The sequence below is a fragment of the Ruegeria sp. CE12 genome, from assembly GCF_056537525.1.
The window spans coordinates 55,187-111,635 of record NZ_JBQFRS010000012.1 but is presented as its reverse complement, the minus strand read 5'-3'; the positions used below and the strand labels follow the sequence as shown (position 1 = coordinate 111,635).

Below are 56,449 nucleotides of genomic sequence, written 5' to 3'. Positions count from 1 at the left end.
GAAAAGCTGAGCGTTACGCCCATCTCGTCGGCCTTATCCAGGATCACCTTCAAGTAATCTGGTGTGCCCGCATAAGCGGTGCAGCCAATATCACGGGCAGCTGTGACCTGCAGTTCAGTCTGTCCGGTTCCAGCGGGCAGAACGGCGGCTCCCACCGCTCGCGCGCCGTTTTCAAAGATCATGCCAGCTGGTGTCAGGTGATATCCAAAGCAGTTCTGCACGATATCGCCCGGCCCCACGCCTGCCGCATGAACAAACCGTCCCATCCGCCACCAGTCGTGATCCGTACTGCCCGGCTCATAGATCGGACCCGGGGATTGAAACACATGGTGGAAATGCCGCGCTGGCTTCACGGTAAAGCCACCAAACGGTGGGCGCGTTGCCTGCGCTTTGGTCAGGTCGGACTTCCGCAATACAGGCAATTTCGGCAGATCGGCCACCGAGGTGACTGCATCGGTATCCACCCCCGCAAAATGGGTTGCAAAGCCAGGTGCGGATTTCGCCCTTTCGATCTGAATGCGCAATGCCTGAGCCTGATCGGCAGCACGCTGATCTGCGGTTCGGGTTTCGAGTGCGTCGAAATAGGTCATCGCCAGATCCTCCATCCGCTCACAGCCACCTCTTGCGGCGGCGATATGAACGCACGTCGCGGAAACTCTTACGCCCCTCTTCGGACATGCCGAGGTAAAACTCTTTCACGTCGGGGTTCTCGCGCAGCTCGGCAGCCGGGCCATCCATCACCACCCGACCGGATTCCAGAATATAGCCGTAATGCGCGAACCTCAGAGCCACGTTGGTGTTCTGTTCAGCCAGCAGGAAAGACACGCCTTCCTGTTCGTTCAGATCTTTCACAATGCCAAAGATCTCTTCGACCAACTGTGGCGCCAGACCCATCGAAGGCTCGTCCAGCAGGATCGTTTCGGGGCGCGACATCAATGCGCGACCCATCGCAACCATCTGCTGTTCACCACCCGAGGTATAACCCGCCTGCGAGCGGCGGCGTTCCTTAAGGCGCGGAAAATAATTGTAGACCAGTTCAAGGTCCTGCTGGATCGCTGCTTTGCCATCCTTGCGGGTATAGGCGCCGGTCAGCAGGTTTTCCTCGACCGTCAGGTGTTCGAAGCAGTGTCGACCCTCCATCACCTGAATGACACCCTTTTCCACCAGATCGGCCGGATCGCTTTCGTGCACACTCTGACCGCGATACTTGATAGTGCCTTTGGTGACCTCGCCGCGCTCTGAATGCAGCAGGTTCGAGACCGCCTTGAGCGTAGTTGTCTTGCCAGCACCGTTGCCACCCAGAAGGGCCGTGATGCCGCCCTTGGGAACTGTCAGGCTGACGCCCTTGAGCACGAGGATGACGTGGTTGTAGATCACCTCGATATTGTTGACCTCAAGCAGGGTTTCCGCCTGCACGTCAGTGGTTTGTGCTGCATCCAGCATCAGCGCATGTCCTCGTGCCTGTCCCGGTATCCGGGCTGGTTAGGGGGTGGAACGGCGGGCGGGCCGCCGCTCCGAAATATGGCAGTCCCGGATTGGCTCCGGGACGGACCTGTCTTATTCGCAGCGTGGTGAGATGTTGTTCTCAGCCGCATACGCGCCCGAGTCTTCATCGATCAGCGTTGCGATCACTTCTGTGTCGGTCGGTTTAAAGTCCTGAACATTGTTCCAGGTCTTCGCCGATGCATCCCACTGCACGACGCCAACCAGGCCCGGGCCACCGTGGTTTTCACAGGTCACGGTAAACTCGGGACCAAAGCCTGACATGCCCAACGCTTCCATCTTGGCATTGGTCATTTCCAGCGCTTCCATGCCATCACGCATCATCGCCGCGTCGATATCGGCAGTGCCATGCATTTCCTGCGCGGTTTTCGCGGCTTCGGCAGCCAGCATCGCAGCATAAAGACCGCGGTTGTACTGAACTGTGCCCAGCTGATCACCCGCACCTGCGGCCTTGCCGGAATCGACAACATATTTCTTCAGATCATCATAGACCGGATAGTCGGCTCCCAGACCGGTAAAGGTCAGTGCTTTGTAGCCATTGGCCTTTTCGCCAGCAGGTTCCACGTCAAACTCAGCACCGGACCACCAGACGCCAATGAAGTTCTCCATTGGGAATCGGATGTTGGCAGCCTCTTGCACGGCGACCTGGTTCATTACGCCCCAGCCCCACATGACAACATAATCCGGCTTTTCACGGCGGATCTGCAGCCATTGCGACTTCTGCTCCTGGCCCGGGTGGTCAACCGGCAGCAGGGTCAGCTCGTAACCATGCTTTTCCGCCAGCGTTTCCAGCGTGCGGATCGGTTCCTTGCCGTAAGCAGAATTGTGATAGACCAGCGCGATTTTTTTGCCGCTCAGATCACCATTGTTGACGTCCAGCAGGTGGTTGATCGCACCCGAGGCACCGTTCCAGTAGTTGGCAGGATAGTTGAATACGTTGCTGAACACTTTGCCGTTCGCAGCCGAGGTACGACCATAACCCATCGTGTGCAGTGGGATTCCGTCTGCGGTCACTTTGGGGATCAGCTGATAGGTAATACCAGTCGAAAGCGGCTGATAAACCAGAGCGCCTTCACCCTTGGTGGATTCATAGCACTCCACACCTTTTTCGGTGTTATAGCCGGTTTCACATTCAATCACCTTGGCAGCGACGCCGCCGATGCCGCCATCACGCTCGTTCAGCAGGGTGAAATAGTCAGCGTAGCCATCGGCGAACGGGATGCCACCCGCTGCGTAAGGCCCGGTCCGGTAGCTGAGCGATGGGAACACGAGGTCGGCCATTGCCGGCCCTGCTGCCATCAGGGCGCCCAGCGCCACGGTTGCCAGTTTCTTGTTCATCGGGTGTCTCCTCCCTTGATTGATCCGATGTTGGTTACGGGCTTTGCACCCTTTCTTTAGTTGGGCCCGCCCCGTTTAGTGGGGGAAAGGCCAGAGTCTGAGTTTCTCTTTGGCCACACGCCATAGCTGCGCCAGACCGTGTGGTTCGAGGATCAGGAACATGATGATCAGGGCCCCGACGATCACCAACTGCAGATGTGCGACGATATCTGTGGGCCAGCCCAGTACATCAACGCCCACGACCTTAAGAACCACTGGTAGCAGCACAAGGAAGGCCGCACCGGCAAAGGATCCGAAGATCGAGCCAAGACCGCCGATGATCACCATGAACAGCACCAGGAACGATTTCTGGATACCGAACACTTCGCCAACCTCGACCGCGCCCAGATAGACGGCAAAGAACAAAGCACCCGCGATACCGACAAAGAACGAACTGACGGCAAAGGCCGACAGCTTGGCCCTCAGCGGGTTCACCCCGATAATCTCGGCCGCAATGTCCATGTCGCGGATCGCCATCCAGGTACGTCCGGTGGTGCCACGCGTCATGTTGCGCGCGATGATGGCGCACAGGGTCAGGAAAATCAGGCAGAACAGATAGGTTGCCCAGGCCGGAGCGTTCGGACCGGTAATGATGATGCCGAACACGTCACGCTCGGGTGCGTTGATCTGGCCCGAGGCCGAGTAGTTGTAGAACCACGGCACGCGATTGAAGAGCCAAACCAGAAAGAACTGCGCCGCAAGTGTCGCAACCGCCAGATAGAAGCCCTTGATGCGCAACGATGGCAGGCCAAACAGAACGCCGACAATCGCCGTGATGCCGCCCGCAAGCAGCACATGGATAAACATGCTGACATCCGGAAACGCTGTCATCAGCTTGTAGCAGGCATAGGCCCCCACAGCCATGAATCCGCCGGTACCCAGGCTGACCTGACCGCAATAACCAACCAGAATGTTCAGCCCGATTGCAGCGATGGCATAGATCAGGAAGGGCAGCAGCAGAGCATTGGCCCAATAGTCGTTGATGATGAACGGAATGATCCCGAACGCCACTGCCAGCACAGCATAATAGCGATACCGGTCAAACTTGATCGGGAAAGTCTGGCTGTCGTCCCTGTAAGAGACTTTGAAATCTCCGGCCTCACGATAGAACATGTCTTACTTTCCCCATTCTTCCTGCGCCCGATTGCGGGCTTCGGCGTCCAGTTGGTTGGATCCCTTGGCGTATCCGCTCGCCTCTGAGGCGCGCACCAGTTTCAGATAGGCCAGAACCCCCATGATCAGCCCGGCAAAAGCCAGGATCGCGGCGATCGTCAATTGACTGTCGGTCAGATCATCCGAGGTCAGGGCAATGTAGCCAAAGGCCCAGAACCCTGCCCATGCGATCACGTTGATGATGGCGATCAGCTTGGTCATGCCGGAGCACCTCTGCTTCTCACGTTCATCCAATGCACGACCGCAGCGATTGCGGCGTAAAAGAACAGTGAGTCAAAAGCCCGCAGATATGCCGTGTAAATCAGCATTCTCAGCTGCCACTCAGTTTCTCCATAAAGCTGAGGACCTGCCCCGGCTAATCGCACTTCGAAACACTCGCCCAATGTTCGAGCGACCCCGTAGGCCAGCAAGACAATCGGCAGTGTTTTGAAGAGGTGTTCCAGCTTATCCATCTAAACTCTCTCGATAATTTTTTCACCGAAGAGACCTTGGGGCCGGAACACCAGGAAGATCAGCGCCAGAACATAAGCGAACCAGTTCTCAGTCGCGCCACCCACCAGCGGGCCGATTGCAAACTCGAACAGTTTCTCGCCCACACCGATGATCAGTCCACCGACGATGGCGCCGGGGATCGAAGTAAACCCGCCCAGCATCAGCACTGGCAGCGCCTTGAGCGCAATCAGCGACAGCGAGAACTGAACGCCCGACTTGGTGCCCCACATGATGCCTGCGACCAGAGCCACAAACCCGGCGACCGACCAGACCATGATCCAGATGAAGTTCAGCGAAATGCCAACCGACAGCGCCGCTTGGTGGTCATCCGCCACCGCACGCATCGCCCGGCCCTGCTTGGTGTATTGGCTGAACGCGACCAGAGCGGCCACCAGCAGTGCTGCGATGATCGTCGCGACGATATCCAGATTGTCGATGAAGAAGCCGTAGCCAAAGATATTGAACGTGGTCTCGTCGATCCACAGGTTGATGCCCTGCGGCAGACCCACATCCAGCGTCTTGATCTCGGACCCCCACATCAGGTCGGCGACACCTTCAAGGAAATAGGCCAGACCGATGGTCGCCATGAACAGAATAATCGGCTCCTGACCAACCAGATGACGCATCACAAAGCGCTGCACGGCCCAGGCCAGCAGCACCATGACCGCCATCGTCAGAATGATCGCCAGCAACGCCGGTACGTTCCAACCAAAATAGTGGACATGAGTGCCAAGGATCGCGTTGATCAGATGCGCAAACGGTACCTGCCCGTTCATGATGCCAACCAGTGTCATGGCGGCGAACAGGGCCATAACACCCTGTGCATAATTAAAAATCCCCGACGCCTTGTAGATCAGTACAAAGCCCAGCGCGACCAGCGCATAAAGCACCCCGGCCATCAGACCGTTGAGGATGACTTCCATCGCAAATACGAGTTGTTCAGGCATGTCAGCCCCTCCCCAATTCTGTCCGGCCTTTAGTCATGGCTGACCCCCAGATAGGCGTCGATGACCTCCTGATTGCTGCGCACCTCATCCGGCGTGCCGTCACCAATCTTCTTGCCGTAATCCATCACGACAACACGGTCGCTCAGGTCCATCACCACGCCCATGTCGTGCTCGATCAGAGCAATGGTGGTTCCAAACTCGTCATTCACGTCGAGGATAAAGCGGCTCATGTCCTCTTTCTCTTCGACGTTCATGCCAGCCATTGGTTCATCCAGCAGCAGCAGCTTGGGTTCCGCCGCCAGCGCGCGTGCCAGTTCGACCCGCTTCTTGAGACCGTAAGGCAGCCGCGAGACCGGCGTTTTTCGGATGTGCTGGATTTCGAGGAAATCGATGATCTTCTCGACGGCTTCACGGTTCGCAACCTCTTCCGCCTCGGCTTTGCCCTTCCACATGGCCTGCTGAAAGATGTTGGTCTTCATGAAGTTCAGCCGACCGGTCATCACGTTGTCCAAAACGCTCATGCCTTCAAACAAAGCGATATTCTGGAACGTCCGTGCAATGCCCTGCCGGGCCACTTCATAGGGGCGCATCGGCGGGCGCTTTGATCCGTGGAACCAGACCTCGCCCTCCTGCGGGACATAAAATCCCGAGATCACGTTCAGCATTGAGGACTTGCCAGCCCCGTTCGGCCCAATGATGGCGCGAATCTCACCCTCGCGAATGTCGAACGAGATATCCTTGATCGCCACCACACCGCCAAAGCGCAGAGTGATGTTTTTCATCTCCATCACCACGCCGCCGATCTTGCGGCCGTCTTCGGTGACATATCCTTCGGAGTTATCCAGCATCAGTCACTCCCTGACTTACGCAAAAACGGGACGGTGGGCGGGGTGATGACCGCAGGTCGAGCGGCGCATGACCGGCCCTCATTCCGCGGCCACCTTGTGCTGAACAACCGGAACAACCGGTGCATCTACAATCTCAAGCTTAGCGCTGATTGAGCCCTTGCGCCCATCTTCATAGGTGACTTCGGTTGTTGTCGAGATCGTCTCGGACCCATCATAAAGCGCGTCGATGATGTCCTGGAACTTCTCCTCGACAAACCGACGACGCACCTTGCGGGTCCGGGTCATCTCACCATCGTCAGCATCCAACTCTTTGTGCAGCACAACGAAGCGGTGGACCTGACAACCCGACAGCATCTCATCTGCGGCAACGGATTTGTTCACCGCTTCAACATGGCTGCGAATCGTCTCTAACACACGGGGATGTCCCGCCAATTCCTGATAAGACGCATAGGCCACATTGTTACGCTCGGCCCAGTTACCAACCGCGGTCAGGTCGATATTGATGAAGGCCACACAGCGGTCCTTGCCGTTGCCAAACAGCACGACCTCAAGAATGTCGGGATAGAACTTCAGCTTGTTCTCGACGTATTTCGGCGCGAACATTGAGCCATCGGCCATTTTGCCAACATCCTTGGCGCGGTCGATGATCCGCAAATGGCCCGAGCTTTCCTCGATGAATCCGGCATCGCCAGTCGCCACCCAACCTTCGGCATCTTTGGTCGAGGCCGTTGAATCCGGGTTATTGTAGTACTCGACGAAAACGCCGGGCGAACGGTAGTGAATCTCGCCACTGTCATCGATTTTCAACTCTACATCGGGTGCGGGAACGCCAACCGTGTCGGCCCGCACTTCTCCATCCGGTTGCACTGTGATGAAAACGGTGGCTTCGGTCTGGCCGTAAAGCTGCTTCAGGTTGATGCCCAGTGAGCGGTAGAAATCAAAAATCTCGGGCCCAATCGCCTCGCCCGCGGTATAGCCTACACGGAACCGACCATAACCCAGCGTATCCTTAAGCGGCCCATAGACCAGCAGATTGCCCAGCGCGTATTTCAGCTTGTCGCCAAAGCCTACTGGTTTGCCGTCCAGCAGCAGGCCACCAACTTTCTTGGCATGGGCCATGAAGTGGTGGAACATGCGCTGCTTCAGCTTGCCCGCGTCCTCCATCCGGATCATCACATTGGTCAGCTGGGTCTCGAACACACGCGGCGGAGCGAAGAAATAGGTGGGGCCGATCTCGCGCAGGTCAGTCATCATCGTGTCAGCGCTTTCGGGGCAGTTCACGCAGAAGCCGCACCAATAAGCCTGCCCGATGGAGAAGATGAAATCACCTACCCATGCCATCGGCAGATAGGACAGGATGTCTTCGTTCCGGGTCAGATGATCAAAATCGGCCGAGTTCTTGGCGCTTTCGATCACATTGCGGTTCGACAGAACCACGCCCTTGGGCTTGCCCGTGGTGCCCGAGGTGTAAAGCATCACGCAGGTGTCGTCATAGGTGATCTCAGCGATGCGCTTGTCCAGTTCGGCGTCAAACCGGGCATGACCGGCGCTGCCTTCGGCCATGATATCCTCAAGCGCGTTCATCTGGGAATGATCGTATTTCCGCATCCCGCGCTTGTCAGTGTAGAGGATGTGTTTGACCTGATGCAGGTTTTCCTGAATCTCGATGACCTTGTCGACTTGCTCCTGATCACCGCAGACCACGTATTTTGCACCACAGTGTTCCAGCACATAGGCCATCTCTTCGGCAACCGAGTCCTGATAGAGCGGCACCGGAACCGCGCCTACCATCTGCGCCGCGACCATCGACCAGTAATGCGCGGGGCGGTTGCGCCCAATCACTGCGATATGGTCGCCCTTCTCAACACCGAGTTCCAGATAACCAAGGGCAATCGCACGGATTTCCCGAGCCGCTTCGGCCCAGGTCCAGCATTGCCAGATACCGAATTCCTTTTCCCGATAGGCCGGGGCGTCCCCGAACTGGGTGACATTGCGGTGTAGAAGCGCCGGAAGGGAGGTCATCCCCTCGGCGCCCGACTGCGTCTGAGCCAATCTCTTTTCTCCTCCCCATCCGACCCCTCCTCCGGGCCGGAAACGGCGGACCCGAGGATCAACCCCGGACGCCAATGCCCCGATTAGGGACATGGACACGATCAGCGTCAACTTTTTCCTGATGTTTTCTCAATTCTTACGAATTGTAACAGAGATACAGAGGCCGTCTTATGAATTGTACAAGATGTACAACCCATATGATTAGAGTGCTTGGCCGCCTGATAAATCGTGAGGACTGATTGCATCTTGTTCACTGAGATATGAAGAGAAAAGTCGGGCATCGATACGAAGTGTCGAGAATTGGAGTTTGGGCCTGTTTTGCAAACTCGTTGTCCTGCCACCCCTCTTGCGACAAGAGTTCTCTTTGGAAGGCCGTCAAATAAATGGCGCGAAGCAGTCCAAAAAACGGCCTGTTCGAGCCTCAATAGCAAGAAGCTAGTTCAAAAAAAATGTTAGAGAGCCACATGTCATCCAAAACAAAGCCCACAATTATTTGGGCGCTATATGCCGCAAGCCTCGTCGCGCTTTTGACCTCATTCATTGCAGTTAGTTTAGCTTATTCTTGGCGCAAGACTGATCCAGGTTACAAAGTTGTTTACGACCAGCAAATTCGCAGGTTCTGGATCGCTGGCGTTGGCTGGGCTTTGGGGCTCCTGGTGTTCGTATTCGCGGCATTTACTGACAGTAGTCCTGCTGGGTCGGGCATACCCCTATTGGGCAACATAGGGTTACTGATTATTGTTGCAACGCAGCTTTGGTTCGCCTTATCGGCAATGATTTCGATATTCTTAATACCTCAATCATCGTACTCTGGAAAAGCGCCACAAACATTCGCGTGATCAAACACTGAATGAATTTTCCATCCAATCAAGGCGGGCAAACCAATTCAAGGAAACATGCAGGATCGGGTTTGTAGCCCACCGCATGTTGTTACTCAGACAGATTCCCGAAAGGCCCGCCCCAACCCAAGCCTACAACCAATCCCGCAAAATCGGGATCAGTGGCACGTCAGCAGCAGGCATGGGATAATTCCGCAACTCATTCGCACGCGCCCATTTGAGTGCCTGCCCTTCCTTGGATTGCGGAATACCCTCCCACTTGCGGCAGGCAAACAGCGGCATCAGCAAGTGAAAATCGTCATAGCTGTGGCTGGCGAAGGTCAGCGGGGCGAGGCATGAGGCCCAGGTATCGATGCCCAGTTCCTCATGCAATTCGCGGACCAGCGCGGCCTCGGGCGTTTCGCCGGGTTCGATCTTGCCACCGGGGAACTCCCACAGGCCAGCCATGGATTTACCTTCCGGGCGCTGCGCCAGCAGCACCCGGCCCTCGATATCGATCAGCGCGACCGCAGAAACAAGAACTGTCTTCACGACCGGTAATCCGCGTTGATTTCGATGTAACCGTGGGTCAGGTCGCAGGTCCAGACAGTGGATTCTCCGTCCCCCAAACCTAGATCAACGGTGATCATCAGGTTCTGGCCCTTCATGTATTCTGCGGCATCTTCCTCACGATAATCAGGGCTGACCCACCCCTTTTCGGCCACCAGAATGTCACCGAACGAAATGCTCAGCAGATCGCGGTCGGCTGCAGCCCCCGATTTACCGATTGCCATGACCACCCGACCCCAGTTCGGATCTTCACCTGCGATTGCGGTCTTGACCAGTGGAGAGTTCGCGATCGCCAGCCCATGCACTTTTGCATCAGCGCTCGAGACTGCTCCTGTTACCCGGATTTCCACGAACTTTGTTGCACCTTCACCGTCGCGCACCACCTGCTGGGCCAAATCCAGCATGACGCCTTCCAATGCATCGGCGAAATCGGCGTTGTCTGTTGCATCAACACCCGACGCACCGGTCGCACACAGCAACAGGCTGTCCGAGGTCGATGTATCGCTGTCTACAGTGATGCAGTTGAACGTCCGATCCGTCTGGGCGCCCAGCATGGCCTGAAGTGCCGATTGATCAACTTTGGCATCCGTGAAGATGTAAACCAGCATCGTTGCCATATCCGGCGCGATCATGCCGGAACCCTTGGCAATCCCCGAAATAGAGACTGTTTTGCCCTCTATCTCGACTTGTGCGCTGGCGCCTTTCGGGAAGGTATCCGTTGTCATGATTGCACGAGCAGCGTCTTCGAGCTTGTCATCTTGCAGGGCGCCGTTCAGCACATCCAGCTGCGCCACAATGCGTTCATGTGGCAGCGGCTCGCCGATCACCCCGGTGGATGAGGTGAATACGCGATCCACAGCCACGCCAGTAACCGAAGACACGGCCTGAGTCACTTCAGCGACAGAGCTCTGACCGTAATGCCCTGTGAACGCATTGGCGTTGCCCGAATTCACAAGGATCGCCGCTGGCCCCTCGCTGGGGCCGCCGATCTTTTCCTGACAATCCAGCACCGGAGCAGCCCGGGTCGCTGATCGGGTAAACACACCGGCCACCGATGTGCCCGGGTCCATGACCGCCAGCATGACATCCGTGCGGCCCTGATAGCGCACACCTGCCTCGACAGTGGCAAAGCGCACGCCGTCAATAACCGGCAATTCGGGGAAAGCCGCTGGTGCAAGCGGTGAAACCTTGGTGATCGTGGCCACGAGAGTTACTCCTGAATCAGGTCCAGCTGGCGAATGACCTCGGGGCCAGTGCCTTCAAGAGCGGGGCGTTCAATCTGTGCCTGCTGGGTCAATTCGTCGATCCGGGCCTGAATTGCATCCTGACGAATGGTCTGGGCAAGCTCTTCGCGAACCACCGCCAGTTCAGGAGCTTCGGACTTTCGCTTGTCATTCAGTTTGACGACATGCCAGCCGAATTGAGTCTGAACGGGGTCGGATACATTGTCTTTCTCCAACGCAACCACGGCCTGTTCGAATTCCGGAACCATCTGTCCCTTACCGAACCAACCCAGAGAACCGCCGTTGGGGCCGGAAGGACCTGTGGATTTTTCCTTTGCCAGTTCAGCAAAATCGGCACCGTCGTCCAATTGCGACTTGAGCTCTTTCGCCTCTTCTTCGGTTTCTACCAAAATATGGCTTGCGTTGAACTCATCCTCACCCTCGAAATCAGCGAACTGTGCGTCATAGGCCGCCTGGATCGCCTCATCGGTCACGGTAGCCTCGGTAACCTCGTTGACGGTCTGAACGGCCCGAAGCGAACGTGTTTCGTTTTCCAGCGCCAGTTCGTTCAGGGCCGACAGGCCATCCTGCTGCTGGCCCAGCAACTGCTGTTGCACCAGCTGTTCCAGGATGAACTCGTAGAGCACATCGTCTTCCAGTTGCTGATACTGCGGCGGCAGAGCGGCAGCGGTGGCGATGACGTGACCCAGTGTGATTTCATCACCGTTGACCCGTGCCACGACGGTGTCCACATCAGGCTTGGTTTCGGCGGCAACAGGCAGTGCCATCACAGCAGCGAGAGCGAGCGATGGCAAAAAAGTGAGGCCTTTTGGCATTGAATCATCCTATTTTCTTGCCGCGACAGGGCGTGGCGTTGACACTCTGGAACCTGCCGCTTACATCGCCTTGAAGCCTTGGACAGGGCCGCCTTTCACCCCCCGTATCTATGGGTTGCGCGCAAGGTGGGCAAGCCTGTCGCAACCAAGACAAGAACAGATCCGCTGGAGTGAACATGCTGGGACTCGGAACGCTCGCCAAAAAGGTGTTCGGAACACCGAACGACCGCAAGATCAAGGCGACCCGCCCCCTGATCGAAAAGATCAACGCGCTGGAGCCCGAGTTCGAGAAACTGTCCGACGAGGGCCTGATCGAAAAGACCGAAGAGCTGCGCAAGCGTGCGCTGGACGGCGAGAGCCTGGACGCTCTGCTGCCCGAAGCCTTTGCCAACGTCCGCGAGGGTGCAAAGCGAGCGCTGGGCCTGCGCGCCTTTGATGTGCAGCTGATGGGCGGTACCTTCCTGCATCAGGGCAACATCTCGGAAATGAAAACGGGTGAGGGCAAGACGCTTGTCGCCACCTTCCCCGCCTATCTGAATGCGCTGACGGGCAAGGGTGTGCACGTGGTGACGGTCAATGAATACCTGGCCAAGCGTGACTCGGAATGGATGGGCAAGGTGTTTGCCGCCGTAGGTATGACCACCGGTGTGATCTGGTCGGGCCAGCCTGACGCCGAAAAGAAGGCTGCATACGCGTGTGACGTCACCTATGCGACCAACAACGAGCTGGGTTTTGACTATCTGCGCGATAACATGAAGGCGGATCTGGCCGAGATCTACCAAAAGTACCACAACTTCGCGATCGTGGACGAGGTGGACTCGATCCTGATCGATGAAGCGCGGACACCGCTGATCATCTCGGGCCCGTCGCAGGACCGTTCGGACCTTTACACGGCCATCGACGCCCTGATCCCCTTGCTTCAGGATGATCATTTCACGCTGGACGAAAAATCCCGCAACGTGACCTTCACCGACGAAGGCAACGAATTCCTCGAACAGCAATTGCTGGATGCGGGACTGCTGCCCGAAGGCCATTCGCTGTATGATCCCGAAAGCACAACTGTTGTGCACCACGTCAACCAGGGCCTGCGCGCGCACAAGATGTTCCAGCGCGACAAGGATTACATCGTGCGCGATGGGAACGTCATTCTGATTGACGAATTCACTGGTCGCATGATGCCGGGCCGCCGCCTGTCCGAGGGCTTGCATCAGGCGATCGAGGCCAAGGAAGGCGTGCAGATTCAGCCCGAAAACGTGACACTGGCCAGCGTGACGTTTCAGAACTACTTCCGCCTCTACGATAAACTGGGCGGCATGACAGGCACCGCGCTGACCGAGGCAGAAGAGTTTGCCGAAATCTACGGTCTGGGCGTAGTCGAGGTTCCGACCAACAAACCAATCGCGCGTGAAGACCGAAACGATCAGGTGTATCGTACCGCTGCCGAAAAATACGATGCGATGATCAAGCAAACCAAGAAAGCCTCTGAAAAAGGGCAGCCGGTATTGCTGGGTACAACATCAATCGAAAAATCCGAGCTGCTGAGTCAATTGCTGGTCAAGGAAGGCATCGAGCACAACGTTCTGAACGCCCGCCAGCACGAGCAGGAAGCGCAGATTGTGGCAGATGCCGGTCGACTAGGTGCGGTTACTATCGCGACCAACATGGCCGGTCGCGGAACCGACATTCAGCTGGGCGGCAATGTGGAAATGAAAGTCCTGCAGGCGTTGGCCGAAAATCCGGATGCAGATCCGGCGGAACTGCGCGCCCAGGAAGAAGCCCGCCACGCAGAAGAAAAGCAAAAAGTACTGGAGGCCGGTGGCCTCTACGTCATGGCCTCGGAACGTCACGAAAGCCGCCGGATCGACAACCAGCTGCGTGGCCGCTCGGGCCGTCAGGGCGACCCCGGCCGCACCATCTTTTATCTGAGCCTCGAAGATGACCTGATGCGTATCTTCGGCTCAGAACGTCTGGACAAGGTCCTGACCACCTTGGGCATGAAAGAGGGCGAAGCGATCATTCACCCATGGGTGAACAAGTCGCTTGAGCGCGCTCAGGCCAAGGTCGAAGGTCGCAACTTTGACATGCGTAAGAACGTTCTGAAATTCGACGATGTCATGAACGACCAGCGGAAGGTGATCTTTAACCAGCGCCGCGAGATCATGTCAGCAGACGATCTGTCGGATATCGCATCGGATATGCGCGAACAGGTGATCGACGACCTGATCGATCAATACATGCCGCCAAAGACCTATGCGGATCAGTGGGATACTGACGGTCTGCATGAGGCGATCAAAGACAAGCTGAACATGGATGTCCCGGTTCAGGACTGGGCCGCCGAAGAAGGTGTTGATGACGAAGAAATTCGCGAACGCCTCATCAAGACCACTGACGATATGATGGCGCAAAAAGCCGTCGCTTTCGGCCCGGAAAACATGCGCAACATCGAAAAACAAGTGTTGCTGCAGACCATTGACGGCAAATGGCGCGAGCATCTGCTGACGCTCGAGCATCTGCGCTCGGTTGTTGGATTCCGCGGTTACGCTCAGCGTGATCCACTGAATGAGTACAAGACCGAAAGCTTCCAGCTGTTTGAATCGATGCTGGAGGGCCTACGGGAAACCGTGACCCAGCAACTGGCCCGTGTTCGCCCGCTGTCCGAAGAAGAACAGCGCGAAATGATGGCTCAGATGGCGGCACAGCAGGCGCAGATCAAAGAGGCTACCGATCAGGCCGAAGCCGTGGCCGAGGCCGAAGCCTCGGGTGATCCGCGTCCCGGTTTTGTCGAAGATGACCCTGAAACCTGGGGTAACCCGTCACGCAATGACAAATGTCCCTGCGGTTCGGGTAAGAAGTTCAAACACTGCCACGGCCGTTTGACCTGACGTCACCCAACCTCGGACACAATGACTCCGCGTCGCGGCCACATATTGGCCGCGATTGTTAATGAAATTGCGACTCGCTCCTTCAACTGGGGAGGGTGTCTTGTTTGTCATTAAGAACTACGTGACCACCTGTGGCACAGTGGCCTGTGCTCTTGCGATTGGTTACCTGATGCAGAACGGTCCGAACGCGCAACACAAAGGCGCGACCATTCAACATGCCTCCGTGACAAACGAAAGTTCTGTAATCCCCGGACTCGAAAGTGTTGTTCTGACCTCTTCTTCACCGGCAGACACTGAGAGTTCAGTGACATCCCCGGCAAACCGAACATTTCGCGCCAAGCCTACAGACCCTCAACAGCAGGTAGACTGTAATCTGAGCGCACGCGCAGTCGCCGCACCACAGGCCGCTGCTCGATTGACCTTAAAGGCCCCCTGTAAGCCCAGCCAGAATGTCGAGCTTCACCACAGCGGAATGACGTTCACAGCCAGGACAGATGAGGACGGCCGTATTGACCTGACCATCCCGGTGCTTTCCGAATATGCGATTTTCCTGATTTCCTTCGAGGACAATGCCGGAACAGTCGCGACAACCCACGTCCCGGATTTCGCGGCATACAACCGCGTTGCCCTGCAATGGCGGGGAAACACCGAGCTTCAGTTACATGCACTTGAGTTTGGCGCAAGCTATGGCGAGGCCGGGCATGTATGGGCGAACCCGCAAGCTCAGGGTGTGGGCAACGTGGTTCACTTGGGCGTCGCAGGCTCAGAAAGTGCACACAATGTCGAACTATACACCTTTCCTGCCGGTCAAACGGATCAGAACGGTGAGATCGCACTGACCGTCGAAGCAGAAGTGACAGAGGCAAATTGCGGGCGTGAACTGAGCGTTCAATCGCTGGAAATCCGCGCGGATCGCCGTCTGCGGTCGCGTGACCTGACACTGCCGATGCCGGATTGTTCCGCAGACCAGAATTTTCTGGTGTTGAATAATCTGTTCGAAGACCTGACAATCGCGGCAAAGTAACCGCAGGCAGTTTAACGGTCCCCTATGTATTTTCTTCGCGCGGCAACTACGATGTTGTCGTTTTTTGCAGGTGCTGCAGGTGTCGCGGCGCAGGACATTACCCTGACCTCACACGACGGTAAGGTCGAGGTCACAGGCAATCTGTTAAGCTATGATGGCGAGTTTTATCGCGTTGATACGCAATTTGGCGAGCTGACCGTGGATGGATCCGGGGTCACCTGTGATGGTCTCGCCTGTCCCAATCTCATCGATTTCGTTGCTGAAGTCAGTTTTTCGGGTTCCTCGGTCATAGCTGACGCTCTGATGCCTGCCTTGATCGAAGGCTTTGCCCGACAAGAAGGTCTGGAGACGAACCGCACGGATTTAGAGGAAGGTCTATTTGTCTACGCACTGCAACAGCCGGGGCGTCAGGCACCGCTGGGTCGCCTGACATTTCACGCTGGAAACACCGCGCGAGGTTTCGCTGACCTGATCGGGGATGAGGCTGACATCGTCATGGCCTTGCGCGAAATCCGCCCTGAGGAAAATGAAGCAGCTCAAGAGGTTGGGATTGGTGATCTGACCCGGCCTCGCCGTTCGCGGGTTCTGGCGCTGGATGCCATGGTCCCTGTTGTATCAAGGGAAAATCCGATCCGTCAGATTCTGCCAAGCGATCTGGCACGGGTCTTTGCAGGTGAGATCACAAACTGGGCAGAACTGGGCGGGCCGGATGCGCCGATTGCGTTGCATCTGCCGGATGCGGGTGGTGGACTTGCGCAGGCCGCAGAAGATTTGCTGTTAGTCTCTGCCGATGCGCCGCCTGAGGTGGTTATCGAACGGCACGCCCGCAGTAGCGATCTGGTGAAAGCCGTAGCAGATGACCCCTTTGCCATTGGTGTAGCCAGTCACGCCGGGGTTGGTCCGGCGCAAGCTTTACCTTTATCTGGTGGCTGCGGATACGCTCTGACGGCAACACGGCAATCGATCAAAACCGAGGATTATCCTCTGACGTCACCGATGTTCATGTATTTGCCGCAGCGCCGGCTGCCAAAGATTGTCCGGCAGTTTCTGGCCTACACTCAAAGCGCCGAGGCGCAGATGGTGATCCGGCAAGCCGGGTTTGTTGATCAGTCACCCGAAACGATCCGCATCGGATTGCAAGGGGATCGGTTAGCAAACGCCATCACCGCTGGCGGGGCCGAAGTGGGCATGGAAGAGCTGCAGCGGATGATCGAAACGCTAAGGCCCTTGTCGCGCCTTTCGCTATCCTTTCGGTTCGAAACGGGTTCATCCCGACCCGATGCACAATCACGCTCGAACATTCAGCACCTCGCGCAGGCGCTTGAAAGCGGGACGTTTGATGCGCGCAAGCTGATCTTTGTGGGTTTCAGTGACGGGGACGGTGCGGCCTCGGCCAATGCACGCATCGCGCTTCGCCGCGCTCAGACCGTGCGGAATGCGGTACTGAATGCCGTTGAAACTGCAGTTCCGGAAAGTGTCGAAATCGATGTCGAAGGGTTCGGCGAAGCCATGCCGATGGCCTGCGATGACACGGATTGGGGCCGGAAGGTCAATCGCAGGGTCGAGATCTGGGTCGAGTGACCGCTATAGATAGCCTTGCGACCTGAAACTCAATTCAGTTGATTTTCCGATAATCAGGTGATCATGCAGGGTCAGTCCCAGCGCCGTACAGGCGTCCCGAATACGGTTTGTCATATCGATATCCGATTGTGACGGCGTCGGATCGCCTGAGGGATGATTGTGCACCAGGATCAGGGCTGAGGCGTTCAGTTCCAATGCTCGTTTCGCCACCTCTCGCGGATAAACGGGCACATGGTCCACCGTACCCTTGGCCTGTTCTTCATCCTCGATCAGAACGTTCTTGCGATCCAGATAGAACACCCGGAATTGTTCGGTTTCGCGATGCGCCATTGTGGTGTGGCAATAGTCTATAAGCGCATCCCAACCCGAGATCACATGGCGTTGCATCACCCGCGCGCGGGCCATGCGGTGGGCGCAGGCCTCGAGTATCTTCAGGTCGGTGATCACCGTTTCACCCACCCCCTTGATCTGGCGCAGCCGCTCTTCGGGTGCGGTCAGCACGCGGTTGAAATCTCCAAACGCGTCAAGCAACGCCCGGGCCAGTGGCTTCACGTCCTGCCGGGGGATCGAGCGAAACAACACAAGTTCTAGCAGCTCATAATCCGGCATCGCCGCAGATCCACCCGACATGAAGCGTTCACGCAGGCGTTTACGATGGTCCTTGATATAAGACGGTAATCGACCCGAGGGCAGCGGCGCCACCGGGGCTTCGTCACTTTCAAACAGCATCGGGGCTTCAGCAAAGGCGTCCTGAGTCATGCGCTCAGACTGGCTCAGAATAGGTTTCCGATTGGTTAATGGGCCTCACCTGCCATACGAGCTGTTGCGTGGCGCACAAGCATGTGCAGGACAATGGAAAACACACCCAGGGTCAGCATCGCGGCAAACATCAGATCGGTCTTGGCGCGGCCATTGGCCAGCAGCATCAGATAACCTAGCCCTTGCGATGATCCGACCCATTCACCAATCACGGCACCGATTGGCGCGTAGACCGCCGCCAGCCGCATACCAGAGGCGAGTGAGGGCAACGCAGCAGGTATCCGAATATGCCACAATACCGAGCGTGAATTGGCCTGCATTGTCCGTGCAAGATCCAGATATCCGGCGGGCGTCCGCATCAATCCGTCAAAGAATGATGAGGTGATCGGAAAATAGATGATTAACACCGCCATCGCGATCTTGGACCAGAGGCCATAGCCCAGCCACAGTGTTAGTAACGGTGCCAACGCAAAGACTGGCAATGCTTGCGTAAACACCAGCATGGGCTGGACCAGAACGCGCGCAGCCCGTGAATTTGCAAGCTGCAACGCAGTGATCACACCCAGAAATGTTCCGCAGGCCAGTCCGATCAGAACCTCGACCGCCGTGATCCAGGTGTGTTCCGCGATCAACCAGCGATTCTGCCACCATGTCTCGGCCACAAGCGCGGGGCCGGGCAGAATAAATTTGGGCAAACCCGTCAGGCTGACAATCGCCTGCCACACGCCAAGGGCAAACAAGGTTGCTGCAAGGGCGGAAAGGTATTTCACGCGGCTTCCTCTCGCAACAATCTGAGCAGTGTGCCTTGTGTTTCCAGCGTCTCCAAATCGTCGACTTTTCGCGGGGCGGGCGCGTGCGGGGGTTGGCAATGGGTCAATCCGTGCCGGGTCATGACCAAAATTGTTTGTCCCAACCGTGCTGCCTCGGCCGGATCATGGGTAACCAGCAGAACGGTTCGGCCCTGCAAGGCTTCGGCCGCTAGATCCTGCATATCGGCCCGGGTTCTTGCATCGAGGGCGGAAAAAGGTTCATCCAACAGGACAATCGGCCGATCCTCCATCAACGTGCGGGCCAGAGCCACACGCTGACGTTGACCACCCGAAAGTTCGGCAGGTTTCTTGTTCATGTGGTCCGTCAATCGCATGCGCGCGATCAAACGATCCCGCCGATTCCGATCGATTTTCTCGCCCCGCAGCCGCGCGCCAAGCGAGACGTTCTGCGCAACGGTCGCCCATGGCAGCAAAAGATCGTTCTGCGCCATGTAGGCGACACGCTCAGCGACTGGTTTCCCGTCGCTGGCGGCGATCTGGCCAGAAAAATCAGCGCCTGTGTCCAGCCCCGCGATCAACCGCAGGACTGTGGTTTTTCCAACGCCCGATCCACCCAAAAGGCAGGTCCACTGCCCGGACGCCAGCGACAGCGACAATGGCGCGAACAGGCTCGCGCTGCCGATTGACGCCTGGCCCTCGAAAATCAGATCGGGCGCTGGTGTCATGGGGTAAAGCCCATCTGCCAGAAGTTGACCTCAAGCTCAGTCGCGGTGCGGAACGTCTGGCAGAGGCGATCCCAGCGTGGAGATGCCTCAAAATCTGCATCAATGCGCCGAGTTAGAGCCGAATCCAACAGCTCTCCAACCGCATAGCAGGCCTGTTGATACTCATCGCTCGAATAAGCGTCGATCCAGTCGCGATAGGTCTCAGAGGTCGCCTCGGCAGCAAGGCGGGTGCCGATTTCACCATATCCCATCACACAAGGTACAAGGGCCGCGAGCAGATCAAGCAGATCACCGCTGTAACCCGCCTCGAGCACATAGCGTGTATAAGCGAGGTTTTCGGCCCGCTCCGGCGTGGCGAACAGCTGATCCTGCGGGATGCCTTCGGCCTCGCAAATGCCGATATGCAGCTTCATCTCTTCGCTAATCAAACCATTCACGGTGCGGGAGGCAGCCAGCATCTCATCATGTGTTTCCGATTTCACCACCGCCAGCGCCCAGGCGCGGGAAAAGTGGATCAGAAACACATAATCCTGTCGCAGATAATGCAGGAACGCCTCACGTGGGAGTGTTCCGTCCTTCATCCCTTCGACAAAGGCGTGGCGGGTGTAGTCCCGCCACGGCCCCTGTGCAGTATCACGCATCAACGTGAAGGCTTTGCCATAATCGCTCATTGTGAAGTCACATCGATAGTGATGTCGCTGACAGGGTTGATGCTGTCGATCATGCCGCTGTCTTTCAGGAAAGCCTCGAACCGGGCATAGCGGCCTGCGTCAAAACCCGCAGGGCGCAGCGCGAAGCGGGGCAATGTATCTACCCAGGCGCGGGCATTCAGCTCATCCTGCAATTCAACTGAGGTTGCGGCGAAGATTTCCCAGCTTTCTTCCGGGTTGTTGACGATGAACTGCGTTGCCTTCTCGGTCGCGGCCAGAAAGCGGGCGACTTTGTCGGCGTCCATCGTATCGGGATTGGCGACATAGATCAGTTCATCATAGGGCGGCACACCTTCTTCTTCGATATAGAAGCAACGGCCGGCGACACCCTCGATATCCATCTGGTTCAGTTCAAAGTTGCGGAATGCCCCGATAACTGCATCGACCTGCCTGGTCATCAGCGACGGAGACAGAGAGAAATTGACGTTGATCATTTCGATGTCATCCAAGGCGACGTCATGCACGCCCAGCATCGCGGACAAAACAGCCTCTTCGACACCCGCTACTGAAAAACCAACCTTCTTACCCTTGAGATCGGCAAGCGTTTCGATCGGACCATCCTTGAGCACCAGCAGACAGTTCAGCGGTGTTGCAACCAGCGTACCGACACGCTTGAGCGGCAGGCCTTCGTGGATCTGCAAGTGCAGCTGCGGTTGATAGGATACCGCCAGATCGGCCTGTCCGGCTGCAACCAGACGCGGCGGGGCTGACGGGTCTGCAGGCGGAATGACTTCAACCTCAAGCCCCTGATCGGCAAAGTAACCCTTTTCCTGCGCAATGATGATTGGTCCGTGATCCGGGTTCACGAACCAATCCAGCAACAAAGTCATCTTGTCTTCGGCCCACGCAGGTGTAGCGGCCAACAGGGCAACAGCTGTAATCAGCTTTTTCATGTCTCGCGTTTCCTTCTGTTCACGAGGTTGAGGCCGCGACGAGGACGATCTCGCCCGGCCAATCTGGTTGAATACGTTCGGCAGCGCGCCATGCCCGCAGGCCGGTCGCGCAACACAGGGCCAGTCTTTTTTCCTTGTTAGGCTCTGATATGAGATCTTCAGGAGTCGTCCGTTTGGCACTCGGATGAATAAACTCCGGCGCCTCCGCAACATCCCTTAACTCAACAATCACGTCGGCTTCGCTCAGCTGACTGGCGGAAACAAAGCGGAATGCCTGTGACGGCTCGGGCGCCTGATCAAAGCGAAATCCGGTACTGCGGAATGTACGGGCATCGAACTGCACGAGATGCCCGAGGGGGCTCGGCTCAAGACCAAGGATGACGCTCAGCGCCATCTGCGCTTGAAGCGAACCCAACATCGCAACCACGGGACCCAGCACCCCTGCTGTGGCGCAGCTTGCACCACTATCAGGAGCTTCGGGGAAAACCGCGCGCAATGAGGGGGCTCTGCCACAGAACCCACCGACATATCCCGACAGCCCCAGAACAGACGCGCTGATCAGGGGTTTTCTCAGCTCCAGGCAACTGTCTGACAAGGTGTAGCTGGCCGCGTAGCTGTCCGCGCAGTCCAACACCAAATCATGTTTGGATACCAGGTTTGCCACATTTTCGCTTGTTAGAGGCTGATTCAATTCCGAGATTTCGATTTCTCTGTTTAGTTCTCGGCAACGCTGAGCCGCCGCCTCTGCCTTTGAGCGGCCGCAGTCTTTCTCTGTAAACAAGGTCTGGCGATGGAGGTTCGATTGCTCAACGACATCCCCATCCATCACCGTCAGATGTCCAACCCCCGCCCCGGCCAACAATGGCAAAACAGGTGCTGCCAAACCACCAGCTCCGATCACAAGAACCCGCGATCTGGAAAGGCTTTTTTGCCCATCATCGCCGACCTCGGGCAGGATCATCTGTCGGGAATAGCGCGTCATTTGCAGACCTCGATCCATTCACGCACACGCCCTTCGGGGTCGTCGTTGAGAGTGATGTCGGTGACAACTGAAACGATATCCGCGCCAGCCTCGAATACGCCACGCGCGCGTTCGACACTCATGCCGCCAATACCGACCAAGGGGATGTCACCTACCCGTGCTTTCCATTCGGTCACTCGCGGCAAGCCCTGCTGATGCCATTTCATCTTTTTCAGGATGGTCGGATATACAGGGCCCAGCGCGACATAATCCGGACCCATTGCCAGGACGCGCTCGAGCTCGTCATCATCATGGGTTGAAACACCCAGTTTCAGACCGGCCTTACGGATCGCCTTGAGATCGGCGTCATCCAAATCTTCCTGACCCAGGTGAATCCAGTCACAGCCCGCTTCGATAGCTGCCTGCCAGTAGTCATTCACCACTAGCACAGCACCATGTTCGCGACACAGAGCTTGTGACACTTCGATTTCGCGACACACGACGTCGTCTGGCTGATCCTTGATGCGCAGCTGTACCAGCTTAACACCCAAAGGCAGCACTCGGCGCAACCAGTCTGAGTGATCAAAGATCGGGTAAAATCGATCAAGGGTCATGACAGGAACGCCTTTCCAACAACGGGAGTAGAGGCCTCGGCCATGTCGCGCGCTTCAATCGGATCGGCCTGATGGGCCAATTGTCCGGCCTGAACCGCCAGCGCCATCGCCTTGGCCATCGCAGCCGGATCACCCGCACGGGCAACGGCTGTGTTCAGAAGGACGGCATCAAAGCCCAGTTCCATTGCATGCGCCGCATGGCTTGGCAGACCGATGCCTGCATCAACAACCAATGGCACATCCGGGAATTCAGCACGCATGGCACGCAATGCGTATTCGTTGTTCAGCCCGCGACCTGACCCGATTGGTGCGCCCCAGGGCATCAGGACCTCGCAGCCGGCGGCCAGCAACCGTTCTCCGACTATCAGATCGTCCGTTGTGTACGGGAACACCTGAAACCCATCCTCGGTCAGAATGCGAGCGGCCTCGACCAGCTGAAACACATCCGGCTGCAGGCTGTCCGTGTGACCGATCAGTTCCAGCTTGATCCAGGGCGTATCAAACACCTCACGTGCCATATGAGCAGTGGTAACTGCCTCTTTGACCGTGTGGCAGCCAGCCGTGTTCGGCAAAACCAGTACACCAAGCTCACGGATCATGGTCCAGAACGTCTGTCCCGCGCCGCCCGCCCCTTCACGGCGGAGCGAAACCGTGGCCACGCCTGCAGCGCTTTGGCGAAAAGCCTGTTCCAGAATGGCAGGGCTGGGATATTGCGCTGTTCCCAGCATCAGGGGGTTTGGTAAATCGGTGCCGTAAAAACGTTTCATGCTCAGCCCCCCTGCATTGGCGCAACAACTTCAATCCGGTCGCCTTCGGCCAGTTTGTGGGCAATGCGCAGACTGGATGGGACAAAATCTTCGTTCACTGCTGTGGCAACGCGACCAGAGAACCCGCATTCCTTCAGCAGTTCAGACAAGGTTTCCGCGCGCACGTTGCGCGATTCACCGTTAAGGACGATCTTCATCAACCATCTCCGAGTGTTTGTTTTCCAACGCCAGATCGGCAACGCCCTGCGCCAATGCAGGCGCCAGCAAATAGCCGTGGCGATAGAGGCCATTGGCATAGATTGTCCGGCCCAGCCGCCGGATGCGTGGCAAGTTGTCAGGAAAGGCTGGGCGAAGATCGACACCGATTTCCAACACCTCAGCCTCTCCAAAGGCTGGGTTCAGGGCATAGGCCGCGCTCAGCAGCTCCAGCATCGAACGCGCAGTAATACGGCTGCTGTCTTCGGATTCGATCATCGTCGCGCCCAGCATGTAAATGCCATCGCCACGCGGCACGATGTAAAGCGGCATGCGTGGATGCAGCAGGCGTACGGGGCGGTTCAACGCCACATCCGGGCAGCGGATCACCAGCATCTCGCCCTTCACGCCGCGCAGATCGTGCAAGTACTCACGCGCATGCAGCCCGCGGCAGTCAACTGCATTCTCCATCTTCGCAGGCGCGAGTTTCTGGTGAAACTCCACCCCTTGTTCGCGCAGCTGACAATAGAGATCGTTTAGCGCCTGCCGGGGATCGACATGCGCCTCTGCGCTAAAATGCAAACCCTTTCCGAATTCATGTAAGTCAGGCTCTAATGCGGCAATTTTCGCCTGTTCAACCTGTTCAAAACCTTCGGTACGACGCGCGAAACGACGCAGATCCGGCAAATCCCGGGCATTCGCAACAACGAGGGTACCTTGTCTGTGTACCTGCGTCCGGTCCGCCCACCAATCGATGGCCTGTTGACCCAGTCGCAGCACAGGTTCCTCGGCGTTCTCGTATTCACACCAAGGCGCCAGCATGCCACCAGCCCACCAGGAACACCCATGTGGGCCAGGCGGGCCGCCAGGATCAAAGACCTGAACGCGTGCGCCACGGGAAACCATTTCACTCGCGACCGCCAGACCGGCAACACCGGCACCTATGACAGACCAGACCGTCACGCCGACCAGACCTGATGGAAATGGTGCACCGGACCATGTCCCTGCCCTATGCAAAGGTCATCTGCGCGGGCAATTGCGCCCTGCAGATATCGATGCGCCTGAGTCACTGCTTCTGTCAGGTTCAATCCCTGTGCAAGTCCGGCGGCAATCGAGGATGACAATGTGCACCCGGTGCCGTGAGTGTTTCTTGTGGATTTGCGAGGTGCTTTGAAATCAGCCACTTTACCCGACGCATCAATCAGTAAGTCGTGGCAGATTTCGCCCTCTCCATGACCGCCTTTCATCAGAACGGCACGTGCACCCATCTCACAAAGCTCAAGACCTTGGGCGATCATATCCGCGGGCGCCCTGGCGGCGGTTTGATCCAGCAGACAGGCTGCTTCGGGCAGGTTGGGCGTTATCACCGTTGCACAGGGCAACAGCACGTCACGCAAGGTCTGAACCGCCTCAGCGGCCAACAGGGCGTCACCGGATTTAGCGACCATCACCGGGTCAAGCACCACCGGACCTTCGAAACCAGAAATCCCCTGAGCCACTGTCTGGATGATTTCGGGCGTTGCCAACATCCCGATTTTGATCGCACCGACGTCGAGGTCGCTCAGAACCGCTTCGAGCTGCGCGGAGATCACCTCCAATGGAATGCCGTGTACCGCGGTTACCGCCTGAGTGTTCTGTGCTGTCACTGCAGTCAGAACGCTGGCGCCATAGACACCCAGCGCGGACATCGCCTTGAGGTCGGCCTGAATTCCGGCACCACCTCCGCTGTCCGATCCTGCAATTGTCAGGGCAATATGCGCCATGTCGTTGCTCCATATTCAAAGGGCAACGGGCATGGAAAACGTCTGTGCACTAAGACCGTTCCCTACGCCGGTATTGCCCGGATCAGGTTCGATGGGTTAGCGCATTCACGCCTCTCAGCCCCAAGACAGGGCACCCCAACGGTTCGCGCGGACAATCTCAGGGCTTGAGCCGGGTTTCAAGGGCCAATCTGAACCGGTTTCAGATCAAACTGGACCTAAGGAACAAAAAAGGCCGGCTCTGACGAACCGGCCTGACATTCTTGATTGCTGGGCTCTTAGCCCTTCATCCCATCCCAAAAGGATTTGACGGATGAGAAAAAGCTCTTTGATTCCGGATGGTTGTCTTCACCCAGATCTTCGAACTCACGCAACAGTTCTTTCTGACGGCTGGTCAGGTTTACCGGAGTCTCTACGGCCAGTTCGATGAACATGTCGCCAACTCCGCCACCACGCAGCGCGGGCATACCCTTGCTACGAAGCCGCATCTGGCGGCCAGACTGGCTGCCGGCCGGGATCTGCACGCGACCACGACCACCATCAATGGTCGGTACTTCGATCGAACCGCCCAGCGCGGCCTTGGCCATGCTTACCGGAACGCGGCAGTAAAGGTTTATGCTGTCACGCTCGAACAGCTGATGCTGCGCGACTTCGACAAATATGTAGAGATCACCCGGAGGGCCACCGCGCATTCCAGCCTCACCCTCGCCAGCAAGGCGAATACGAGTACCGGTTTCAACACCAGCAGGGATATTGACCGAAAGAGCACGCTCTTTTTCAACACGGCCCGCGCCGTTGCAGGATTTACAGGGGTTCTTGATGATCTGACCGAGGCCCGAACAGGTCGGACAGGTTCGTTCGACCGTGAAGAAGCCCTGTTGCGCCCGCACCTTGCCCATACCCGAACAGGTCGGACAGGTTGTTGGCTCAACACCACTTTCCGCACCGGTGCCATCACAGGATGAACAGGCCACGGCAGTGGGTACATTGATAGTTTTCTGCAGGCCGGAATAGGCTTCTTCCAGCGTTACGCGCAGGTTGTAGCGCAGGTCCGATCCACGTGCCGCGCGACGTCCACCGCCACCACCACGCTGGCCACCCATGAAATCGCCGAACAGATCGTCGAAGACATCCGAAAACGCGCTGGAGAAATCACCAGAGCCAAATCCGCCACCGGGACGACCACCGCCACCCATGCCGTTCTCAAACGCAGCATGACCAAAACGGTCATAAGCAGCTTTTTTGTCGGCATCACGCAGCACATCATAGGCCTCGTTAGCCTCTTTGAACTGCGCTTCGGCATCCGGGTTGTCCTTGTTGCGGTCTGGATGAAGCTCTTTGGCTTTTTTGCGAAAGCCCTTTTTGATTTCATCCGACGAAGCGCTCTTGGACACGCCGAGCACTTCGTAATAGTCGCGTTTTGACATCAGTATTTCCTTATGCCTCAACGTAATCGGGCCGGCCCGGCAACCGGACCGGCCCAAATTGGCCCGGTTACCCGTTAGTTACGCTTGTCGTCGTCCAGATCTTCGAACTCGGCATCGACAATATCGTCATCACCAGGCGCGGCATCTGCGGCTGCAGGCTCATCTTCGCCCTCTTCCGCTTGCGCCTTATAGATGGCTTCACCCAGTTTCATGGCCGCTTCGGTCACGTTCTGGATGCCCGACTTGATCTTGTCCGCATTGTCCGTTTCCAGCTCATCCTTGAGCGCGGCAACGGCCAGCTCGATCGCTTCGACGGTCGACGGGTCGACCTTGTCGCCATGTTCCTCGATCGATTTCTCGGTCGCGTGAACAAGGCTTTCGGCCTGGTTTTTGGCTTCGACCAGCTCTTTGCGGGCCTTGTCTGCCTCGGCGTTTTCCTCGGCATCCTTGACCATCTTGTCGATATCTTCGTCCGACAGACCGCCCGACGCCTGGATCGTGATCTTCTGCTCTTTGCCCGTGCCTTTATCCTTGGCCGAAACCGAGACAATGCCGTTGGCATCGATGTCAAAAGTCACCTCGATCTGAGGCATGCCGCGCGGTGCGGGCGGGATCTCTTCCAGATTGAACTGACCCAGGATCTTGTTGTCCGCGGCCATTTCGCGCTCACCCTGGAAACAGCGGATGGTCACGGCGTTCTGATTGTCCTCAGCGGTCGAGAAGACCTGAGACTTTTTGGTCGGGATCGTGGTGTTGCGGTCGATCAGACGGGTGAACACGCCACCCAGCGTCTCGATGCCCAGCGACAGCGGGGTCACGTCCAGCAGAACCACGTCTTTGACGTCGCCCTGCAGAACACCGGCCTGAATGGCGGCGCCCATGGCAACAACTTCGTCCGGGTTCACACCCTTGTGCGGCTCTTTACCGAAGAACTTGGTGACCTCTTCGATCACTTTCGGCATCCGGGTCATACCACCGACCAGAACAACCTCGTCCACGTCGCCAGCCGACAGACCTGCGTCTTTCAGGGCGGCCTGACAAGGCTTCATCGACTTCTTGATCAGGTCGCCAACCAGCGATTCCAACTTGGCACGGGTCAGTTTCATGACCATGTGCAGCGGCTGACCGTTTGCACCCATCGAGATGAACGGCTGGTTGATTTCGGTCTGCGAGGTCGAGGACAGCTCGATCTTGGCTTTTTCAGCGGCTTCTTTCAGACGTTGCAGGGCCATCTTGTCTTGCGACAGGTCGACACCGTGTTCTTTTTTGAACTCGTCCGCCAGGTAATTGACGATGCGCATGTCAAAGTCTTCACCACCCAGGAAGGTGTCGCCGTTGGTCGACTTAACCTCGAACAGGCCGTCGTCGATTTCCAAAATGGTCACGTCGAAGGTACCACCACCAAGGTCATAAACCGCGATGGTTTGGGTTTCTTCCTTGTCCAGACCATAGGCCAGCGCAGCAGCTGTCGGCTCGTTGATGATCCGCAGCACTTCCAGACCGGCGATTTTACCAGCGTCTTTGGTAGCCTGGCGCTGTGCGTCGTTGAAGTATGCCGGAACGGTGATAACCGCTTGCGTGACTTCCTCACCCAGATAGCTCTCGGCGGTTTCCTTCATCTTACCCAGAGTGAAGGCCGAGATCTGGCTTGGGGAGTATTTCTCACCGCGGGCTTCAACCCACGCGTCGCCATTGCCGCCATCGACGATGGCGTACGGCACCATTTTCTTATCTTTTTCGACTTCTGCATCATCCACACGACGACCGATCAGACGCTTGACGCCAAAGATGGTGTTGTCGGGGTTGGTGACCGCCTGACGTTTTGCAGGCTGACCGACCAGTCGCTCATCTTCGGTGAAGGCGACGATCGAGGGCGTGGTCCGCGCCCCTTCTGCGTTTTCGATGACCTTCGGCTGCGAGCCATCCATGATGGCAACGCACGAGTTTGTGGTACCGAGGTCAATGCCGATTACTTTTCCCATATTTTCAATCCCTTTCTCTTCAAGGCGATGTCCCGAGGTCCGGACCCGTTATGGCATCCGGCCCCGATCAGTGCTGCGCGACAGCACTACACCATCGCGCGTCCCGGCGTATATAAGGGCGGGACAAGAGGCCTGCAAGCGTTCTGAAATGCAGGTTTTCGGGATTCTGTAGCCTTTTTTGGCAAGGTTTTGGCAAGGATTGGGGATTCTTGAATGGCACGGCTGCTTTTGCGGGGGTTCGATATCAGAAAAGGCTATCTGGACGGGGCCGCGCAGACGCAGCTGATCGATGTCTTGCGTCCGATTCTGAAATCCGCGCCCCTGTTCCATCCCACCACCCCATCAGGCAAGCAGATGTCCGTACGCATGACCTCGGCCGGGGGTCTGGGCTGGGTGTCAGACAAAGCCGGGTATCGGTATCAGGACACCCATCCGAAAGGCGCGGCATGGCCTGCTATTCCGGATGTTATCCTGCAGATGTGGAAAGATCTCTGCAGTCCCGATCGCGATCCCGATTGCTGCCTGATCAACTATTATGGCGAGGCTGCCCGGATGGGCCTGCACCAGGACAAGGACGAAGCGGATTTCTCTTGGCCCGTACTGTCCGTCTCGCTGGGCGATGATGCCCTCTTTCGAATTGGAAACACGACCCGGGGCGGCAAGACCGAGTCCATTTGGCTGAACTCGGGTGACGTTGTGATCATGGGAGGTCCGGCGCGTCTTGCCTATCACGGGGTCGACCGGATCCGGTTTGGTTCATCCCGGTTGTTGCCCAAAGGCGGCCGCATCAACCTGACCCTGCGCGTTGCAACCTAGCGTCGCGCACTCCAGCTCTGCGATACGTGTTTGCGGGTAAAGAACACGCCCAGCAACCCGATCATCATCAACGCGAGCCCGACCCAAAGAGCGTATTCCCAACTCGTGTTTCTTGGAAAATAGTTCCGGAATACGAACCCCCGGCATTGGTCGATTACGTGAAACAATGGGTTCCACGCGAATGCCGCCAGCCAGGCACCCCCGAGCGCGTTCGCCACGACCATCTTTCCGGAAAAGATCATGTTCATCCGGCGATAGACATTGTTGAGTATCTCCGAAGTCTGCGGAATCCATGGTTTCAGTGCCATGAAGATCAGACCAACCGTACACCCAGTGAACCAGGCCAAAACAAGCATCGCGAATGCACCACCCGGATCCTGAATCTCGATTGGGGAGATCGTCACGCTGTAGAGGAACAGGATCACGATCAACGAAACAATTTGCGTGTAAAACGAACCGAATGCAGCGGCCAGCAACATCACCATGATGTTCATTGGCGAATGCAGCATCATCGGGTTGTTGCCGATACCGACACCGGCGACCGAACCGACAGCCTTGATATGCGTCAGGAACAAAAAGACACCCGACAACAGATACAGGACATATTCACCCCGGATCTTTGCCACCCGCGTCCCGACAAGCGACATGATCAGATAGAAGACAACCACGAGCGCCAGAACCTGTATGATGTTCATCACGATGGCGATCACCGCATTGGAATGCTGTGATCGAACGTTGCGCACAACGGCATGGAACACGAGTTCCGCCGTCGTGAATGCACCGCCCAGCAGCGATTGATTTCGCTTGTAATAGAACACTCGAACGTTCTTTCCTGCTTTATCGCCTGCAACCTGGCATGAAATTCTTGCCGTTCCGTATCCGGCACATCATAAGTCGGTCAGGTTTTCGGATCAACAAACCTCAGGAACGGAGCATTTTTGTGACCTACGACGCCCTCATTCCCGTCATCCGACGTCTGGCCCTGGAAGCAGGCGACAAGATCATGGAGATTTACGAGGCGGATGATTTCGACGTGAAGGTCAAATCGGATGCCAGCCCCGTCACCGAGGCAGACGAAGCCGCAGATGCCCTGATCTCGGCAGGACTGCGGGCGGCATTCCCCGATATCCTGTTGGTGACCGAAGAACAGGCCGCCTCGCATTCGGAAAAGGGCGATACGTTCCTGATTGTCGACCCGCTGGATGGAACCAAAGAATTCATCAACCGCCGTGGTGATTTCACGGTGAACATTGCACTGGTGGAGAATGGTGTCCCGACCCGCGGTGTGGTCTATGCCCCTGCGCGAGGGCGTATGTTCTATACTCAGGCTGATGGGCAATCGGTTGAAGAAACCGGTGCTCTGAACAAGGAGCAGACAGGCGAGTTGACACCAATATCAGTCTCTAACCCGGACAATACGGCACTTTTGGTCGTCGCCTCAAAATCCCATCGTGATCAGGCAACAGACGATTACATCAACAAATATCAGGTGCAGGACAGCAAAAGCGCGGGTTCGTCACTGAAGTTCTGCCTGGTCGCCACCGGCGAGGCCGACATCTATCCCCGTGTGGGTCGCACTATGGAATGGGACACGGCCGCCGGGCACGCAGTGCTGGCCGGTGCCGGTGGTGATGTCGTGCGGTTCGACGATCACTCCCCGCTGACATATGGCAAGGACGGCTATGCCAACCCGTTCTTCATCGCCTATGCTCCGGGTGTTGAGCTGAAGGAGGCCTGATGTCCGTTCTGATTGCGATCCCTGCCCGCTATGCCTCGTCGCGCTATCCGGGCAAACCTCTTGTGCCGCTGACCGGTGCGACCGGTAACTCGATGACGCTGATTGAACGGTCCTGGCGTGCCGCAAAATCGGTCGCTGGCGTCGACCGCGTTGTGGTGGCCACCGATGACGACCGCATTCGCGAAGTTGCGGAAGGTTTCGGGGCCGAGGTCACAATGACTTCGGAGAACTGTGCCAATGGCACCGAACGCTGTGCCGAGGCGCACTCGGTTCTGGGCAATGGGTATGACATCGTTGTGAATTTGCAGGGGGACGCACCCCTGACGCCGCACTGGTTTGTCGAAGATCTGATTGAAGGCTTGCGCGCCGCACCCGAGGCGGGCGTTGCGACCCCTGTGTTGCGCTGCGACGGGGATGCCCTGAACGGTTTGCTGAATGACCGCAAGCATGACCGCGTCGGGGGCACAACCGCCGTTTTCGGCACAGATCACAGCGCGCTGTATTTTTCGAAAGAGGTCATCCCTTTCACCTCGGAAACCTATGCCAGTACCGAACCAACCCCGGTGTTTCATCATGTTGGCGTCTATGCCTATCGACCAGACGCTCTGTCGGCCTATCCAGGCTGGCCAACCGGGCCGCTTGAGACATTGGAAGGGCTTGAACAACTGCGTTTCATGGAAAACGGGCGCAAAGTTCTGTGTGTCGAGGTTGAAGCCAAGGGTCGGCAGTTCTGGGAATTGAACAATCCGCAGGACGTAGCAAAGATCGAAGAGATGATGGCTGCGATGGGGCTGGAATAGCCCCCTTACATGCCTCCGAATAACCAAATCGACATTCTGACCGGATGTTGTGGGACCAAAAATGAACAACATACTCGTAACCGGCGGCGCCGGGTATATCGGATCACATGCCTGCAAGGCTCTGGCGCGCACGGGCTATGTTCCGGTCACCTACGACAATCTCGTTACCGGATGGCAGGATTCGGTGAAATTCGGCCCGTTCGAACACGGAGACCTGTTGGATCGTGAGCGGCTGGATGAGGTCTTTGCCAAATACAAACCAGCTGCCGTCATGCATTTTGCAGCGCTCAGTCAGGTTGGCGAGGCCATGTCAGAACCGGGCAGATACTGGTCAAACAACGTCACCGGATCACTGAACCTGATCGAAGCCGCTGTTGCAGCGGATTGCTTGAATTTCGTCTTCTCCTCGACCTGTGCCACATATGGAGAACATGACAATGTGGTTCTGGACGAGGACACGCCACAGCATCCGCTGAATGCCTATGGCGCATCAAAACGCGCGATCGAGGATATCCTGCGCGATTTCGAGGCATCGCACCGGCTGAAACACGTGATCTTTCGCTATTTCAACGTGGCTGGCGCCGATCCGGACAGCGAAGTTGGTGAATTCCACCGCCCGGAAACTCATCTGGTTCCGCTCATGCTGGATGCGATCGATGGCAAACGTGATGCGCTGACCGTGAATGGCACGGATTACGATACACCGGATGGCACCTGCATTCGTGATTATGTGCATGTCTGCGATCTGGTGGACGCGCATGTTCTGGGTTTGCATTGGCTGGAAAAGGATAAAGGCAGTCGAGTATTCAACCTCGGAACCGGTTCAGGGTTTTCGGTACTGGACGTGATCAGCCACTCGAAAGCGGTCACCAATCGTACGGTGCCCTATATCACCGGTCCACGTCGTGAAGGTGACTGTACCAAGCTGGTTTCGGGCTCTGCCCGTGCTGAAACCGAACTGGGCTGGCAGCCAAAAAGATCAACATTAGAGACAATGATCGCCGACGCTTGGCGCTGGCATCAGACTGGCGACTATCAAAAATGAGCCACGCCGCGGAACAGATGCACGACTCTATCGGGTGGCTGCAGATGTATCGGTTGCGCATGAAAAGACGACGGCTTCTATGGCGATCCTTTCGCAGTCGTCACCAGTTGAACAGCCTGTCGGACAGAACCCGGTTGATCGCAAAGGGCGACATCCTGTCCTTCACAACCCTGCGCAATGAACTCGAGCGCCTGCCCTGGTTCTTTCGTCACTATCGCAGCCTTGGCGTTGATCACTTTCTGATGGTGGATAATGGCAGCGACGATGGAACGGTCGCGTATTTGCAGGAACAACCGGACGTTTCCCTGTGGCAAACCGATGCCAGCTATCGCGGTTCTCGCTTTGGTCTGGATTGGCTGACTTGGCTGCAAATGCGGTACGGCCACGACCATTGGACCCTGATGGTGGATGCCGACGAATTACTGATCTACGCCCATCACGACACGAGATCACTGCAGGATCTGACGGCATGGCTTCAAAACCGCGGCCATAGCGCCTTTGGTGCCTTAATGCTGGACATGTATCCCGAGGGTCACCTGGATCAGCACGAATACGACCCTCAGTCCAATCCGCTGGACTTACTGAATTGGTTCGACAACGGCCCTTATCGCGCGCGGCGTCAAAACCCATTGGGAAACCTCTGGGTTCAGGGTGGAATGCGGGAGAGAGTGTTTTTTGCCGATCATCCTGACCGCTCACCGACACTCAACAAGATCCCGTTGGTTCACTGGTCCAGACGCTATGCGTATGTAAATTCATGCCATTCCGCCCTGCCGCGGCACCTGAATTTTGCCTATGACGGGCCCGGGGGCGACGCACCCGCCGGCGTGTTGTTGCATACAAAATTCTTGCCTCAGGTCATCAAAAGCGCGGAAACCGAAAAAGAGAGGCGGCAGCATTTTCATGATCCCGACCTATTCGGGCCATACTATGATGCAATCGTCGCAGCGCCCAACCTGTGGAACGCACACTCTGTACGCTACACCGGATGGGCGCAGCTTGAGGGGCTGGATTTGATGAATTCAAAAGGCTGGAACTGAATGGGGAACGATCCCGTTGGAAAACCCGTTTCAGGCTAACACCTTTTAAATACATTGCTTCTCAAGGTGCTAAAGTGTCATAAAACAGTAATTGCCCGGTGCGATCTCGGCTCAGGCCAACCCGGGCATGCTCGCGTCATAGAAGGTTAGGCAGTCGCGTGAGCCTTTTGGATTCTTATCGGATGAGATTGCGGCGCAAGCGCCGCCTTTTGCGCTGTGTGCGCAAACGACGCGAGTTGAAACCTTTCAAAGACAACACCGCGAACATCCAAAGCGACAGCGTTCTGTTGATGAGCGTTGTACGCAACGAGAAGATCCGGCTGCCCTACTTTCTGTCCTATTATCGTAAGCTGGGCATCGATCACTTTCTCTTTGTCGACAACAACAGCGATGATGGCACTGCTGAGTATCTGAGCGAACAGCCAGATGTCTCGCTCTGGAGCGCCAGAGCCAGCTACAAGCGCGCTTCTTTTGGTCTCGACTGGTCAAACTACCTGCTGCGCAAATACGCGCGTGATCATTGGGTTTTGACGGTCGATCCGGACGAGTTCTTCATTTACCCGTTCTGTGACACGCGCCCGATCCGGGCCCTGACCGACTGGCTGGATAGCACAGGTGTTCGCAGCTTCGGCACGATGCTGATTGACATGTATCCGGAAGGTCCGGTTCAGGAGGCGGTGTATCACGAAGGGCAGGATCCGTTTGAAATCTCTCCCTGGTTCGACTCGGGAAACTACATGATCTCCAAGAATCCGACCTACGGGAATTTGTGGATTCAGGGTGGCCCCCGCAGCCGCGTTTTCTTTCAGGACAATCCGGAAAAGGCGCCTGCACTAAACAAAATCCCGCTGGTAAAGTGGGACAAGCGCTATGTCTATGTCAGCTCGACCCACTCTCTTCTGCCTCGTGGCTTGAATCAGGTTTACGACGAGTGGGGTGGCGAGAAAACCAGTGGCGCGCTGCTGCATGCTAAACTGATTGATATTCTGGGCGAAAAGGCGCGCGAGGAAATGACACGAAACCAGCATTATCGCGCGTCGGGTGAGTATCGTGCCTATCTGGAGCAGCTTGAAGATCAGCCGGTCTTCTGGTGCAAATGGTCAGAGAAGTACATCAACTGGCGGCAGCTTGAGATCCTTGGTCTGATGTCGAAGGGGAACTGGGCATGAGCACCTTGGGCATCGTCATGCTGGTTCACACTGCGCTGGATCGGGCGGAACAGGTCGCCCGACACTGGACCGCTGCGGGCTGCCCGGTGGTCATTCACGTAGACCGTAAAGTACATGAAGAGACCTATACCAATTTCGTCTCATCCTGTTCCGATGATCCGCTGATATTGTTTAGCGAACGGCACGTCTGCGAATGGGGCGGTTGGGGCATCGTTGCGGCCTCACAATCGGCTGCGACCTTGATACTGGAACGGTTTCCCGATGTGCGCCATGTCTATTTGTCCTCGGGATCCTGCCTGCCGTTGCGGCCAGTGCAGGAACTGGTCGACTACCTGTCCGAACGGCCGCGCGAAGACTTTATCGAGAGCGCGACCACGGCTGATGTGAGCTGGACCGTCGGTGGCCTAGATCTTGAAAGGTTTACGCTGCGCTTTCCGTTTTCATGGCGCAAACACCGGAAACTGTTCGATTACTATGTGAAACTGCAACGCCTTCTGGGTTTTCGACGCAAAATACCCGATGGGCTGGTTCCACATATGGGCAGCCAATGGTGGTGTCTGACGCGACAAACCCTCACGGCGATTCTGCAGGACCCGAAACGGAAGGTGTATGATCGCTATTTCCGGCGTGTCTGGATACCGGACGAAAGCTATTTTCAGACGCTGGCCCGTCTCTACTCGATCCATATCGAAAGCCGGTCGCTGACCTTGTCCAAATTCGACTATCAGGGCCGCCCGCACATTTTCTACGACGACCATTTGCAGCTGCTGCGCCGATCCGATTGCTTTGTTGCACGTAAGATCTGGCCTCATGCGGATCGGTTATACCAGACATTTCTGACCGATCAGACAGAGGCAATGAAACTGGCTGAGCCAAACCCCGGCAAGATTGACCGGGTTTTTGCCAAAGCGGTCGAGCGTCGAACCCGGGGTCGTGACGGCCTGTATATGCAAAGCCGTTTTCCACGACACGGTAGTGAAAACGGCCTGACCTCGTTTCCCTATTCCGTCTTTCAGGGCTTCTCTGAATTGTTCGAGGATTTCGAATCCTGGCTGGGCAACGCGACTGGAACGCGCGTCCATGGCCATTTGTTCGGACCTGAAAGAGCTGAATTTGCAGGTGGAGAAACCACGATCAACGGTGCATTGAGCGATGGTGCTAAACTGCGGGATTACAATCCGACTGCTTTTGTCTCTAACCTGATCTGGAACACGCGTGGAGAGAGACAGTGCTTTCAGTTCGGCCCGGCCGACACACAAAAGATCAACTGGTTCCTTGCACGGGACAAGAACGCGCAGATTTCGGTGGTCACCGGCGCCTGGGCAGTACCGCTGTTCCGCTCGAACATGAATTTTGCCGACATCAGGAATGAAGCAGCGCGTCTGCAGCAGATTGAAACCAAGCAGCTTGAGGTGCTGGATTCAGTCTGGACCAAGGCAAAAGTCCGCATCTGGACGATGGCAGAGTTCGTTGAATCTCCGATGGAGCCGCTTCAGACGGTGATTGATGAAATCGGAACCGGTCAACCGGCTCATTTGTCCGAAGCGCCAACCATGGTTGATCTGACCGGCTTCGGAAAATTCCTGCAGAATCTCAAAAATCAAGGTATGCACCCGTATCTGGTGGGTGATTTTCCGGTGGATGATGTTTTTGGTGCTCAGACCCGGCAATTCCGCAAACCATATCTGGTTCAATAGTCGGATATGGGCACAAAGTTCGACTATTTCATTGTTCTGGCTGCTATGCGTACCGGCTCGAACCTGTTGGAAGCCAACTTGAATGCGCTGGACGGCGTGGCGTGCCATGGCGAGGCATTCAACCCCCATTTTATCGGACGGCTAAAATCTGATGAGTTGTTTGGGGTTTCGCTGGAGGAGCGCGACAAAGACCCCATGCGTCTGCTTGATGCGATCCGGGCTGCACCGGATGCCTTGAATGGTTTTCGCTATTTTCAAGAACACGATCCACGGGTGCTGCAGCCGGCACTGGATGATCCGCGATGCGCCAAGATCATTCTGTCGCGTAACCCGCTGGACAGCTATGTATCGCTGAAAATCGCCCGCAAAACCAAGCAATGGCAGCTGACCAACATTAAGGTACGAAAAGACGCTCAGATCGACTTTGATCCGGTGGATTTTGCCAGCTACCTGGATGAGCAGCAGGAATTCAAACAGATGCTGCAGAACCATCTGCAGAAGACCGGCCAGACAGCATTTCATATAAATTATGATGATCTGAACCAATTGGAGATTCTGAATGGTCTGGCCGAATGGCTGGGAGTTGGATCCCGACTGGATGCACTTGATGACAGGCTGAAGCCTCAGAATCCTGCTCCGGCCCTGTCAAAGGTGACAAATCCGGTTGAGATGGAAAATGCGCTGTCGAAAATCGACGGCTTCAATCTGCATCGAGTTCCAAATTTTGAGCCGCGCCGCGGACCAGCGGTTTCGCGGTACATTGCAGCCCCAAAAACGCCATTGATGTATCTGCCGATCCGCGGCGGACCAGAAGCTGTTGTTGCACAATGGCTGGCTGATCTGGATTCCGTGGATGCGCAGGACCTGTTGACCGATCGTAACCGCAAGCAGATGCGCCAATGGATGCAAACCAATCCAGGGCATCGCAAGTTCACGGTGCTAAGGCATCCGCTGGCGCGCGCGCATTCGGTGTTTTGCAGTCACATCCTCAACAAAGGCCCGGGCGCATATCTCAACATCCGCAACATGCTGCGGAACAAGTACAAGATTCCCTTTCCCGGTCAGGTTCGAAAAAACAACTATTCAAAAGAACAGCATTATGAGGCGTTCTCAGCCTTTCTGGTGTTTCTGCGCCATATTCTGGCAGGCCAGACACCCATCCGCGTCGACGGTCTGTGGTGCAGTCAGGCAAGCACGCTTGAGGGGATGTCTGTTTTCGCCATGCCCGACTTCATTCTGCGAGAAGAAGAAATCGAAACCGCACTACCCGAGTTGGCCCGTAAGGTTGGGCGCACCAATCCGCCAGTACCCAGCGCTTCAGAAGCGGACGTTCCGTTCTTGCTGTCTGATATCTATGATGCTGAGCTTGAGGCGCTGACGGCCGAAACCTACCAGCGCGACTACATGCTCTATGGGTTCAAGAACTGGAAGTAGCTGTGAGCCGGTTCAGGGCCGTAGCGTGATCAGCGTACCTTCGTTGACCATCGCATAGATCTCTTCGATCTCTTCATTCTTGACCGCGATGCAACCAGCTGTCCAATCAGGTGTCTTCCTTGCTCGCTTGAACTCGGAACGAAGATTGGGTTGCCCGTGGATAAAAATATCTCCACCCGGATCAACGCCTGCGGCCTTGGCCTGAGCGATATCTTTCGAGTCAGGATAGGAAATGCCTAGCGAAAGATGATACCGGCTGCGTGGATTGCGGCGGTCGATCAGATACGACCCTTCCGGTGTACGGCCATCCCCACGCTTGAACTTGGTGCCGCTCGGCGCAAACCCAAGATCCACGTCATACTCCTTCAGAACCTGTTCATGGTGCAAAAGATAGAGTTTGCGTGCACCCTTGTTGACGACCAGCGACGTCACCTCGGGTCCGTTGTAGGAAAGAAATCTGGGGCCTGCTGATGCGCATGCTGAAAGGCTCAGCGTTGCCATTGCCCCCAAACCAAATGCTCGACGATCCATATTTTCACTGCCTGCTGCTTTTTTTTGGCTATTATGCCAAAAAAGCTAAAAACTGAAATCACTTTTTGCTGTTTGACTGCGCAATCAGGTGTTTCTCGATGATCTCAAGCCGTTCCAGCACCTCATCACGATAGGCATCGGTCTTTTCACCATCCTCGGCATGGTGGGCGTCCTGCATCGAATTCACGATAAGACCAACCAAAAGGTTCACCACCGCAAAGGTCGTCACCATGATGAACGGAACAAAGAACATCCATGCGTAGGGGTACACTTCCATCACGGGGCGCACGATACCCATCGACCAGCTTTCCAGCGTCATGATCTGGAACAAGGTATAGGCAGACAGCCCGAGATCACCGAACCATTCCGGAAAGGACTGTGAGAACAGCTTGGTCGCGATCACCGCGCCGATGTAGAAAAGGATGGCCATCAAAAGGAAAACGCTGGCCATGCCGGGCAGTGCCGAGATGAACCCCTCGACCACGCGACGCAGGCGTGGCGCCACCGAGATCACGCGCAGGACCCGCAAAATCCGCAGTGCACGCAAGACCGACAAGCCGCCAGCGCCCGGAACAAGAGCGATACCGACGATCACAAAATCAAAGACATTCCAGCCATTGCTGAAAAAACGGCGCCCGGTCGAGATCAGCTTCATCGCGATTTCAGCCACAAAGATAGTAAGGCAGACGCTGTCCAGAAACACGATCACTGGGCCAGCCTTGTCCATGAGACTGGGAGAGGTTTCCATACCCAGCAGGACGGCGTTGATCAGGATCACACCGGTGATGAATTGCGAAAATCCAGCGCTTTCGACAAAGCCCTGCAAACGCTGCCTGATCCCCATTTGGGCGCTCTCCTGTTGATTCATGATTTTTTCGACATGTTGAAATGGCCTACGAGTTCGGTGTGTGACGACCACCGAAATTGGTCAACCACCTGCACCCATTCAAGGGTGTAACCGGCCTGAGCCAGAATTTTTGCGTCACGCGCAAAGCTGACCGGATTGCACGATACATAGGCGATGATAGGGCGTTTGGCCTGCACCAGCTCTTGCACCTGCGCTTCGGCGCCGGCACGTGGTGGATCCAGTACAACTGCGTCAAAGGATTTCAGTTCATCTGGCATCAGGGGGCGGCGAAACAGATCGCGCGCCTCGGTTGTCACTTTCTTGAGACCTTCTGCCTTGCGCCATGCCTGATCCAGCGCACGGGTCATGGCCGCTTCTCCCTCGACCGCATGGACCTCGGATCCTTCGGCCAGTGGAAGCGAGAAGGTACCACTACCAGCAAACAGATCGACAACCCGTTTAGATGATCCGACAATTTCCAGAACAGCCTGTGTTAGAGCCTGTTCCCCATCTTTTGTCGCCTGCAGAAATGCGCCGGGAGGTGGAACAACCTGCGCTTTGCCAAACCGCTGTACTGGCGGTTGGCGCATTGCGATCACCTCATCATCCCAAGTCAGACGAGCCAGCCCATGCTGTTCCGTCGCTTGCGCCAGCGCCAGCTCCAACGGCCCATCCAGCGGCTTGCCACCTTTGACCGACACATCAAGACCCTCCTCGGACAGGGTCAGGGTCACGGCAAGAACACCCTTACGGCTGCCACCCAGCACTGCCAACGCCTCAGCAACGGGAATGGCGGCTATCAGCGCTGGGTCCAGCAAGTGACAATCGGGGATTTCGGTGATCGTGTCAGACGCACGACCGTGAAAGCCAGCCAGAGTGCCCTTTTTCGTGCGCCTTACAGCAACGGTTGCACGGCGGCGGGATCGTTCAGGTGAGGTATGGATCGGACGCATCGGTGCCTCTAACCCTTGTGCTGCGAGCGCTGTCCGCACCACTTCAACTTTCCAGTCGGCAACGAATGTGTCTGATGCATGCTGCAGCTGGCACCCGCCACAGGCTTTGTAATGGCGGCAAGGCGCCTTGACCCGGTCATCTGATGGCGTGTTGACGCGAATATCATTCAGCAGGGTGCCAACAAGCGTGCCGCTGACCACCTCGCCCGGAAGGGTTCGAGGGGCGTAAACGGGGCCATCGGCGATACCGTCGCCCTGATGACCAAGGCGGAGAATGGTGTAATCCTGCGTCATGGGGGGCCTGATAGCCGGGCTTACGCTGTAAAAGAACCCCTATTCCGCAGCTTCGGTCTGAATGAAGCCGCCGGACTGGCGATGCCAGAACCGCGCATACAGCCCGCCCTGTGCCAGCAGAGTGTCATGTGCACCGTCCTCGACGATGCGGCCTTGATCCAGAACGATGATCCGATCCATTTCGCTGAGCGTCGACAAGCGGTGCGCAATAGCCAGAACCGTTTTGCCTTCCATCACGCGATGCAGAGCGGTCTGGATGGACGCCTCAACTTCTGAATCAAGGGCTGAGGTTGCCTCGTCCAGTACAAGGATCGGCGCGTCCTTAAGGATTGCGCGTGCCAAAGCGATCCTCTGACGCTGTCCTCCGCTCAGCTTCACACCTCGCTCACCCAGATGGGCGTCATACCCTGTCCGGCCCTGAGCATCCTGCAGGCCCAGAATAAACTCATGCGCTTCGGCCTTGAGTGCGGCCGCGATCATTTCTTCTTCCGTCGCATCCGGGCGTCCATACAGGATGTTTTCGCGCGCCGAGCGATTGAACATGGCAGTTTCCTGCGTGACCATGCCGATATGACGGCGCAGGCTGTCCTGAGTCACCTGTGAGATATCCTGACCATCAATCAATATCGCACCGTTTTCCCTGTCATAGAGCCGCAACAGAAGAGAAACCAGGGTCGACTTACCTGCACCAGAAGCCCCGACGATACCCAGCTTTTCACCGGGCCTTATCGTCAGATCCAGATCTGTGACACCTCCGATATTCCGACCATAGGCAAAGCTGACGTCATCGAACCTGATCCCGCCTTCGGCAACTTTCAGATCAGCAGCGCGCGCCGCATCTTCAACGCGGTTTCGCTTGGCCAGAGTGTTCATGCCGTTTTCGATCTCGCCAACATTGGCGTAAAGGCCCATCAGCGTGAAACTGACCCAACCGGTCATCTGAGCGATGCGAATGGACACAGCGCCGGCAGCAACGATGTCGCCGGTCGTCGCACTACCGGCCTGCCACAACAGTACGGTGGCACCCAACAACAACACAGGCAGAACCCCGGCAAGCGTCATCAGGATAAATCGGAAGCTTGCTGAGAGCTTTCCGAAATCCAGCGATCTTTCCCGCAATTCGACCATTGCGTTACGGGCGGCGTGATCCTCGAACTCGGAATGCGCGAACAGTTTGACAGTTTTGATATTGGTGATGGTATCGACCACCTGCCCCGACACCATTGCCCGCGCCCCGGCACGCGCAGCCGAACGTTTCCGGATACGCGGCAGATACCAGCGGATCAGCCAGAAATAGACGGCGAGCCAAGCCGCGAACGGAACCATGACCAGCGGATGAATAGACCCTAACAAAAGCAAAGAGCCGACAAGCGACGCCAACGCAAAGACAATTGCGCTGATGGTTTCCGACACGACCGACGCCATCGCATTCGAGGTCTGCATCTGCTTTTGGGCAATCCGGCCCGCGAAATCGTCATCGAAATAAGTCACCGACTGGCCCAACGTCCATCGATTGAGCTTGGCCAGAACCAACGGCGTGATGTTCGGCATCACGATGTAGTTGTTCGAGAGCGACGAGAGTCCGAACAGGATCGGGCGGATCAGCATGAAAAACGCGATCGCCCCGATGATCATCCAGGCGTTTCGGGCGGATAAAAACTCTTCTGGTCCGCTTGCGGTTGCCACATCGATAACATGGCCAAGGATCCAAGCCGTTCCGGCCTCCATCGCGCCTGCGGTGGCTGAAAAGAAGGCGGCAACAAACAACATCGGCCATGCGCCGGACAGGCACCAGCGAATAAACGCCCCCAACGTCTGCGGTGGGGGCGTTTCGGTGTCCGTGAACGGATAAATCAGATCTGCGATTCTCATTCAGCGGCCTCCGGGTTCATGAAGCCGCCAGATTGCCGTGCCCAGAACTGAGCGTAAAGACCACCGTGCGACAACAATTCCGCATGGGCGCCTTCTTCGACGATCCGACCACCATCCATCACCAGGATCCGGTCCATCTGCGCAATGGTACTCAGCCGGTGCGCAATCGCGATCACGGTCTTGCCTTGCATCATGCCGTAGAGGGTCTCCTGAATCGATGCTTCGACCTCGGAATCTAGCGCAGATGTCGCCTCGTCCAGCAAAAGGATGGGTGCGTCTTTAAGGATCACCCGCGCAAGCGTCACACGCTGGCGCTGACCACCGCTGAGTTTGACACCCCGCTCCCCCACATGCGCGTCATATCCTGTCCGGCCTTGCGGGTCCTGAAGGTCCAGAATGAACTCATGCGCTTCGGCTTGCTTGGCGGCGGCAATCATCTGCTCTTCGGTCGCATCGGGGCGACCGTACAGGATATTGTCGCGCACCGACCGATGCAGCAACGCACTGTCCTGTTGAACCATCCCGATCCGCTGACGCAGACTGTCCTGGGTGACAGAACTGATGTCCTGACCATCGATCAGGATTGCACCGCGTTCGACATCGTAAAACCGCAAAAGCAGCTTTACCAGAGTCGATTTCCCGGCGCCTGAACGCCCGATCAGACCGATCTTTTCACCTGGCTGGATAGTCAGGTTGATATGATCCAGACCACCCGTTTCACGACCGTAGTGGTGAGACAGATCGCGAATTTCGATCTCGCCCGAAGTCAGCTGCAAGGGCCTTGCGCCTTTGACATCCAACAGATCAACAGGCTGCGCGATGGTTTCCATCCCCTCGGCAACAACACCCAGTTGGCGGAAAAAGCTGGTCAGCGCCCACATGATCCATCCGGTCATCGCGTTCAGCCGCAACGTCAGGGCAGTTGCAGCTGCAACAACGCCAACCGATGCACTGCCCTGCATCCACAAGGCAATCGCCCAACCGACAACACCGATGATCAACAGACCGTTCAGCGTGACCAGAACTGCGTCCATAATGGTGAAGATGCGCATCTCGACCTGAAATGTACGGCGCGTTGCCTCAATAGCCTCGCGCGCATAGTCCAGTTCCTGATCCGCATGGGCAAACATCTTGACCGAATGGATATTGGTATAGCTGTCCACAACACGCCCGGTCACCGTGGAACGCGCATCAGATGCGGCCTGCGAGGCCGGTCCAACCCGCCGCACCGTCCAGCGCACCAGCAGCCCATAGAGCACAAGCCAGATCAACAGCGGCACCAACAACCGAGGATCAGCTGCCATCAACAGAATGGCCGCACCGATCAGATAGGCCAGCGAGAAGGAAATCGCGTCAAAGACCTGAAAGATCACCTCTCCCGCAGCGGGCGGTGTCTGCATGATCCGGTTCGCAATACGTCCGGCAAAGTCATTCTCGAACCAGCCAACCGACTGGCGCAGAACGTGTTTATGAGCACGCCAGCGGATCAGCGTCCCAAAGTTCGGCAAGATCGCGTTATTCAGCAACAGCACGTCAATCACGTGCAACGCGGGCCGCAATAGCAGAACAAAGGCTGCCATCAGCAGCAGTTCTGTGCCGTGCGCCTGCCAGACTTCGGTCGGTGAACCCGACAGCAGGTCGACGACGCGGCCCATATAATAGATCAAGCCGATCTCGACCCCTGCCACGATGATTGACAGAAGTGCTGCCCAAACAAACACGCGCACGAATGGGCGCGAGTAGTCCAGCATGAAGGGCCACAGCCGCGTTGGTGGCGTGTCTACTTCGTCATAAGCGACAAAAGGGTCTACGAGGTTTTCGAAATAGCGAAACATGGAGAGTGCTCCGATTGAGCGAGTCAAAACAAGTCATGCGAAAGAAGATGGCGTCAGAACACCACCCCAACGGGTAATGTGTTCCAGCCTTAGCCGAACCAGATCCCGTAATACATTCGCATTCCTCCATCCATGTGACACGCGCACCCTAGCCACAAATGATCCGCTTTGTCATCCCCTTTTGAGACTTCATTTTATTCCACCAGCAATTCATCGCGATCCAAAAGGAAACCCGACGCAATCCAGCGCGCCTCAAGTTCGGCCAGTTTTTTGCCCAGCGCCGGACCGCTGTATTTAGGAATGAGATCATTTGCCTTGATCGGAAAGCTGGCCGCAGCCCCTTTTTCAAGGGCAATGGCAAGATCATCGGTCCAGGGTTGTTCCAGAAACGCGCAACGCAGAAGCGTTTCGTGCAGCCCCCCTGTTGAACCATATCGAAAGCCAAGTTCAGCAACACCTGCGGTTCCCATGGCCTCGTCCCGCATACGAGTCAGGCGTTGCAGTTGAGCTTTGCTGAGCCGCAGAGTTCGGGCAACTTCAGGTGGTGCGATTGCAGCCAATCGGCGAATCGGCTCAGGGGGTGCTCCGGCATCCCCTTCAAGTTTCACGAGAATTGGCAGGGCCTTGTCGTCAGCGCCGGGCAGAATTCGGGCCAAAACGCCTGCACTTCGCATCGCTGCCACCGAAGGCGCGGGATCGGGTGCACCAAGCAGCTTGAGCATTTCAGCCCCAACCCTTTCGCGTGAGAGTTTCTCGAGCCCCTCGAGGTGCGAGGCGATCGCAGACAGTGCCTCGGGGTCAAACCCGGCATTTGCATCGCCGTACCAGGCGTGAAACCGAAAATACCGCAATGACCGCAGATAATCCTCTTTGATCCGGTCCTCTGCATTTCCGATGAACCTGACGCGGCGCGCCCGTAGATCGGGCAGACCATTCAGCGGATCCAGAATGGTTCCATCCGGCCGCGCATAAAGCGCGTTCATTGTGAAATCGCGCCGGGCGGCATCTTCTTCGACTGCGTCCGAATAGGCAACGACCGCGCGCCGCCCATCGGTTTCGACATCGCGGCGGAAAGTCGTCACTTCGTGCGGGATGCCACCGCTAACCACTGTGATTGTGCCGTGATCGATACCAGTCGGGATGGCTTTCAGACCAGCCTTACTGGTCAACTCCAGCACACGTTCGGGATGCGCGTCCGTGGCTATGTCAATGTCGGAAACCGGGGCATGCAAAAGCGCGTTGCGCACACAACCACCCACGAACAAGGCTTGCGCTCCGGCGTTGGTCAAAGCCGAGCATACATCCTGTGTCGCTTCAACTCTGATCCAGTCTTCTGTGATCTGCGTCATTCACTCACTCGCGCCGCCAAACCCCGAAGCATCCGCGCCGTTGCACCCCAAATGTAATAGGGGCCGTAAGGCACAGCGAAATAGTACCGTCTTTGGCCGCGCCAACGACGCGACTCGACTACATAATTCGCCGGGTTCAGAACGTGCGCAAGCGGAACTGAAAAGACTTCTTCCACTTCTCCGGGTTCCGGGATTGGGTCAAAACCATTCTCCAATACCGCCACGACAGGTGTCACGTTAAAAGACGTTACGGTTTCATGGGTTGGCAAGTGGCCCAGAATTCGCGGCAGATCTGGCGGTAGACCAATCTCTTCCTGCGCTTCACGTAAGGCTGTTGCAGTGACATCTGCATCGCCTTCGTCCTGTTTTCCACCGGGAAACGCAATCTGGCCCGGGTGATGTTTCAGGGCCGACGAGCGCTTGGTCAGGATCAGGCGCGGTGTTTCACCGGACAACAATACTGGAACCAGAACACCAGCGGGGCGCAGTTTGCGTCCCGCTGGCAAAACGGTTTCAGGATTCAGATCAAAGTCACTCGACCCGTCACCGGGGCGGTTCAACGCCGCCGTCAGCTGTGAAATCGGATCAGGCACGATCCGCATCTTCAGCGTCGAAGCCAACCGTGCTTGGGTCCAACACGTAATGGGCACCGCAGAACTGACAATCGGCAGTCACGGTTCCTTCGTCAGTGGTCATCTTGGCGATGTCCCGCGCCGAATAGATTGACAGGCTTTGACGCACGCGATCTTCGGAACAGGTGCAGCCGAACTTGACCATCTGCGCATCATAGACACGCGGCTGTTCCTCGTGAAACAGTCGGATCAACAAGTCAGTCGGCGCAATCGAGGGCCCGATCAGCTCGAGGTCATCGACCGTATCGAGCAGGATGTTGACCCGGCCCCAATTTTCACCTTCATCGCCATCAACCAGATCCGAAGCCGAGAGTATCTCGCCACTACCTTCGCCAGATGCCACAAACGGGGACGCTTTGGGCATGTGCTGCAGCATGATGCCCCCTGCGCGCCAGTGTTCGCCCACGCCCGGCTCGGTCGATTTGCCAAAGCTCAGCGAAAAACGGGTCGGCAACTGCTCGGACTGCGCAAAATAGGCCTCGGCACAGGCGCGGAGCGAACCGCCCGCCAGCGGAGTGATCCCTTGATAGGGTTGGGTTCCCTCACCCTGGTCGATCATGATCGCAAAATACCCTTCGCCCACCTGGTCAAAGGGTGCGCCATCGGTCAGGCGATCCCGATCAAAGCTGGCATAGGCACGAATCTGTGCGGGCTCACCGTCTTTCTGCGGCGCATAGTAGTCGGTCGCAATCATGCGTACCGCGCCCTTGGACTGAACCTGAAGGGACAGCTTCCAGCGCAGCGCAACAGTCTGGCCAATCAATGCGGTCAGCAGGGCCATCTCGGCCACCAGGGCCTCGACCTGTTCCGGATAATCGTGCTGTTTCAGGATGCCGTCCAGCACCCCGTCTAAACGCGCCACACGGCCACGCATATCCGATACATCAAGTTGAAAGGGCAGGACGGTATCGTCCCACGCGATTTTCGTTCCAAGAGACATGGGGTTTCCTTACACGCCACAGGTTGGCATACCGCCACCATATAGGTCGAACAAACCGGGTTGAAAGGGGCCATACATGATCAGAAGGTTCGGTGAAACCCCGGAACCGGGGCGACGGTACATTCGGCGGCCCGGCGTGTATGCTTTGTTACCACGGGGCAGCTCATTGCTCGTAACCTGGTATGATGATGGTCTGAACCCCGAACTCCAGCTTCCCGGCGGGGGAATTGATCCGGGTGAATCTCCGATAACGGCCCTTCACCGAGAGGTTTTTGAAGAGACCGGCTGGCTGATAACGGCACCGCGACGTGTCGGTGCATTTCGGCGTTTCACCTATATGCCGGAATACGATCTTTGGGCCGAGAAAGTCTGCTATATATACCGCGCGCGGCCAGTCCGCCCAATGGGACCGCCCACCGAAGAATTCCACGAGGCCGTGTGGATGGAGACGTCAGACGCCACCAGAATTCTGGGAAATGAAGGTGACCGCCACTTTGCCACACGTCATATGCAGGGGCTTTAGGGCTGATTGTATTCGAAGAAGACGGCTGAAACATCGTCTCCCATACCATCATCAGGCGACATGACCTGCGTTAATCGCCAGAACATGTCGTCCAGAAAATCTGAGCCGCCACCATCGGAAAGACAGTCCTGCGCCATGGCTTGAAGACCTTCTTCATCCAGAAGGCTGCCGTCCGCCAACCGACACTCAGTAAATCCATCTGAATGGAGCAACAACTTGTCACCCGGCTTCATGTAAACATCCGTTTGATGAAAAACCGCGTTTTCAATCAGACCGATAGGCAAACCACCTGCGCCCAGTAACTCAGTACTGCCATCCTTGCGCAGCAGCAGCGGGTGTGGATGCCCGGCCTGAACCATTTTGAGGTGACCGTTGCGTAAATCGACGATGGCGTAGACCATCGTGAAATATTCTTCGATCCCGGCATCAGCCATCAAACGCGAGTTCAGTGTCGCGGCAACATTCTCGGGCGGCAACAGCGCATAGAATTTATCAAATCGCTGCTCCATCGCGACATTCTGATCGAAATGCTTGCTGGAAAGATAGCTGCCCAAGCGCGCCGTCATCATGGCCGACGTAATACCGTGACCCGAAACATCGATGCTATAAAATCCCAGACGGTTTGGACCGGGCGAGAACATACCGACCAGATCACCGCCAATATGGCCACAGGGCTTCAGCAACATACTGACCCGTGAGTTCCCGAAGTCGCGCCGAAGCTCGGGCACCAGTGAATCCTGAATTTTACGCGCCTGCATCAGATCCTTGTCGATGGCATCATGGGCCAACCGCAACTCCTCAAAGGCGCTTTCGATCAGCCGGTTCTTGTCAGAGAGTTCGCGCTGCATATCCAAAATGCGGGCGCCTGCGGAAATCCGGGCTCGCAACTCATCCGCCTCTAACGGTTTGATCAGGAAATCATCTGCACCCGCATCAAGGCCCCGTGCGACCTCCTGCTTTTCGCTCTTGGAAGTGAGCAGAATGAAGTATGTGTACTGATCCATTTCCAACGCTCGGAAAGCCCGACAAAATTCAAGCCCGCCCATGCCGGGCATCACCCAGTCGCTGAGCACCAGATCAGGTGGATCAACCTTGCACAACGCGATTGCATCTTCGCCGTTGTCAGCCTCGACAACCTCAAAACCCCACTTCTTGAGCGAGGCCACAAGAATTCTTCGTTGAAGGCGGCTGTCATCAACAACCAGCACTTTTTGGATTGCACCAAAATTCGGCTTGCCCACAGTGTCTGTCTGACTGGCTGGCGTCACCTTTTACCCCACGCATTCCCTGAAACCGAGATGTGGAGAAGCTAAAATCTGCAGCTTAAAATTGAGTGAAAGCGGGTTGGCCACTTCGCCTGAGCGATTTTAATCAGCTGTTTACGCGTTACGCCCTATCAGAGAGATAAGCAGGTCCAGACGGAGGGCATGATGATACATTGGCCCCGGGTAAATCAGCTGCGCGACGAAGTGGGCGCAGATGAGTTTGATGAGGTTGTCCAGATTTTCATGGACGAGGTGCAGGAAGTGATCTCGAAACTGCGTGAGGACACCTCCAGGACCGAGATTGAGCAGAACCTGCATTTCCTTAAAGGCAGCGCACTGAGCCTGGGCTTCGACAGATTTTCAAAGCTCTGTCAGGACGGGGAAAGAAAAGCCGCGGCCGGGGAAGGTTCTGACGTCAACCTTGCCGAAATCTATTCTGAGTTTGACCAGTCCAGATCCGTGTTTGAGGCAGGTCTGGCAGATAATCTGAAGTGAATCAGATTACGAACTGGGCAAGCGTCTCATCCTCGGTGATATCCGTATAGGTAAATCCGGCCTCATCCAGATGAGCAAACAGGCGCATGAAATTCTCAGGTTTGCGGGTTTCGATTCCGATTAGGACCGAACCAAAATTACGAGCCGATTTCTTCATGTATTCGAAGCGGGCAATATCATCTTCCGGCCCGAGTATGCCGAGAAACTCCTTCAGTGCACCCGGACGCTGCGGCAGGCGTAAGATGAAGTATTTCTTCACACCGGAATAGCGCTGCGCCCGCTCTTTGACCTCGGGCAAACGCTCAAAATCAAAGTTCCCGCCCGAGGTGACACAGACAACCGTTTTGCCGCGAACAAAACTCTGAACGTCACCTATCGCTTCGACGGCCAGCGCACCTGCTGGCTCTAGAACGATGCCCTCGACATTGAGCATCTCGATCATTGTTGCGCAGATGCGATCCTCGGACATGACCAGTACGTCCGACAGGTGCCGTGAACGCAAAAGCTCAAACGGCTTCGCTCCAATGCGACCGACGGCAGCGCCGTCTACGAATGTATCTACGTGATCTAGGGCAACGGGATGACCAGCCGCAAGCGCAGCACGCAGACACGCCCCACCTGCAGGTTCTACAAACAGGCAATGCGAGCGATCCCCGAACCATGTCGCAACGCCAGAGGACATACCGCCCCCACCTACCGGCAGGATCACGTGATCCGGGACAGAGCCCAACTGGGCTTCGATCTCAACCGCCAGCGAAGCCTGGCCTTCAATCACGTCATCATCGTCGAAAGGGGAAAGGAAATGCCCGCCCTGCTGCGCACACCAACTTTGCGCGGCCGCCAGCGTGTCATCAAAATAGTCGCCGGTCAGATGAATTTCGATGTTATCCCCGCCGAAAATCCGGGTCTTCTGAATTTTCTGCTGGGGGGTCGTCACCGGCATGAAAATCACGCCTTTTACGCCCAGATGCTTACACATATAGGCCACGCCCTGTGCATGATTGCCTGCGCTGGCACACACAAACAACTCCTGCCCCTGCTGCTTACGCATCGCATTAAACGCGCCGCGGATTTTGTAGGACCGCACCGGGCTGAGGTCTTCGCGCTTGAGCCAGATATCAGCCCCATAGCGATCGGACAGATGAGCATTCCGCTGCAGTGGCGTTGCAGGAAACACAGTGCGCATCGCCTGTTCGGCAGCGCGGGCGCGGGTCATGAAATCGGTCATATCGGTCTCAGTGTCGTATCGCTGCCCAAAGGGCAAGGAATACATATGTGTACGGGTATCAGGCCAGCTCGCGTTTTTCGACGTAAATACCGTACACCGTGGTCAATACGCTGACATTTACCAGTGAAATGACCAGCCCGATAATCGTTTGGCTTGCTATTCCAAATATAGGCAAGATCTGACTGGCCTGAAAGATCAGAAGACTGAGGACAACCTGAACAAACGCCAGAATCAACACTACAATCGTGATGGTGCCGTTTGTGCCTTCAGTTGCTCTTTTTGCGTCCATAAATCCAAGCGGTTCCCCAATCGCCGCTGCTGGCAAGGCTGCGCCAAGCCTTATGAAAAGCACATAGACAACAAAGAAGGCGGCAAACGGCAGAAGTTGAAGCAGATACACCAATGGCGGCACGATGGCGGCCAAAATTGAGCCAACCAAGAGCAACGGCACCAGAATTACCACCGATGCAATCACACAAACGACAATAAGCTGGACGGTACACCAGATGTAGGCCCCTATCCGGTCTAAATTGAACGTTGGGATCCAGCCTTTCGGATACTCTTCGAGCAGCACGAACCGATGCCATGCGACGAAAATCCACAAACTCACAAAGATACTGATCAACGCTACGACAACGACGTTCAACGTATCTTTCGCAGTCAAGTTCATTGCAGGATCACCCGCATCGATCCCGTTCGCACTCGCCACGCCCAAGACGAGGGTACTGAAAATCGCGGCGGCAACTGATGGTATCAATCCAATCTGCAAAGCTTCCTGTAGATTACTGAACACCATTCGAACTGAATGGATGAAAATCTGCCAACCAAGCATTCTGAACCGCCCTCTCAACCAATCCTTGTTATCTTTGCAATCGTTTCATCCCAATTCCCGTCCTGCGTCAATGCTCGCAACTTGCCCCCGGGTCGAAAACCCGCTAGGGGCCAATCGTTCTACGCATAAAGGGAAGTCAGATGTCCGCGCCCAAGAAAGTTGTTCTGGCCTATTCCGGTGGCCTTGATACCTCGATCATACTGAAATGGCTGCAGACCGAGTATGGCTGTGAGGTTGTCACCTTCACCGCCGATCTGGGTCAGGGTGAAGAGCTTGAGCCGGCACGCCAAAAGGCTGAAATGCTGGGGATCAAGCCCGAAAACATCTATATCGAGGACATCCGCGAAGAGTTCGTCCGCGACTTCGTCTTCCCAATGTTCCGCGCCAACGCGCAGTACGAAGGTCTGTACCTGCTGGGCACCTCAATCGCGCGTCCGCTGATCTCGAAACGTCTGGTTGAGATCGCAAAAGAAACCGGTGCTGACGCCGTTGCGCATGGCGCGACCGGCAAGGGCAACGATCAGGTCCGTTTTGAGCTGGCCGCCTACGCACTGAACCCCGAAATCAAGGTCATCGCCCCGTGGCGCGAGTGGGATCTGACCAGCCGTACCCGTCTGATCGAATGGGCAGAAGCACACCAGATTCCGATCGCCAAGGACAAACGCGGTGAGGCCCCCTTCTCGGTCGATGCCAACCTGCTGCACACCTCGTCCGAGGGCAAGGTTCTGGAAGACCCCGCCGATATGGCGCCCGACTATGTCTACCAGCGCACCGTCCATCCCGAAGACGCGCCGAACGAGCCGGAGTTCATCGAAATCGGATTTGAAAAAGGCGACGCGGTCAGCATCAATGGCGAAGCGATGAGCCCGGCCACAATCCTGACCAAGCTGAACGAATACGGCGGTAAGCACGGCATTGGTCGTCTGGACCTGGTCGAAGGTCGTTTCGTCGGTATGAAATCGCGTGGCATCTATGAAACTCCCGGCGGCACCATCCTGCTGGAAGCGCACCGCGGTATCGAATCCATCACCATGGACCGTGGCGCGATGCACCTGAAAGACCAGCTGATGCCGCAGTATGCCGAGCTGATCTATAACGGCTTCTGGTACTCGCCCGAGCGGGAAATGCTGCAGGCGGCCATCGACAAGTCGCAAGAACATGTCACCGGCACCGTCCGTGTGAAACTGTACAAAGGTCTGGCCTCGACCGTGGGCCGCTGGTCGGATCACTCGCTGTACTCCGAGGCACATGTGACCTTTGAGGAAGACGCCGGTGCTTATGACCAGACCGATGCGGCTGGTTTCATCCAGCTGAACGCTCTGCGTCTGAAGCTTCTGGCCGCTCGTGACAAGCGTTTGTCCAAGTGACTGAAGACGAAGGCATAAACGAAGAGCTCGAAATGTTCATCGAAGCGCAGGACACGGTTTGGCCGGATGTCCTGCGTGAACTTGAGCAGGGACAGAAAACCAGTCACTGGATGTGGTTCGTGTTTCCGCAACTGGCAGAACTGGGCCAATCTCATATGGCCCAGCTTTACGGAATCGAAGATCTGGATGAGGCGACCGCCTATCTTGGGCATCCGGTCCTGCGTGAGCGCCTGATTCAGGTGTCTCGCCTGATGCTGTCGCACAGGGGCTCGGACCCGGCTGGTATTCTGGGAAAGGTCGATGCCAAGAAGCTACGCTCGTCCATGACCTTGTTTGCGGCTGTACCCGGCGCACCATCCGAGTTTCAGGATGTCCTGACAGCTTTTTATGACGGTCAGATCTGTGAGCCAACAAAACAGGCGTTGATCAACGGCTAGCCTTGGCTGGTTCCAGTAGGGTCATGCTTGCCTGAAGCTGAGACTTCTCATTACGCAGGGCACAACTGCGAAAGGAATTCAAATGCTTCAGGAAATTGCAGACGGCATTCAAAAGGGTCTGGGCGGCAAAACCTTTGACGGATCGCTCAAGTTCGATTGCGGTGAGGATGGTGTCATCGTCCTCGCCGACAACACTGCAACCACGCAGGATCGAGATACCGACTGCACCATTCGCATCTCTCGTGACAATCTGGGCAAGTTGCTGACCGGTAAACTGAACCCGATGACGGGCGTGATGATGGGCAAGCTCAAGATTTCAGGCGACATGGGTGTCGCTATGAAACTGGGGCAGTTGCTGGGCTGACCGATAAACTCGTCTCACCAGCACGTGACAAATGATGTCAGTGGATTGCCAACTTCCGGGTCGCACGGCAGCCTGATCTCAAAGGAGATCTGCCATGACCCGGAATTACAGTTTCGACCATTTCAAGTCCGCTCTTCTGTTTGTTCTGATTGCTCTGGTTGCGTTGTTACGCGCGATGCCTGCACCTGCGGCGGGCACCGAAACACTGACCGTTGCCGGCGGCTGTTTCTGGTGCGTTGAGTCCGATTTTGAATCGGTACCTGGCGTGATCGGTGCAGTCTCGGGTTATACCGGCGGTAAATCTGCGAACCCGACTTACGATCAGGTTTCCAAAGGCGGTACAGGTCACTACGAGGCCGTACAGATCACCTTCGACCCTGCCCGCGTCTCACGTGAAACACTGTTGAACATGTTCTTCCGCTCGGTCGATCCGACAGATGCAGGCGGTCAGTTCTGTGACCGTGGCGAAAGCTATCGCACAGCAGTATTTGTCTCTAATGCAGGCGAAAAAGCGCAAGCGCAGAAGGCTAAGGCAAATGCACAGCAGGCATTGGGGCAAACGGTCGTGACACCAATCCTGCAACAATCAACCTTTTATCCTGCAGAAGCCTATCACCAAGATTACTACAAAGGAGACAAGCTGGTCTTCACCCGTTTTGGTCCCAAGCGCCAAAAGAATGCATACAAAGCCTATCGCAAGGCCTGCGGTCGCGACGCCCGGGTAAAACAGCTTTGGGGCAGTGCAGCACCCTTTGTCGGTTCCTAATCGAAACGAGCCGCCTGAACTTCCTTGAGGTCAGGGATCACATCAGCCGTACCGTGTCGCGTCACCATCAAAGCCGCGGCACGGTTTGCCTGTGTTATGGCCTGCGCCAGCGGCATGCCTCGGTCCATCCCAGCCAGGACATAACCGGTAAAGGTATCACCTGCCCCGGTCGTATCCACGGCCTGAACTTTGTGGGCATCAAACTTCACCGGATCATTGCCGCGCTGATGATAGCGTGCGCCATCGGAACCAAGTGTCACGACCACATGCTCGACCGGCAAGTCTGCAGCACTGAGGCCAGTGGCTTGCTGTAACTGCACCGCCTCAATCTGGTTCAGGATCAGAAAATCAAGATAGGGCAAGACAGCCTGAACCGCATCCGCCTGAAACGGCGCTGCTGCGTAACAGACTGTCAGACCAAGCTCATACCCCAGTCGGGCAGCCTCAACCTGTGCATTGGTTTCGTTCTGCATGACCAGCAAATCACCTGCTTTGGCCAAAGACAGCGCCTGTTCCAGCTGCTGAACCTCAAGCGCGTGGTTGGACCCCGGGTAAAGAACGATCAGGTTCTCACCTTCGGCATCGACCGCGATGATTGCATGCCCGGTTGGTACATCCACTTCGGTGATATGGCGCGTATCCACGCCATACTCGGTCAGACGGTCCTTGGCCCAGCGCCCGTCAGGCCCGACAGCTCCGATATGGCTGACCTGAGATCCGGCACGTGCCGCGGCAACGGACATGTTCGCACCCTTGCCGCCCAGAAACCGTTCCAGCCCCTTGGCCGCAAGGGTTTCCCCCGGCCCGGGCAGATGCGGCAGGCCGTAGACCATATCGGCATTGATTGAGCCAAGGTTCCAGATCGTCATCGCTTATCCGATATCGCAAGAGGCCAGGATGGCCATGTTCAGGATGTCGTTTGCAGTCGAAACGGTTGAACAGATCTGGATCGGTTTATCGACACCCGACAGGATCGGACCGATCACGGTCGCGCCACCCATTTCCTGCATCAGCTTGGTCGAGATGCTGGCCGAGTGCCGTGCGGGGACGATCAGAATGTTCGCAGGACCGGTCAAGCGTGAGAACGGGTAAGCCTCTTGCTGATCCATGTTCAGGGCAACGTCGACGGTCATCTCGCCTTCGTATTCGAAATCCACGCCGCGCCCGTCCAGAACTTCGGGGGCGACATGCATTTTTTCTGCACGCTCCGAGACCGGGTAGCCAAAGGTCGAAAAGCTGACGAAAGCAACGCGCGGCTCCAAGCCCATATGGCGGGCAACAGCTGCTGCGC

At 56.5% G+C, this 56,449-nt stretch carries 57 protein-coding genes and 1 riboswitch (2 of these 58 cut by a window edge); of the genes, 18 read left to right on the top strand and 39 right to left on the bottom strand.

Annotated features, from left to right (window positions below; all coding sequences use genetic code 11):
* From ACR0IO_RS20600 to ACR0IO_RS20560, 9 genes are all read right to left on the bottom strand, one after another.
* Positions 1-590, bottom strand: partial view of a phenylacetate--CoA ligase family protein gene (locus ACR0IO_RS20600; RefSeq protein ID WP_480744250.1) — the 5' portion only. 628 nt of this gene lie to the left of the window's left edge; only the first 590 of its 1,218 coding nucleotides appear in the window; its start codon is at positions 588-590; the stop codon falls past the left edge of the window.
* A gap of 19 nt (positions 591-609) precedes the next feature.
* Entirely contained in the window at positions 610-1,443 is an 834-nt protein-coding gene (locus tag ACR0IO_RS20595) for an ABC transporter ATP-binding protein (protein ID WP_155144248.1), read from the bottom strand.
* A 114-nt stretch (positions 1,444-1,557) separates the two neighbouring features.
* On the bottom strand, positions 1,558-2,841 hold the full coding sequence (locus ACR0IO_RS20590; RefSeq protein ID WP_170335686.1) for an ABC transporter substrate-binding protein: 1,284 nt from the start codon (positions 2,839-2,841) through the stop codon (positions 1,558-1,560).
* A gap of 75 nt (positions 2,842-2,916) precedes the next feature.
* A complete protein-coding gene (locus ACR0IO_RS20585) occupies positions 2,917-3,993 on the bottom strand; it encodes a branched-chain amino acid ABC transporter permease (RefSeq protein WP_170335688.1) in 1,077 nt (358 codons plus the stop codon).
* Positions 3,994-3,996: 3 nt separating this feature from the next.
* Positions 3,997-4,254: a hypothetical protein gene (locus tag ACR0IO_RS20580; protein ID WP_155144243.1), complete on the bottom strand. Its 258-nt coding sequence runs from the start codon at positions 4,252-4,254 to the stop codon at positions 3,997-3,999.
* Positions 4,251-4,505, bottom strand: a complete 255-nt coding sequence (locus tag ACR0IO_RS20575; protein WP_480744245.1) for a hypothetical protein — start codon at positions 4,503-4,505, stop codon at positions 4,251-4,253. The genes ACR0IO_RS20580 and ACR0IO_RS20575 overlap by 4 nt, the downstream gene beginning before the upstream one ends.
* On the bottom strand, positions 4,506-5,492 hold the full coding sequence (locus ACR0IO_RS20570) for a branched-chain amino acid ABC transporter permease (RefSeq protein WP_155144239.1): 987 nt from the start codon (positions 5,490-5,492) through the stop codon (positions 4,506-4,508).
* Between the two features lie 29 nt (positions 5,493-5,521).
* Positions 5,522-6,340, bottom strand: coding sequence for an ABC transporter ATP-binding protein (locus tag ACR0IO_RS20565; RefSeq protein ID WP_480744242.1), 819 nt, complete (start codon positions 6,338-6,340; stop codon positions 5,522-5,524).
* Between the two features lie 78 nt (positions 6,341-6,418).
* Entirely contained in the window at positions 6,419-8,362 is a 1,944-nt protein-coding gene (locus ACR0IO_RS20560) for an AMP-binding protein (RefSeq protein WP_196223427.1), read from the bottom strand.
* Between the two features lie 494 nt (positions 8,363-8,856).
* Between ACR0IO_RS20560 and ACR0IO_RS20555 the strand changes: the two genes are divergently transcribed.
* Positions 8,857-9,231, top strand: coding sequence for a hypothetical protein (locus ACR0IO_RS20555; RefSeq protein WP_480744238.1), 375 nt, complete (start codon positions 8,857-8,859; stop codon positions 9,229-9,231).
* A gap of 132 nt (positions 9,232-9,363) precedes the next feature.
* Here the strand turns inward: ACR0IO_RS20555 and mutT are convergent, their stop codons facing one another.
* Genes mutT through ACR0IO_RS20540 form a run of 3 tightly spaced genes read right to left on the bottom strand, consistent with a single transcriptional unit; the run spans position 9,364 to position 11,839 of the window.
* Positions 9,364-9,762 (bottom strand): 8-oxo-dGTP diphosphatase MutT, encoded by a 399-nt coding sequence (mutT, locus tag ACR0IO_RS20550; protein ID WP_368669716.1) that lies wholly within the window; start codon positions 9,760-9,762, stop codon positions 9,364-9,366.
* Positions 9,759-10,985, bottom strand: coding sequence for a bifunctional glutamate N-acetyltransferase/amino-acid acetyltransferase ArgJ (gene argJ / locus ACR0IO_RS20545; RefSeq protein WP_480744236.1), 1,227 nt, complete (start codon positions 10,983-10,985; stop codon positions 9,759-9,761). The genes mutT and argJ overlap by 4 nt, the downstream gene beginning before the upstream one ends.
* Positions 10,986-10,990: 5 nt before the next feature.
* Positions 10,991-11,839: a peptidylprolyl isomerase gene (locus tag ACR0IO_RS20540; RefSeq protein WP_480744234.1), complete on the bottom strand. Its 849-nt coding sequence runs from the start codon at positions 11,837-11,839 to the stop codon at positions 10,991-10,993.
* Positions 11,840-12,015: 176 nt separating this feature from the next.
* Here ACR0IO_RS20540 and secA point away from each other — a divergent pair, with 176 nt between their 5' ends.
* From secA to ACR0IO_RS20525, 3 genes are all read left to right on the top strand, one after another.
* Entirely contained in the window at positions 12,016-14,721 is a 2,706-nt protein-coding gene (gene secA / locus ACR0IO_RS20535; RefSeq protein ID WP_480744232.1) for a preprotein translocase subunit SecA, read from the top strand.
* Positions 14,722-14,821: 100 nt separating this feature from the next.
* Entirely contained in the window at positions 14,822-15,745 is a 924-nt protein-coding gene (locus ACR0IO_RS20530) for a hypothetical protein (protein ID WP_480744230.1), read from the top strand.
* Between the two features lie 24 nt (positions 15,746-15,769).
* Positions 15,770-17,326, top strand: a complete 1,557-nt coding sequence (locus ACR0IO_RS20525) for a phosphate ABC transporter substrate-binding/OmpA family protein (protein WP_480744228.1) — start codon at positions 15,770-15,772, stop codon at positions 17,324-17,326.
* A 3-nt stretch (positions 17,327-17,329) separates the two neighbouring features.
* Here ACR0IO_RS20525 and radC read toward each other — a convergent pair whose 3' ends face one another.
* The 13 genes from radC to dnaK form a co-directional block, all read right to left on the bottom strand.
* Positions 17,330-18,085, bottom strand: a complete 756-nt coding sequence (radC, locus tag ACR0IO_RS20520; RefSeq protein WP_480744226.1) for a RadC family protein — start codon at positions 18,083-18,085, stop codon at positions 17,330-17,332.
* A 35-nt stretch (positions 18,086-18,120) separates the two neighbouring features.
* Positions 18,121-18,855, bottom strand: coding sequence for an ABC transporter permease (locus tag ACR0IO_RS20515; protein ID WP_480744224.1), 735 nt, complete (start codon positions 18,853-18,855; stop codon positions 18,121-18,123).
* Positions 18,852-19,580: an ABC transporter ATP-binding protein gene (locus ACR0IO_RS20510; protein ID WP_480744221.1), complete on the bottom strand. Its 729-nt coding sequence runs from the start codon at positions 19,578-19,580 to the stop codon at positions 18,852-18,854. Before ACR0IO_RS20510 ends, ACR0IO_RS20515 begins: the two co-directional genes overlap by 4 nt.
* Positions 19,577-20,251, bottom strand: a complete 675-nt coding sequence (gene tenA / locus ACR0IO_RS20505) for a thiaminase II (protein WP_480744219.1) — start codon at positions 20,249-20,251, stop codon at positions 19,577-19,579. The genes ACR0IO_RS20510 and tenA overlap by 4 nt, the downstream gene beginning before the upstream one ends.
* Positions 20,248-21,183 carry an ABC transporter substrate-binding protein gene (locus tag ACR0IO_RS20500; protein WP_480744217.1) on the bottom strand — a complete coding sequence of 312 codons (936 nt, stop codon included), beginning with the start codon at positions 21,181-21,183 and terminating at the stop codon, positions 20,248-20,250. Before ACR0IO_RS20500 ends, tenA begins: the two co-directional genes overlap by 4 nt.
* Before the next feature lie 19 nt (positions 21,184-21,202).
* Positions 21,203-22,165 (bottom strand): HesA/MoeB/ThiF family protein, encoded by a 963-nt coding sequence (locus tag ACR0IO_RS20495; protein WP_480744214.1) that lies wholly within the window; start codon positions 22,163-22,165, stop codon positions 21,203-21,205.
* Positions 22,162-22,758, bottom strand: a complete 597-nt coding sequence (locus ACR0IO_RS20490; protein WP_480744211.1) for a thiamine phosphate synthase — start codon at positions 22,756-22,758, stop codon at positions 22,162-22,164. Before ACR0IO_RS20490 ends, ACR0IO_RS20495 begins: the two co-directional genes overlap by 4 nt.
* Positions 22,755-23,525, bottom strand: coding sequence for a thiazole synthase (locus tag ACR0IO_RS20485; RefSeq protein ID WP_480744209.1), 771 nt, complete (start codon positions 23,523-23,525; stop codon positions 22,755-22,757). The genes ACR0IO_RS20490 and ACR0IO_RS20485 overlap by 4 nt, the downstream gene beginning before the upstream one ends.
* A 2-nt stretch (positions 23,526-23,527) precedes the next feature.
* Entirely contained in the window at positions 23,528-23,722 is a 195-nt protein-coding gene (gene thiS, locus ACR0IO_RS20480) for a sulfur carrier protein ThiS (RefSeq protein ID WP_480744205.1), read from the bottom strand.
* Positions 23,706-24,683 (bottom strand): glycine oxidase ThiO, encoded by a 978-nt coding sequence (gene thiO, locus ACR0IO_RS20475; protein ID WP_480744203.1) that lies wholly within the window; start codon positions 24,681-24,683, stop codon positions 23,706-23,708. The genes thiS and thiO overlap by 17 nt, the downstream gene beginning before the upstream one ends.
* Positions 24,680-25,483 (bottom strand): bifunctional hydroxymethylpyrimidine kinase/phosphomethylpyrimidine kinase, encoded by an 804-nt coding sequence (thiD, locus tag ACR0IO_RS20470; RefSeq protein ID WP_480744201.1) that lies wholly within the window; start codon positions 25,481-25,483, stop codon positions 24,680-24,682. The genes thiO and thiD overlap by 4 nt, the downstream gene beginning before the upstream one ends.
* 42 nt (positions 25,484-25,525) lie before the next feature.
* Positions 25,526-25,631: riboswitch (TPP riboswitch) on the bottom strand.
* Positions 25,632-25,758: 127 nt separating this feature from the next.
* Positions 25,759-26,907 carry a molecular chaperone DnaJ gene (gene dnaJ, locus ACR0IO_RS20465; RefSeq protein ID WP_155144212.1) on the bottom strand — a complete coding sequence of 383 codons (1,149 nt, stop codon included), beginning with the start codon at positions 26,905-26,907 and terminating at the stop codon, positions 25,759-25,761.
* A gap of 74 nt (positions 26,908-26,981) precedes the next feature.
* Positions 26,982-28,889: a molecular chaperone DnaK gene (dnaK, locus tag ACR0IO_RS20460; RefSeq protein ID WP_155144211.1), complete on the bottom strand. Its 1,908-nt coding sequence runs from the start codon at positions 28,887-28,889 to the stop codon at positions 26,982-26,984.
* 213 nt (positions 28,890-29,102) lie between these two features.
* Here dnaK and ACR0IO_RS20455 point away from each other — a divergent pair, with 213 nt between their 5' ends.
* Positions 29,103-29,705, top strand: coding sequence for an alpha-ketoglutarate-dependent dioxygenase AlkB family protein (locus ACR0IO_RS20455; RefSeq protein ID WP_480744197.1), 603 nt, complete (start codon positions 29,103-29,105; stop codon positions 29,703-29,705).
* On the opposite strand, the gene ACR0IO_RS20450 is transcribed toward ACR0IO_RS20455, so the two are convergent.
* Positions 29,702-30,523 (bottom strand): ABC transporter permease, encoded by an 822-nt coding sequence (locus ACR0IO_RS20450; protein WP_209016041.1) that lies wholly within the window; start codon positions 30,521-30,523, stop codon positions 29,702-29,704. The genes ACR0IO_RS20455 and ACR0IO_RS20450 overlap by 4 nt on opposite strands.
* A 122-nt stretch (positions 30,524-30,645) precedes the next feature.
* Here ACR0IO_RS20450 and cysQ point away from each other — a divergent pair, with 122 nt between their 5' ends.
* From cysQ to ACR0IO_RS20415, 7 genes are all read left to right on the top strand, one after another.
* Complete coding sequence (cysQ, locus tag ACR0IO_RS20445; RefSeq protein WP_480744195.1) at positions 30,646-31,443, top strand: 3'(2'),5'-bisphosphate nucleotidase CysQ; 798 nt, start codon at positions 30,646-30,648, stop codon at positions 31,441-31,443.
* Positions 31,443-32,243, top strand: coding sequence for a 3-deoxy-manno-octulosonate cytidylyltransferase family protein (locus ACR0IO_RS20440; protein WP_480744192.1), 801 nt, complete (start codon positions 31,443-31,445; stop codon positions 32,241-32,243). The genes cysQ and ACR0IO_RS20440 overlap by 1 nt, the downstream gene beginning before the upstream one ends.
* A gap of 61 nt (positions 32,244-32,304) precedes the next feature.
* Positions 32,305-33,288, top strand: a complete 984-nt coding sequence (galE, locus tag ACR0IO_RS20435; protein WP_480744189.1) for a UDP-glucose 4-epimerase GalE — start codon at positions 32,305-32,307, stop codon at positions 33,286-33,288.
* Positions 33,285-34,328 carry a glycosyltransferase family 2 protein gene (locus ACR0IO_RS20430; protein WP_480744186.1) on the top strand — a complete coding sequence of 348 codons (1,044 nt, stop codon included), beginning with the start codon at positions 33,285-33,287 and terminating at the stop codon, positions 34,326-34,328. The genes galE and ACR0IO_RS20430 overlap by 4 nt, the downstream gene beginning before the upstream one ends.
* A 182-nt stretch (positions 34,329-34,510) precedes the next feature.
* Positions 34,511-35,497, top strand: coding sequence for a glycosyltransferase family 2 protein (locus tag ACR0IO_RS20425; protein WP_480744184.1), 987 nt, complete (start codon positions 34,511-34,513; stop codon positions 35,495-35,497).
* Positions 35,494-37,194: a DUF5927 domain-containing protein gene (locus tag ACR0IO_RS20420; protein WP_480744182.1), complete on the top strand. Its 1,701-nt coding sequence runs from the start codon at positions 35,494-35,496 to the stop codon at positions 37,192-37,194. The genes ACR0IO_RS20425 and ACR0IO_RS20420 overlap by 4 nt, the downstream gene beginning before the upstream one ends.
* Before the next feature lie 6 nt (positions 37,195-37,200).
* Positions 37,201-38,628 carry a sulfotransferase family 2 domain-containing protein gene (locus ACR0IO_RS20415; RefSeq protein ID WP_480744180.1) on the top strand — a complete coding sequence of 476 codons (1,428 nt, stop codon included), beginning with the start codon at positions 37,201-37,203 and terminating at the stop codon, positions 38,626-38,628.
* 12 nt (positions 38,629-38,640) lie between these two features.
* Here ACR0IO_RS20415 and ACR0IO_RS20410 read toward each other — a convergent pair whose 3' ends face one another.
* From ACR0IO_RS20410 to hslO, 8 genes are all read right to left on the bottom strand, one after another.
* A complete protein-coding gene (locus ACR0IO_RS20410) occupies positions 38,641-39,159 on the bottom strand; it encodes a L,D-transpeptidase family protein (RefSeq protein ID WP_155144196.1) in 519 nt (172 codons plus the stop codon).
* Positions 39,160-39,217: 58 nt separating this feature from the next.
* Positions 39,218-40,003, bottom strand: coding sequence for an ion transporter (locus ACR0IO_RS20405; protein WP_155144194.1), 786 nt, complete (start codon positions 40,001-40,003; stop codon positions 39,218-39,220).
* Positions 40,004-40,023: 20 nt separating this feature from the next.
* On the bottom strand, positions 40,024-41,253 hold the full coding sequence (locus ACR0IO_RS20400; RefSeq protein ID WP_480744173.1) for a class I SAM-dependent RNA methyltransferase: 1,230 nt from the start codon (positions 41,251-41,253) through the stop codon (positions 40,024-40,026).
* A gap of 39 nt (positions 41,254-41,292) precedes the next feature.
* The gene (locus ACR0IO_RS20395) at positions 41,293-43,125 is read right to left on the bottom strand and encodes an ABC transporter ATP-binding protein (RefSeq protein WP_480744170.1); all 1,833 of its coding nucleotides are present in this window, start codon (positions 43,123-43,125) and stop codon (positions 41,293-41,295) included.
* A complete protein-coding gene (locus ACR0IO_RS20390) occupies positions 43,122-44,960 on the bottom strand; it encodes an ABC transporter ATP-binding protein (protein WP_155144188.1) in 1,839 nt (612 codons plus the stop codon). Before ACR0IO_RS20390 ends, ACR0IO_RS20395 begins: the two co-directional genes overlap by 4 nt.
* A gap of 194 nt (positions 44,961-45,154) precedes the next feature.
* Positions 45,155-46,309: a CCA tRNA nucleotidyltransferase gene (locus ACR0IO_RS20385; RefSeq protein ID WP_480744165.1), complete on the bottom strand. Its 1,155-nt coding sequence runs from the start codon at positions 46,307-46,309 to the stop codon at positions 45,155-45,157.
* Positions 46,306-46,911, bottom strand: a complete 606-nt coding sequence (locus tag ACR0IO_RS20380; protein ID WP_480744296.1) for a CoA pyrophosphatase — start codon at positions 46,909-46,911, stop codon at positions 46,306-46,308. The genes ACR0IO_RS20385 and ACR0IO_RS20380 overlap by 4 nt, the downstream gene beginning before the upstream one ends.
* Positions 46,895-47,881: an Hsp33 family molecular chaperone HslO gene (hslO, locus tag ACR0IO_RS20375; protein ID WP_155144184.1), complete on the bottom strand. Its 987-nt coding sequence runs from the start codon at positions 47,879-47,881 to the stop codon at positions 46,895-46,897. Before hslO ends, ACR0IO_RS20380 begins: the two co-directional genes overlap by 17 nt.
* Before the next feature lie 76 nt (positions 47,882-47,957).
* Between hslO and ACR0IO_RS20370 the strand changes: the two genes are divergently transcribed.
* Positions 47,958-48,404: an NUDIX hydrolase gene (locus tag ACR0IO_RS20370; RefSeq protein ID WP_480744162.1), complete on the top strand. Its 447-nt coding sequence runs from the start codon at positions 47,958-47,960 to the stop codon at positions 48,402-48,404.
* Here ACR0IO_RS20370 and ACR0IO_RS20365 read toward each other — a convergent pair.
* The gene (locus ACR0IO_RS20365) at positions 48,401-49,672 is read right to left on the bottom strand and encodes a PP2C family protein-serine/threonine phosphatase (RefSeq protein ID WP_480744160.1); all 1,272 of its coding nucleotides are present in this window, start codon (positions 49,670-49,672) and stop codon (positions 48,401-48,403) included. The genes ACR0IO_RS20370 and ACR0IO_RS20365 overlap by 4 nt on opposite strands.
* Before the next feature lie 162 nt (positions 49,673-49,834).
* Here ACR0IO_RS20365 and ACR0IO_RS20360 point away from each other — a divergent pair, with 162 nt between their 5' ends.
* Positions 49,835-50,164, top strand: coding sequence for an Hpt domain-containing protein (locus ACR0IO_RS20360; protein WP_155144181.1), 330 nt, complete (start codon positions 49,835-49,837; stop codon positions 50,162-50,164).
* 1 nt (position 50,165) lies between these two features.
* Here ACR0IO_RS20360 and ilvA read toward each other — a convergent pair whose 3' ends face one another.
* Both ilvA and ACR0IO_RS20350 read right to left on the bottom strand, forming a co-directional pair.
* Positions 50,166-51,392 carry a threonine ammonia-lyase IlvA gene (gene ilvA, locus ACR0IO_RS20355; RefSeq protein WP_480744157.1) on the bottom strand — a complete coding sequence of 409 codons (1,227 nt, stop codon included), beginning with the start codon at positions 51,390-51,392 and terminating at the stop codon, positions 50,166-50,168.
* Positions 51,393-51,450: 58 nt separating this feature from the next.
* Positions 51,451-52,224 (bottom strand): hypothetical protein, encoded by a 774-nt coding sequence (locus tag ACR0IO_RS20350; RefSeq protein ID WP_480744155.1) that lies wholly within the window; start codon positions 52,222-52,224, stop codon positions 51,451-51,453.
* Positions 52,225-52,364: 140 nt separating this feature from the next.
* Between ACR0IO_RS20350 and ACR0IO_RS20345 the strand changes: the two genes are divergently transcribed.
* The 4 genes from ACR0IO_RS20345 (at position 52,365) to msrA (ending at position 55,158) form a co-directional block, all read left to right on the top strand.
* Positions 52,365-53,591, top strand: coding sequence for an argininosuccinate synthase (locus ACR0IO_RS20345; protein ID WP_155144174.1), 1,227 nt, complete (start codon positions 52,365-52,367; stop codon positions 53,589-53,591).
* 32 nt (positions 53,592-53,623) lie between these two features.
* On the top strand, positions 53,624-54,028 hold the full coding sequence (locus ACR0IO_RS20340; protein ID WP_480744293.1) for a DUF1810 domain-containing protein: 405 nt from the start codon (positions 53,624-53,626) through the stop codon (positions 54,026-54,028).
* Positions 54,029-54,110: 82 nt separating this feature from the next.
* On the top strand, positions 54,111-54,392 hold the full coding sequence (locus ACR0IO_RS20335; RefSeq protein ID WP_155144172.1) for an SCP2 sterol-binding domain-containing protein: 282 nt from the start codon (positions 54,111-54,113) through the stop codon (positions 54,390-54,392).
* A 94-nt stretch (positions 54,393-54,486) separates the two neighbouring features.
* On the top strand, positions 54,487-55,158 hold the full coding sequence (gene msrA / locus ACR0IO_RS20330; RefSeq protein WP_480744153.1) for a peptide-methionine (S)-S-oxide reductase MsrA: 672 nt from the start codon (positions 54,487-54,489) through the stop codon (positions 55,156-55,158).
* On the opposite strand, the gene ACR0IO_RS20325 is transcribed toward msrA, so the two are convergent.
* Both ACR0IO_RS20325 and ACR0IO_RS20320 read right to left on the bottom strand, forming a co-directional pair.
* Positions 55,155-56,027 carry a ribokinase gene (locus ACR0IO_RS20325; RefSeq protein ID WP_480744151.1) on the bottom strand — a complete coding sequence of 291 codons (873 nt, stop codon included), beginning with the start codon at positions 56,025-56,027 and terminating at the stop codon, positions 55,155-55,157. The genes msrA and ACR0IO_RS20325 overlap by 4 nt on opposite strands.
* A 3-nt stretch (positions 56,028-56,030) precedes the next feature.
* Positions 56,031-56,449, bottom strand: partial view of an NADP-dependent malic enzyme gene (locus ACR0IO_RS20320; RefSeq protein ID WP_155144167.1) — the 3' end only. It continues 1,837 nt past the right edge of the window; 419 of the gene's 2,256 nt are visible here — the last part of the coding sequence; its start codon lies off the right edge, out of view — the gene reads right to left on this strand; its stop codon occupies positions 56,031-56,033.

Excerpts from the sequence above, each read along its gene's own strand:
- ACR0IO_RS20595 (WP_155144248.1), bottom strand. The coding sequence starts at position 1,443 with ATGCTGGATGCAGCACAAACCACTGACGTGCAGGCGGAAACCCTGCTT.
- ACR0IO_RS20590 (WP_170335686.1), bottom strand. The coding sequence starts at position 2,841 with ATGAACAAGAAACTGGCAACCGTGGCGCTGGGCGCCCTGATGGCAGCA.
- ACR0IO_RS20585 (WP_170335688.1), bottom strand. The coding sequence starts at position 3,993 with ATGTTCTATCGTGAGGCCGGAGATTTCAAAGTCTCTTACAGGGACGAC.
- ACR0IO_RS20580 (WP_155144243.1), bottom strand. The coding sequence starts at position 4,254 with ATGACCAAGCTGATCGCCATCATCAACGTGATCGCATGGGCAGGGTTC.
- ACR0IO_RS20575 (WP_480744245.1), bottom strand. The coding sequence starts at position 4,505 with ATGGATAAGCTGGAACACCTCTTCAAAACACTGCCGATTGTCTTGCTG.
- ACR0IO_RS20570 (WP_155144239.1), bottom strand. The coding sequence starts at position 5,492 with ATGCCTGAACAACTCGTATTTGCGATGGAAGTCATCCTCAACGGTCTG.
- ACR0IO_RS20565 (WP_480744242.1), bottom strand. The coding sequence starts at position 6,340 with ATGCTGGATAACTCCGAAGGATATGTCACCGAAGACGGCCGCAAGATC.
- ACR0IO_RS20560 (WP_196223427.1), bottom strand. The coding sequence starts at position 8,362 with ATGACCTCCCTTCCGGCGCTTCTACACCGCAATGTCACCCAGTTCGGG.
- ACR0IO_RS20555 (WP_480744238.1), top strand. The coding sequence starts at position 8,857 with ATGTCATCCAAAACAAAGCCCACAATTATTTGGGCGCTATATGCCGCA.
- ACR0IO_RS20540 (WP_480744234.1), bottom strand. The coding sequence starts at position 11,839 with ATGCCAAAAGGCCTCACTTTTTTGCCATCGCTCGCTCTCGCTGCTGTG.
- secA (WP_480744232.1), top strand. The coding sequence starts at position 12,016 with ATGCTGGGACTCGGAACGCTCGCCAAAAAGGTGTTCGGAACACCGAAC.
- ACR0IO_RS20525 (WP_480744228.1), top strand. The coding sequence starts at position 15,770 with ATGTATTTTCTTCGCGCGGCAACTACGATGTTGTCGTTTTTTGCAGGT.
- radC (WP_480744226.1), bottom strand. The coding sequence starts at position 18,085 with ATGACTCAGGACGCCTTTGCTGAAGCCCCGATGCTGTTTGAAAGTGAC.
- ACR0IO_RS20510 (WP_480744221.1), bottom strand. The coding sequence starts at position 19,580 with ATGACACCAGCGCCCGATCTGATTTTCGAGGGCCAGGCGTCAATCGGC.
- tenA (WP_480744219.1), bottom strand. The coding sequence starts at position 20,251 with ATGAGCGATTATGGCAAAGCCTTCACGTTGATGCGTGATACTGCACAG.
- ACR0IO_RS20500 (WP_480744217.1), bottom strand. The coding sequence starts at position 21,183 with ATGAAAAAGCTGATTACAGCTGTTGCCCTGTTGGCCGCTACACCTGCG.
- ACR0IO_RS20495 (WP_480744214.1), bottom strand. The coding sequence starts at position 22,165 with ATGACGCGCTATTCCCGACAGATGATCCTGCCCGAGGTCGGCGATGAT.
- ACR0IO_RS20490 (WP_480744211.1), bottom strand. The coding sequence starts at position 22,758 with ATGACCCTTGATCGATTTTACCCGATCTTTGATCACTCAGACTGGTTG.
- ACR0IO_RS20485 (WP_480744209.1), bottom strand. The coding sequence starts at position 23,525 with ATGAAACGTTTTTACGGCACCGATTTACCAAACCCCCTGATGCTGGGA.
- thiS (WP_480744205.1), bottom strand. The coding sequence starts at position 23,722 with ATGAAGATCGTCCTTAACGGTGAATCGCGCAACGTGCGCGCGGAAACC.
- thiD (WP_480744201.1), bottom strand. The coding sequence starts at position 25,483 with ATGGCGCATATTGCCCTGACAATTGCAGGATCGGACAGCGGAGGTGGT.
- dnaJ (WP_155144212.1), bottom strand. The coding sequence starts at position 26,907 with ATGTCAAAACGCGACTATTACGAAGTGCTCGGCGTGTCCAAGAGCGCT.
- dnaK (WP_155144211.1), bottom strand. The coding sequence starts at position 28,889 with ATGGGAAAAGTAATCGGCATTGACCTCGGTACCACAAACTCGTGCGTT.
- ACR0IO_RS20455 (WP_480744197.1), top strand. The coding sequence starts at position 29,103 with ATGGCACGGCTGCTTTTGCGGGGGTTCGATATCAGAAAAGGCTATCTG.
- ACR0IO_RS20440 (WP_480744192.1), top strand. The coding sequence starts at position 31,443 with ATGTCCGTTCTGATTGCGATCCCTGCCCGCTATGCCTCGTCGCGCTAT.
- galE (WP_480744189.1), top strand. The coding sequence starts at position 32,305 with ATGAACAACATACTCGTAACCGGCGGCGCCGGGTATATCGGATCACAT.
- ACR0IO_RS20430 (WP_480744186.1), top strand. The coding sequence starts at position 33,285 with ATGAGCCACGCCGCGGAACAGATGCACGACTCTATCGGGTGGCTGCAG.
- ACR0IO_RS20425 (WP_480744184.1), top strand. The coding sequence starts at position 34,511 with ATGAGATTGCGGCGCAAGCGCCGCCTTTTGCGCTGTGTGCGCAAACGA.
- ACR0IO_RS20420 (WP_480744182.1), top strand. The coding sequence starts at position 35,494 with ATGAGCACCTTGGGCATCGTCATGCTGGTTCACACTGCGCTGGATCGG.
- ACR0IO_RS20415 (WP_480744180.1), top strand. The coding sequence starts at position 37,201 with ATGGGCACAAAGTTCGACTATTTCATTGTTCTGGCTGCTATGCGTACC.
- ACR0IO_RS20410 (WP_155144196.1), bottom strand. The coding sequence starts at position 39,159 with ATGGATCGTCGAGCATTTGGTTTGGGGGCAATGGCAACGCTGAGCCTT.
- ACR0IO_RS20405 (WP_155144194.1), bottom strand. The coding sequence starts at position 40,003 with ATGGGGATCAGGCAGCGTTTGCAGGGCTTTGTCGAAAGCGCTGGATTT.
- ACR0IO_RS20400 (WP_480744173.1), bottom strand. The coding sequence starts at position 41,253 with ATGACGCAGGATTACACCATTCTCCGCCTTGGTCATCAGGGCGACGGT.
- ACR0IO_RS20395 (WP_480744170.1), bottom strand. The coding sequence starts at position 43,125 with ATGAGAATCGCAGATCTGATTTATCCGTTCACGGACACCGAAACGCCC.
- ACR0IO_RS20390 (WP_155144188.1), bottom strand. The coding sequence starts at position 44,960 with ATGTTTCGCTATTTCGAAAACCTCGTAGACCCTTTTGTCGCTTATGAC.
- ACR0IO_RS20385 (WP_480744165.1), bottom strand. The coding sequence starts at position 46,309 with ATGACGCAGATCACAGAAGACTGGATCAGAGTTGAAGCGACACAGGAT.
- ACR0IO_RS20380 (WP_480744296.1), bottom strand. The coding sequence starts at position 46,911 with ATGCGGATCGTGCCTGATCCGATTTCACAGCTGACGGCGGCGTTGAAC.
- hslO (WP_155144184.1), bottom strand. The coding sequence starts at position 47,881 with ATGTCTCTTGGAACGAAAATCGCGTGGGACGATACCGTCCTGCCCTTT.
- ACR0IO_RS20370 (WP_480744162.1), top strand. The coding sequence starts at position 47,958 with ATGATCAGAAGGTTCGGTGAAACCCCGGAACCGGGGCGACGGTACATT.
- ACR0IO_RS20360 (WP_155144181.1), top strand. The coding sequence starts at position 49,835 with ATGATACATTGGCCCCGGGTAAATCAGCTGCGCGACGAAGTGGGCGCA.
- ilvA (WP_480744157.1), bottom strand. The coding sequence starts at position 51,392 with ATGACCGATTTCATGACCCGCGCCCGCGCTGCCGAACAGGCGATGCGC.
- ACR0IO_RS20350 (WP_480744155.1), bottom strand. The coding sequence starts at position 52,224 with ATGCTTGGTTGGCAGATTTTCATCCATTCAGTTCGAATGGTGTTCAGT.
- ACR0IO_RS20345 (WP_155144174.1), top strand. The coding sequence starts at position 52,365 with ATGTCCGCGCCCAAGAAAGTTGTTCTGGCCTATTCCGGTGGCCTTGAT.
- ACR0IO_RS20340 (WP_480744293.1), top strand. The coding sequence starts at position 53,624 with ATGTTCATCGAAGCGCAGGACACGGTTTGGCCGGATGTCCTGCGTGAA.
- ACR0IO_RS20335 (WP_155144172.1), top strand. The coding sequence starts at position 54,111 with ATGCTTCAGGAAATTGCAGACGGCATTCAAAAGGGTCTGGGCGGCAAA.
- msrA (WP_480744153.1), top strand. The coding sequence starts at position 54,487 with ATGACCCGGAATTACAGTTTCGACCATTTCAAGTCCGCTCTTCTGTTT.
- ACR0IO_RS20325 (WP_480744151.1), bottom strand. The coding sequence starts at position 56,027 with ATGACGATCTGGAACCTTGGCTCAATCAATGCCGATATGGTCTACGGC.